Below are 53,856 nucleotides of genomic sequence, written 5' to 3' on the forward strand. Positions count from 1 at the left end.
CCCGACCGGCTGCGTGCCGGGCTGTTCGGCGGAACCCGCCCCGACCGACATGCACCCGGCCATCCCCATCCCGGCCAGGGCCAGCACCACTGAGCCGGCCACCCGCGCCCGCGCGCTCCCGCCCGGACGGCGCCCCCCGCTGCCCCCCGCGACCACCCGGACCACCCGCCCTGCCATCACCGAGCCACCTCTCCTGCCCGCCCCGCCCGGGCCGGCCTGGGACGGCCGCCCGCGCACGCTCCGCTTACGGTGCCCAACGCGCGCGGAGCCGCCCGGACACGGGCAGCGGCCGAGTCGATGGCCGTCCGGCACCGGGACCGGGCCCGGGGCCGTACGGGTGAACCGGCGGCGTCCGCCGCCGGACGGGGACCCTGCTCAGGCCCAGAGCGCGTCCGCCAGCCCGGTCCCCGCCCAGACCGCGCCGAGACCGGCCAGCAGGCTCCCGGCCACGTTCGCCACCGCGAGCAGCCCGGCCCCGCTCTCGACCAGCCGGAGCGTCTCGTACGAGAAGGTGGAGTACGTGGTCAGCGCCCCGCACAGGCCGGTACCGAGCAGCAGCTGCACCTGCGAGCCGACCGCTCCGGCGGTCACCGCTCCCGTGACCAGCCCCAGCACCAGGCAGCCGCCGACGTTGACCGCGAAGGTCCCCCAGGGGAAGACCGTGTCGTGCCGGGCCTGCACCGCACGGTCCGTCAGATAGCGCAGCGGCGCACCGACGGCGGCCCCGGCGAGCACCAGCAGCCAGTTCACCAGCGTCGCGGTACTCATTCCGCCTCCTTCGACCCGCTCCGTCCGACGTACCGGATGACCTCGCACTCCTCGAGCGTCACCAGCCCCTCCTCGACCAGTCCGTCGAGCTGCGGCAGGAAGGCCCGGATCCGCTCGGCGGTGTCCACGATCACCACCGCCACCGGCAGGTCCTCGCTGAGCGACAGCAGCCGCGCGGTGTGGACCAGCGAGGAGGCCCCGAAGCCCTCGATGCCCCGGAAAACGCTGGCCCCGGCCAGCCCCGCGGCGTGCGCCCGGTGGACGATCTCGCTGTACAGCGGCCGGTGGTGCCGGATGTCGCTCTCCCCGACGAACACCGTCAGCCGCAGCGCGACGCCCGTCAGCCTGGTCATTCCGCACTCCGATCGCTCTCGCGGGGCTCACCCTCACCGGCCGGGGACTCGGCCCACAGGCCCGCCCTGGCCGCGCCCCGGGTCTGCCACACCGCCCGCAGCCGCCGGGTCAGCGCCGACGCCCCCCAGACGGCCGCCAGCGCGGCCAGCAGGGTCCCCGCCAGGTACGCCAGCCCCTGCGCCGTCTGCCCGTGCCCGACCAGGCGGCGCACGTCCACCGCGTACGTCGAGAAGGTGGTGAACCCACCCAGCACACCGGTGCCGAAGAACGGGCGCAGCAGCGGGTGCGGCGTCCGCCCCTCGGTGATCTGCACCAGGAAGGCGCCGATCACCGCGCAGCCGACGACGTTCACCACCAGCGTGGTCCATGGGAAGGCGGTCGGCGCGGTGGGCCACAGCAGACCGGCGGCGTACCGTACGGCGGAACCGAGCATCCCGCCGAGCGCGACCACGGCCACCGCCGGGCCCTGCCCGCGGAGGACCGGTGGCCGCCGCTTCACCTGCACGGCCCTCCCCCGCCCCTGCTGCCTGCTCTGCTGTGAACTCACACTCCAGTGAATCACCGCCGGACCACCGCCCCGCACGGCCGCTCACCCACCGGGACCGCCCCGCCACCGGAACCGCCGCCACCGATCATCTGGCAACGCGTCACCCGTCGTCCGACAATGGGTCGGTGGAGATGACCCGGGACGAGTTCGAGACGCTGGTCGCAGATGCCCTGGACCAGATTCCCCCGCAGCTCGCGGCCATGATGGACAACATCGCCGTCTTCGTCGAGGACGAACCGGATCCGGACCACGCCGACCTGCTCGGGCTGTACGAGGGCACCCCGCTCACCGAGCGCGGCGAGTGGTACGCGGGCGTGCTGCCGGACCGCATCCTGATCTACCGGGACCCGATCCTGCGGCACTGCGAGACCCGCGAGCAGGTCGTCGAGGAGGTCCGCACCACGGTGATCCACGAGGTGGCCCACCACTTCGGCTTCGACGACCACGAGCTCCACGAGCTCGGCTGGTCCTGACCCCGACCCCGTCCGTGCGGCCCGTTCTGACGGTCCGCCTCGCCCGGACGGAATCCGTTTTGGTGTTCGCGCCCGGCATCCCATATGCTTCTCGACGTCCCCGAACGCTGGATAACAGCCGGAAGGGCCGCAAGCCCTCATCGTCTAGTGGCCCAGGACGCCGCCCTTTCAAGGCGGTAGCACGGGTTCGAATCCCGTTGGGGGCACGCAGTACCGTAGTAAAGTCAGTGCCGCAAGGCCTGCGCGGAGAAATACCGTGCAAGGTCCCGTGGAGCAGTTGGTTAGCTCGCCACCCTGTCAAGGTGGAGGTCGCGGGTTCAAGTCCCGTCGGGATCGCTCGTCTCGAAAGAGACGGTGCAGTACGGCCAGGTAGCTCAGTTGGTACGAGCGTCCGCCTGAAAAGCGGAAGGTCGCCGGTTCGACCCCGGCCCTGGCCACAACGGCCTGAAAAGGCAAGAAGGCCCCGGAGAGATCACTCTCCGGGGCCTTCTGCATGCCTGGTACGCCTACCCGTACGTCAACGGCTCAGGAGAGCCGACCACTGGGCGGGTACCGGCTCCGCCGGAGGTTGTCCGGTTCGATCAGCACCCCGCCCCTGGTGAACACCGGACCCGTCTCCTTCGACCGCTCGCTGGCCGCACCTGCTCCTGCCGTCCCCAGTCGGCCCGCAGGGCCTCCTGGGTTGGAAACGTCTGACAACCAGGTCCCGTCCGAGCTCGCCGCTGTCGCCGTCGAACTGGTTTCCCCCTCGAACCCGGAGAACGACTGGGTCGGGAAGGTGCGCGACTACCCGTTGATGGGTATCCCGCTGTACTTGTTGGTCGACGCCGGGCAGAAGACCGTCACCCAGGGGCCCGGCCGGCCCGGCGGCTCGGCCGAGCGCCGCGGCTCCGATCTGACGCGCCTTCGGGATGCGCCCCGTCGGCCGCGCCGAGATCGCGGGGTCAGCGGTCGGCCAGCAGCGCGGTGGCCAGCGCCAGGGCGGTGCTCGGTCCTCTGCCGCGGCGGGACCGCGCCTTGGGCAGTGACGGCATGTGGCTGGGGCCGCGCTCCTGGCGGACCCGCTCGATGACCGTGGTCCCGGTCTCCGCCTCCAGCACGGGTGCGTAACCGGCGGCCCGCAGCGCGCCGAGGGTCGCTTCGGGCCCGGCGGTGCTGATCAGCACGGTCGGCGCGATCCGCCGCAGCCCGAGCTTGGACAGCGCACGGGCCTTGGAGAGTTCGAGTACCAGCGCCTCGTCGTCGGAGCGGATGCAGCATGCCGAGCGCACCACGCGCATCCGACCGTGGGTCCGCGCAGTGTCCTTGATCAGGTACTCGAGAGGCTGCGGAAGCGGCCGCCCACCCTCCGAGACCTCGGTCAGCCGGGCCAGCAGGTCCGCGGCGTCCATCCCGGAGTCCAGGGCCCGGCGGACCGCTGCAGGGGTGACCCGCCACACCACGGCATGGCCCTCGGATTCCCGCTCCGCACAGCCGGACAACAGGTCGGTCAGCTCCGGCGCGGCCGCACCGGCGACCACCGCCGTGAGGTCCGCCTGAAAACGGGCGGTGGTCCGCGGCGCGGGCAGCAGTGCGTCCAGGACCGCGGACAGGTGCCCGACCGCGGCGTCCAGAGCGGGGTAGTCACGCAGCACCGGTCCGGCACCCGGAACGGCGGGGAAGTGGCGGTGTGCGCCCGCGTTCAAGAGCCCGAGGACGGCGTGTCCGACCGGGCTGAGCGCCCCGTGGGCAACGACCCCGAGCAACTCCGCCTCCGACAGGGTCGCGGCGATGCGATCGGCCTCCCACGGGCCCCGACCGATGACGGCCGGACGGAACCAGGCCGCCGTGGCCATGAGACCGGCCGGAGTGGAACCCCCGTCCCCGTCGGCCCGGCGCGTACCGACCCCGCGCCCGGCCGGCAGGGTGGCCAGCGCCTCCAGCACCGCGCGGCGCACCTCGACGGCCTCGACGTCCTGCGGGCTGACCAGCGCGACCGGGGTGTCGTCCCCGTCCGGCCAGTGGGTGAACACCTCGGGCACCACCGCCCAGGTGGCGACGAGCGGCAGCAGCCGCCGCGCGGGCGAGGAGGCCAGCCACTTCTCGTACCGCCCGGTGGGAAGCATCCGGACGGACGGTCGGGGCACCGCCGAACGCGCCGGGGCCCGCCCCTTGGCAGCGTTCTCCATTTCCTCGGCGACGGGGGTGATCAGGTCCGCGTTGGCGGCCAGATCGAGCCACAGACGGGCCTGTTCCTCCGGCACACCGACCGCCTTCGCCATGCGCCGGGTGTCCCGGACTGCGATACCACCGGCTTTGCGCACTGCGAGCGGCTGCTCCGCGATCCAGCGCAGCATCAGCTCGACCCTGGAAACGGCTTCGGCCATCGCGGCCTGCGCCTGGCCGTCGACGGCGACGGCGACGGGGATCTCCACCGCACCGGCGACCGGGGGCGGGAAAGGCTCGTACTCCGGCACGCGGTCGTGGTCACGCAGCGCGTCGGCCACCTCGTACGGCAGCTCCGCCAGGTCCGCACCAGCCGGCAGCACGAGGGCGCGAGCGGCCAGCCAGTCCGTTCCCGGATCTCCCGAGCCGCCTTCGCGGAAGGTGAACTTGCCTTCGGCGCCCGCCTGGTAGCCGAATACATAGCGGGCGACGAAGCAGTGGGTCCGCAACAGCGGCGGGCCGGCGACCAACTTGTTCAGCAGCTCCCGGGCCTCAGGAGGCGCCTCGGCGGCCAGGGACCGCACCCGCTCCCCGTCACGGAGCACCGCGACGATCCACCGCTGCGCCTCGTCGCGGGTCCGTGCCTTCGAGAGCCCCAGGCCCTGCGCGACGCGGTGGACCTCCGGGGCGTTGAAGGCCTCACTCAGCAGCTGGTCGGCCGGCCGGCCGTAGCCGCTCGCCTCCCTGGACCGACGGTGGAGCAGGATCGGGACGACGATCCTGCTCCCGAACGGCGGCAGCACCAGGGCCCGCTCGGCCAGCCGGGACAGCGCGGCCTCGGCGACGGCCCGGCCGTCGGCATCGAGCTCCAGGAACCGGAAGAGCTGTTCCCGTGTCACCGCCCGCTCGGCGGGATCGGCCGCGGGCAGGTGCGGACGTGGCCGGTATCCGTCGTAGCCCATGATCAGATGCGGAACGCGCGGTGCGGCGGGAAGCGGCCCGTGCAGCCGCTCCGCCAGGGCCGTTACGGCGGTGAGCAGTTGAAGGTCCCCGAGGTCGATCTCGCGCAGCCCCAGGTCGACCGACGGGTCCATCAGCAGGTGATCGGCCAGCTCGGCCATACTTTCGACCCTGCCCGCGTAAGGAAGTTCGCGCTGCTCCATCAGCTCGGCCAGCTGCGACGGGGTGCGCTCGGCCAGCCAGGCCGCGAGGTACTTGACGGTCGTCACGGCACCCAGCGTAGTGAGTCGTCAGCTCCGCCGGCAGCGAACTCCGGCAGCCCGAAGCCGGGAAGCCGGCCACCACCGGGAGCGCCCGCCCGACCGATCAACCGCCGGCCCCAAGGGCGTGCAGGCACCGTCCGGATCGACCCGGCTGCCGGCTGAGGGCGGGCGGGCCGCCGCCCCCGGGCAAGGCACGCGGCCGTAGCGCCGAGCGGTCTGTGACACTGGAGGAGCTCGAAAACCGAGGTGCGCCTGCCTGCGCCTCCTTGCGAACCTAGAGGGATGTCCGCAGTGAGTTCTCCCGTAGCCCAGCCCGCCGATGTGCCCACCATCGGGGGGCTGGCCGCCCGCCTGCCCGAGCTCACGATCCGTGACCAGCAGAGGATCGGCCGACGGCTGGACGGCGCACGACGGGTCCGCAAGCCGGAGGCCCGGCAGAAGATCGCCGAGGAGCTGGCGGCGGAGATCGACAAGGCCGAGCTCCGCGTCCAGGCGCGCCGCGCGGCCGTCCCCGTGATCGGCTACCCGCAGGAGCTGCCGGTCAGCCAGAAGAAGGACGAGATCCTCGCCGCGGTCCGGGACCACCAGGTGGTGATCGTCGCGGGCGAGACCGGCTCCGGCAAGACCACCCAGATCCCGAAGATCTGCCTGGAGCTGGGCCGGGGCATCAAGGGCCTGATCGGCCACACCCAGCCGCGCCGGATCGCCGCCCGAACAGTGGCCGAACGCGTGGCCGAGGAACTGAAGACCCCGCTCGGCGAGGCGGTCGGTTGGAAGGTCCGCTTCACCGACCAGGTCGGCCAGGACACCCTGGTCAAGCTGATGACGGACGGCATCCTGCTCGCGGAGATCCAGACCGACCGCGAGCTGCGCCAGTACGACACCCTGATCATCGACGAGGCGCACGAGCGCAGCCTCAACATCGACTTCATCCTCGGCTACCTCAAGCAGCTGCTGCCCCGCCGCCCCGACCTCAAGGTCGTGATCACCTCCGCGACCATCGACCCGGAGCGGTTCGCCGCGCACTTCGACGACGCCCCGATCATCGAGGTCTCCGGCCGCACCTATCCGGTCGAGGTCCGTTACCGCCCGATCCTGGAGGACGGCGAGGGCGAGGAGGACGGCGACCGGGACCGCGACCAGGTCCAGGCGATCTGCGACTCGGTGCAGGAGCTCCAGGCCGAGGGGCCGGGCGACATCCTGGTCTTCCTCTCCGGCGAACGCGAGATCCGCGACACCGCCGACGCGCTGAACAAACTGAACCTGCGGTTCACCGAGGTCCTGCCGCTCTACGCCCGCCTCAGCTCGGCCGAGCAGCACCGGGTCTTCCAGCGCTCGGGCAGCCGCCGGATCGTGCTGGCGACCAACGTCGCCGAGACCTCGCTCACCGTCCCGGGCATCAAGTACGTGATCGACCCGGGCACCGCCCGGATCTCCCGCTACAGCCACCGCACCAAGGTGCAGCGCCTGCCGATCGAGGCGGTCAGCCAGGCCAGCGCCAACCAGCGCAAGGGCCGCTGCGGCCGCACCTCGGACGGCATCTGCATCCGGCTCTACTCGGAGGAGGACTTCCTCTCCCGTCCCGAGTTCACCGATGCCGAGATCCTGCGCACCAACCTGGCCTCGGTCATCCTGCAGATGACGGCGGCCGGCCTCGGCGACATCTCCGCCTTCCCGTTCCTGGACCCGCCGGACTCCCGCAACATCAAGGACGGCGTCAACCTCCTGCACGAGCTCGGCGCCCTCGACCCCGCCGAGAAGGACCCGCGCAAGCGCCTGACCGCCCTCGGCCGCAAGCTGGCCCAGCTCCCGGTGGACCCCCGGATGGCCCGCATGGTGCTGACCGCCGACGGGCTGGGCTGTGTCCACGACGTGATGGTGATCGCGGCCGCACTCTCCATCCAGGACCCGCGCGAGCGCCCCGCCGAGAAGCGCCAGGCCGCCGACGACCGGCACCGCCGCTTCACCTCGGAGACCTCCGACTTCCTCTCCTACCTGTCGATGTGGCGGTACGTCAGGGAGCAGCAGCGCGAGCTCTCCTCCTCCGCGTTCCGCCGGATGTGCAAGTCCGAGTTCCTCAACTACCTGCGGATACGCGAGTGGCAGGACATCTTCCACCAACTGCGCACGGTGGCCAAGCAGTTGGGCGTCATCGTGGACGAGCCGCTGCCGGACGCCGAACCTGACGGCGACCGGATCCACCAGGCGCTGCTCTCCGGGCTGCTCTCGCACATCGGCCTGTTCGACGTGGAGAAGCGCGAGTACGGCGGCGCGCGCGGCGCCCGCTTCGCGGTCTTCCCCGGATCCGGCCTGTTCAAGAAGCCGCCGCGCTGGGTGATGTCGGCGGAACTCGTCGAGACGTCCCGGCTCTGGGCCCGGATCAACGCGAAGATCGAGCCGGAGTGGATCGAGCCGCTGGCCGGCCACCTGATCAAGAAGACGTACAGCGAACCGCACTGGGAGAAGAAGGCCGGCGCGGTGCTGGCGTACGAGAAGGTCACCCTCTACGGGGTCCCGATCATCGCCCAGCGCAAGGTCAACTACGGCCGGATCGACCCCGCGCTCTGCCGCGAACTCTTCATCCGAAACGCGCTGGTGGAGGGCGACTGGGAGACCCACCACAAGTTCTTCGGCGAGAACCGCAAGCTGCTCTCGGAGGTCGAGGAGCTGGAGAACCGGGCCCGCCGCCGCGACATCATGGTGGACGACCAGACCCTGTTCGACTTCTACGACGCCCGGCTGCCCGAGGAGATCGTCTCCACCCGGCACTTCGACTCCTGGTGGAAGAAGGCCCGGCACGAGCAGCCGGACCTGCTCAACTTCGAGAAGTCGATGCTGATCAACGACGCCGCTGACGGCGTCACCGAGGCCGACTACCCGGACTACTGGCAGCAGGGCAAGCTGCGCTTCGAGCTGACCTACCAGTTCGAGCCGGGCAGCGACGCGGACGGCGTGACCGTGCACATCCCGCTGCCGGTGCTCAACCAGGTCACCTCGGAGGGCTTCGACTGGCAGATCCCGGGCCTGCGGGCGGAGCTGGTCACCGCGTACATCCGCTCGCTGCCCAAGGCGATCCGCCGCAACTTCGTCCCCGCCCCGGACTTCGCGGCGGCCGCGCTGAAGCAGGTGAAGGACCGCCAGGAGCCGCTGCTGCCCACCCTGGAGCGGATCCTGCACCGGATGTCGGCGATCCCGATCCCGGCGGACGCCTGGGACGACTCCCGGATCCCCGACCACCTGAAGGTGACCTTCCGGGTGGTGGACGGCAAGCGGAAGCTGGCCGAGTCCAAGGACCTGGAGGATCTGCGGCTGAAGCTGAAGCCCAAGCTGAAGGAGACGCTCTCCAGCGCCGCCTCGGGCAGGGGCATCGAGCGCGCCGGCCTGACCGCCTGGCCCGCCGACCTGCCGGTGCTCCAGCGCACCTTCGAGCAGCGCTCGCGCGGGCACTCGCTGCGCGCGTACCCGGCACTGGTGGACGAGGGCGAGAGCGTGGGCATCCGACTCTTCGACACGCCCGAGGCGCAGGCACGGGCAATGTGGGCGGGCTGCAGGCGGCTGCTGATGCTCACCGTCCCCTCGCCCGCCAAATCCATCCAGGGCCGGTTGGGCAACCAGGCCAAGCTCGCCCTCTCCCACAACCCGCACGGCTCGATCACCGCGCTGTTCGAGGACATCGTCGCGGCGGCCACCGACCGGCTGATGGCCGTGAACGGCGGCCCGGCCTGGGACGAGGCGGCCTTCGCCAAGCTGTACGACAAGGTGCGGGCCGACCTCTACGACCTGTCCGCGGACACCACCCTGAAGACGGCCGGCGCGCTGATCGCCTTCCACAAGGCCTCCACCCGGCTGAAGTCGGTCTCCAGCCCGGTGCTGCTCTCGGCGGTCAACGACGTCCGGCTGCACCTGGCCTCGCTCATCCACGCGGGCTTCGTGACCGAGACCGGCTGGCAGCGGCTGCCCGACCTGAAGCGCTATCTGCTCGCCGTGGACCGGCGCCTGGAGGCGCTGCCCAACCACCCGCAGCGCGACCTGCTGCACCTGGGCAAGGTCCAGCAGGTGCAGGAGGCCTACGGCGAGCTGCTGGCGAAGGTCCCGGCCGGCCGCGAGCCCTCGCCCGAGGTCCGGGCGATCCGCTGGATGATCGAGGAGCTCCGGGTGAGCTTCTTCGCCCAGGGGCTCGGCACCCCGGCCCCCGTCTCGGAGAAGCGCATCCTCAAGGCGATGGACGCCGCCGGCAGCACCCTGTAGGACCGCCGTCCGCCCCCGAACCGGGGGCGGACGGACTCAGTTCGACCTGGGGGCCCGACATGCAGTACGATCTGTCTTGTTCGCGAGCGACGAGCAAGCGGACAAGAGATCAGAACACTCTGGTCCCGTGGAGCAGTTGGTTAGCTCGCCACCCTGTCAAGGTGGAGGTCGCGGGTTCAAGTCCCGTCGGGATCGCAGTACAGGAGAGGCCCGGAGCCGAAAGGTTCCGGGCCTCTCGCTTTGCCCTGACCGGGCGTCAGTTCCCGTTACCGCAGGGTAGGTCTAGACCACAAGGTAACGATCCTGTGATGGTCATCACTTATCTTCCCTTGAGACCGGACACTCCAGACACCCTGAACGCTGGCCCTAATTTAATATATAAAATTGTACATGCATTTCCCAGGAATTCCCCCACCCACATCAGCACCAATAGGAACATGCGATTCCGGACATGCGTGAGGGGCCGCACCCCAGACCCGGCGGAGTCAGGGATACAGCCCCTCACGAAATGCGTCAGCGGGCCTCTCAGGCCTCTGTACGCTGCGCCGGAATACCGGCCAGCAGTGCGCGCACCTCCGCCTCGCGGTAACGGCGGTGGCCGCCGAGAGTGCGGATGGACGTGAGCTTGCCAGCCTTGGCCCAACGAGTAACCGTCTTAGGGTCCACGCGGAACATGGTGGCGACCTCTGCCGGTGTCAGCAGCGGCTCAGCGTCAGGGGTACGAGCGGTCATGAGCGGCCTCCTCGGGAGAACCGAACCAGGGCGGTTCTATCCTTCAAATTCTGCACCTTGGCCCGCGATGCCCGAAATGGCACAGACGGGCCGAGTCGGTTATAGGACGAACGGCTTGTCCTGGTGTCTACAACTACACCATTCGTCCAGCCCCATCGGCCAAACCGCCAAAATTGACCCCTCACGGGTTCAAGCACGACGGAAGGCCATGGACCGGCCCATAGCGGACAGTCACCGTACGGTAACCATCGGTCAGGAGCGGACCAGACCCTTAGTTTCCCCGCAAAGCACGCACTACCGCCAGATCCACCCAAAAGTGGACACACGTGAGTGAACTTGGGCCGGTTGTCCCATTTTTGCATATAGGTGTAAGTTCGCGTCAACGGTGAGTAGTGTCACGTTCGAGGGGTATTGACCCGAACCGGGACCTAGGTCCCCGCTCGCCTGTTCCAAAGGGCCCGACCATCCTCACCCGCACCACTGACACCCTCCCCCCGAAGGGCTGCTGAGGGCCCGTCAGGCGCCCCTCGATCGCCTGTCACACCGCGGCCGGCCTGCCCCGGCCCGGCAGCCCTCCCCGTCAGCTGGCGTACCGCAGGGCCAGCACCTGGCGCCAACGCGCCGTCACCGTCTCGTATGCCCGCACCGCGCCGGCCTCGTCGCCGGAGCGCAGCGCCAGCAGCCCGGACTCGACCTCGGCCACCGAGTCCTCCACCGCCAGCCGTTCGGGACCCAGCAGGTGCACCAGACCCCCGTAGTCCAGTTCCACCAGGGACCGCGGGTGGAACTCCTCCAGCCAGCGCCCGATCTGCTCCACCTCCTGCACCAACGGCCCACCCTGGCCGGCCGGTCCCCGCGCCGGGCCGCCGGCACTGCCGAGCCCCTGCCGCTCCCGGAGCGCCCGGTAGGCGCGCGCCACCCGGCGGCGCGCCTGCGCCATCGGCGTCAGATAGAACAGCGCCGGCGCGACCTGCCCCCGCCGGTCCTCGGCGCTGCCCGGCACGAAGCAGCGGTCCTCCGCCCCGAACGGCAGGAACCAGCGCAGCGGCACCTCCCAACGGCTGGTCAGGATCCACGGCCGGTCGTCCGGGTGACCCGCCTGCCAGCGCTCCCGCTGCGCCGTCGCCGCGGCCCGCGCGGCCGGCGGCAGCACGGTGTCCAACAGCGCCACCGGCAGCGAGGCGCGCAGCTCGTCCAGCGCCTGCCAGCTGCGCAACCGGGTGGCCCACGGACAGACGTAGGTCACCCCGTCCAGCTGCCGGACGAAGGCCTGCTCGCTCTCCCGGTCCGGCAGGGCGCGCGGGGTGCGGCCCACCACCTCGGCGAGCGCCTTGCGCTGTTCGACGAGTGCGGCCGGGGCGACCGAGTGCTCGGGGACGCTGGCGTCCGGGCCGTGCGTGGCGGCATATGCCTGCCAACGGGCCCGCTCGGGCTCCGGATAGGCGGCCAGCGGCTCGTAGACCCGCAGATGGGCGGCGTACGGCGGAAGAACCGAAGTGCGCACGGTGGTCACGCATCGCATCGTCGCACGCCGCCCCCGCCCGCCGGGAGGGTGTTCCGCGCCTCTTCGCCGCCGCCCGCTCCCGTTGCCCGCCACGGCCCTGGCTCGTTGCCGGTTCCGTCCCCCTTTCGTTGCCGCACGGGGGCAGATCCGGGGCCCTCCCCGGGGCTACTCTTCCCCCAGCCGCCCACACCACAGCAGTGGGCCACAGATACTGGAGTCACCACAGTGACCGACGTACAGACCTCCGCGACGCACCCCGCACCCGGTGTGCTGAGCAGGATCTTCCGCACCGAGCAGGACGGCGCCCCCGGCGACGGCCACGAGCAGGTGGTCCTCTGCCACGACCGCAGCAGTGGCTTGAAGGCGATCATCGCCATCCACTCCACCGCGCTGGGCCCGGCCCTCGGCGGCACCCGCTTCCACCAGTACGCCTCCGAGGAGGAGGCCCTGGAGGACGCGCTGCGCCTGTCGCGCGGCATGAGCTACAAGAACGCGCTGGCGGGCCTCGACCTCGGCGGCGGCAAGGCCGTCATCATCGGTGACCCCGACAAGGCGAAGAACGAGGCGATGCTCCGCGCCTACGGCCGCTTCGTGCAGTCCCTGCGCGGCCGCTACATCACCGCCTGCGACGTGGGCACCTACGTCCAGGACATGGACGTGATCGCCCGCGAGACCGAGTTCGTGACCGGCCGCTCGCCGGAGCACGGCGGTGCCGGCGACTCCTCCATCCTGACCGCCTTCGGCGTCTTCCAGGGCATGCGCGCCTCCGCCCAGGCCCGCTGGGGCCAGCCCACCCTGCGCGGCAAGCGGGTCGGCGTCGCGGGCGTCGGCAAGGTCGGCCACTACCTCGTCGGCCACCTGGTCGCCGACGGCGCCACGGTGGTCATCACCGATGTCTCCGAGACCGCCCTGAACCGGGTCCGCGCGGCGCACCCGGAGGTCGAGGTGGTGGCCGACACCAAGGCCCTGCTCCGGGCCGACCTGGACGTCTACGCCCCGTGCGCGCTGGGCGGCGCGCTCGACGACCTGACGGTGGGCGCGCTGGGCGCGGCCGGCACCTCGATCGTCTGCGGCGCGGCCAACAACCAGCTGGCCCACCCGGGCGTCGAGAAGGACCTCGCCGACCGCGGCATCCTCTACGCGCCCGACTACCTGGTGAACTCCGGCGGCGTGATCCAGGTCGCCGACGAGATCGACGGCTTCAACTTCGAACGCGCCAAGAACAAGGCCACCAAGATCTTCGACACCACCCTGGAGATCTTCACCCGGGCCGCCACCGACGGCGTCCCGCCTGCCGTCGCCGCCGACCGCCTGGCCGAGAAGCGGATGCGGGAGATCAGCGCGCTGCGCACGATCCTGCTGCCGGGCGCCCGCAAGGGCTGAACCTGGCCGGTCCCGGCCGACGGGCGAGCCGGTGCCTGAGCCGGGGAACACCGGCACCGGGGAGAGCGCCCGGGGGCGGCCGGCCGAGCCACCGGCCGCCCGAACGGACCAGTGCGCCCGAGGCGGGGGATCCGAGGTCCCCGGGCTCCGCCCCGGGCGCATCACAATGTGGAACCGGATTCTCGATTTATAGCCCGAACGGGCGATCCTGCGCCCCGGGCGAGGGATAATCGGTCCCGGAACGACGGAACCGGCGCAGGCTCCGAACAGCCTGCGACAGCCCGGAAATCCCCACCTGACCAGGAAAGAACCGGTTACGGGGACAGACTGTGCGCGCCACGTCACACCGGCGACGTACCGTCCGGCGGCGGAAACAGGTACCGTTAATGCTCCAAGGGACGGCACTCCCACTTCGGGCGCGCCGCTCCTGATCATGAACACGTGTCAGACTCGGGGCCGTGAGCCCCACCGTTGAGGGGGTCGACCCATGGGGCGCGGCCGGGCCAAGGCCAAGCAGACGAAGGTCGCCCGCCAGCTGAAGTACAACAGCGGCGGCTTCGACGCTAACCGTCTGTCCAACGAGCTGGGCGTAACTCCGAACGCTTCGATCAACCCTGAGCCGATCGAAGAAGAGGACGACGACCCCTACGCGGCGTACGCGGCTCGCTACGACGACGAGGACGACGACGCGGAGGACGCGGGCAGCAACAGCCAGTCCCGCCGCCGCGCGTAAGAGCCCGACCGGACCGGTCTGGCGCTCCCGGAGCGCCAGGCCGGTCTTCGGCGTTCCCGTACACCTGCCAACCGGGCCGGGCCCGCGGGGACAACGGCGGCTCCTCGGGCGGTGATGAGCCTCCGGGGACGCCTGGGAACGCCTGGAGGGGCCTCAGCCGCCTCCGGAGCGGCCGAACGCACAACCAGGCGCACCTCAACGCCGGGAGCACGGAAAAGGGGCCCGCTCGGGGCCCCTTCGTCCGGTGTCGCGGGTGTCAGAGCTGGAAGCCCTCGTACGCGTTGTAGAGGGCCGCAGCGCCGTCGTGCTCGTCCGTGCGCTCGACGACGTCACCGAGCAGCCATGCCTCGACGCCGCGGTCCTCCAGGACCGCGAGCACCACGTCGACCGAGGACGGCGGAACCACGGCGACCATGCCGATGCCCATGTTCAGGGTCTTCTCGATCTCCAGCGCGGCCATCCGGCCGACCTGGGCGACGGTCTGGAAGACCGGCAGCGGGGTCCAGGTGCCGCGGTCCAGGCGGGCGTGCAGGCCGTCCGGGATGACCCGGCCCAGGTTGGCCGCCAGGCCTCCGCCGGTGACGTGCGAAAAGGCGTGGATCTCGGTGGCCCGGGTGAGCGCCAGGCAGTCCAGCGAGTAGATCCGGGTCGGCTCCAGCAGTTCCTCGCCCAGGGTCCGCCCGAACTCCTCGACCTGGCGGTCCAGCGACCAGCCGGCCTGGTTCAGCAGGACGTGGCGCACCAGCGAGTACCCGTTGGAGTGCAGCCCGGACGCGGCCATCGCGATCACCACGTCACCCGCACGAACCCGGTCGGCGCCCAGCAGCGCGTCGGCCTCCACCACGCCGGTGCCGGCGCCCGCGACGTCGTACTCGTCCGGGCCCAGCAGACCGGGGTGCTCGGCGGTCTCGCCGCCGACCAGCGCGCAGCCGGCCAGCGTGCAGCCCTCGGCGATGCCCTTCACGATCGCGGCGACCCGCTCGGGCACGACCTTGCCGACGCAGATGTAGTCGGTCATGAACAGCGGCTCGGCGCCGCAGACCACCAGGTCGTCGACGACCATGCCGACCAGGTCGTGGCCGATGGTGTCGTGCTTGTCCATGGCCTGGGCGATGGCGACCTTGGTCCCGACGCCGTCGGTGGCGGAGGCCAGCAGCGGACGCTCGTAGCGCTTGAAGGCGGAGGCGTCGAAGAGCCCGGCGAAACCGCCGAGGCCGCCGACCACCTCGGGGCGGTCTGCCTTCTTCACCCACTGCTTCATGAGCTCGACGGCACGGTCGCCGGCCTCGATGTCGACACCTGCGGCGGCGTAGGTGGCACCGCTCTCGTTGCTGGTCACTGCTGTGCGGCCCTCTCGGGTCGAAGGGGGTTTGGAACGGACACCTCGGTCAGCGAGGAAGTCTTCGGGGACGGGAACCGGCTCGGGGCGCGGAGAGCCGCGCGGCGCGGGGCCCCGGTGCGCTGGTCGCGCCCCGAGGCCCCCGGCCGTCCGTGGGACCGTGCGCCCGCGGCCCTCCGCTTCGCGCACCCGGTCGACCGGGCGGTTCCCCGCGCCCCTGGCGGCCTGCGCCCGTTACGGCCGTCGCAGCGCGTCGCCCGCACCCGCGCCCCCGATCAGCGACTGGACCCCGTCCAGGTCGCTGGTCGTCTTGCCGCGGACGGGCTTGTGCTGCTGCTTGCCGCCGGCGATCTCGGCCTCCAGAAGGAGCTTGCCGAGCAGCGCCGGATCGGGCAGCTCCATCGGGTACTCGCCGTCGAAGCAGGCCCGGCAGAGCCGCTCCTTGGGCTGCTTGGTGGCCTCGATCATGCCGTCGAGCGAGATGTAGGCCAGGGAGTCGGCACCGAGGGTGCGGCCGATCTCCTCGACGCTCATCCCGTTGGCGATCAGCTCCGCGCGGGTGGCGAAGTCGATGCCGAAGAAGCAGGGCCACTTGACCGGCGGGGAGGAGATCCGGATGTGCACCTCGGCGGCACCGGCCTCGCGCAGCATCCGGACCAGCGCGCGCTGGGTGTTGCCGCGGACGATCGAGTCGTCCACGACCACCAGGCGCTTGCCCGCGATGACTTCCTTCAACGGGTTGAGCTTGAGCCGGATGCCGAGCTGGCGGATGGTCTGACTGGGCTGGATGAAGGTGCGCCCGACGTAGGCGTTCTTCACCAGGCCCGAGCCGTACGGGATGCCGCTGGCCTCGGCGTAGCCGATCGCGGCGGGGGTGCCGGACTCCGGGGTGGCTATCACCAGGTCGGCCTCGACCGGGGCTTCCTTGGCCAGCCGGCGGCCCATCTCCACCCGGGAGAGGTGGACGTTGCGCCCGGCGATGCTGGTGTCGGGGCGGGCCAGGTAGACGTACTCGAAGACGCAGCCCTTGGGCCTGGCCTCGGCGAAGCGGCTGGTGCGCAGGCCGTTCTCGTCGACGGCGATCAGCTCGCCGGGCTCCACCTCGCGGATGAAGGAGGCGCCGACGATGTCCAGGGCCGCCGTCTCGGAGGCGACCACCCAGCCGCGCTCCAGCCGGCCGAGGACCAGCGGGCGGATGCCCTGCGGGTCGCGGGCGGCATAGAGGGTGTGCTCGTCCATGAAAACGAGCGAGAAGGCGCCCTTGACCCTGGGCAGGATCTGCCGGGCGGTCTCCTCGATGGACAGGTCCGGGTAACCGGCGAGCAGGGCGGTCACCAGGTCGGTGTCGTTGGTGGCCGCGGTCCGCCCCGAGCGGGAGACGTGCTCCTCGCCGGGCAGCTCGGCGACCATGGCCGCCAGTTCGGCGGTGTTCACCAGGTTTCCGTTGTGGCCGAGGGCCAGCGAACCGTGCACGGTCGCCCGGAAGGTCGGCTGGGCGTTCTCCCAGACCGACGAACCTGTGGTCGAGTAGCGGGCATGTCCGACCGCGATATGCCCGTGCAGGGATCCCAGTGAGGCCTCGTCGAAGACCTGGGAGACCAGTCCCATGTCCTTGAAGACGAGAATCTGGGAGCCGTTGCTCACTGCGATGCCCGCGGATTCCTGTCCACGGTGCTGCAGGGCATAGAGGCCGAAGTACGTGAGCTTTGCGACCTCCTCGCCGGGAGCCCAGACACCGAAGACGCCACAAGCGTCCTGGGGGCCTTTCTCGCCGGGAAGAAGATCGTGGTTGAGTCTTCCGTCACCACGTGGCACGCCTTCGAGTCTAGGGCAGTTCCGTACGCGTTCCGGAACTGGGGAGCGCCCGATTATTGCCCGATCGAATAGCGACGCGCGTAGACAAAACATAGCGACGCGCGTAGACAAAACCCCTTACCGCAAGCGCAATTCCGGCACCGCAATTCGCCGAGCCCCGGAGTTTCCTTGCGCCGCGCGCCTTCGGGGGATATCGGACGGCTGACGGCGCGTCGGGGGCGGGGCGGCGACGTGACACTGCTCACCCGGCGGGCAGCACCAGCTCCCACGCCCCGGCTCGCACCGTCCAGGTGCGGGCGCCGAGGGGGCCGAGCGCGCGGCCGTCCGCCTCGCAGCCGAAGCCGCGGCCGGCCACGGTGAGGCTGCCCGCCCTGACCCGCCGCGGTTCGCCGCCGGTGTGCAGCCACAGCTCCAGCACGCCCTCGCCGACCGGGACGGTGATGTCGAGCCGGCACGGCGGCCGGTGGACGTCGGCGAGCAGGCGGCCGTCCGCCTCGATCCGCAGCCGGGGATGCCCGGCGGGAGCCGTCGCCTGCTCGGCCGCAGCGAATTTCGCCCATAGCGAACGCAGCCCGCCCGCCCGGCCCCAGCGGTACGGATGGATCCGCAGATCCCCGAGGACCACCTCGTCGGTGTCGTCGATCAAGAGGTCCAGTTTCCGCGAGACGCCGGCTATCACCGCGCGGGCCGCGGCGACCGGCTCCGGCGGGACACCCAGCGCCCGTATCTTGGCCACCGCGCCGGGACGCCCGACCGGTACCACGCCGAGCGCGTCGGCACCCAACTCGCGGTGCCGGTGCAAGGCCTGAAGTACCCGCTGCACGGCCAGATCGGAACCAATCACGACCGGTCGCCGGCGGCCGCGACGCGCCAGGGCCCGGTCAAGTTCGGACGGGCTCTCCGGCAGCGCCACCTTGACGTCCGCCCCGCCGCACAGGACGTCCCGGGCGATCCGCACCGACTCGCCGTCGCTCCGCCGGGCCACCGGATCCAGCAGCACCAGGAGCGGGTCCGGACCCGGCCGGCCCGTCGGACGGGATTCGGACGTGGACAGCGACGACACGACCGGTCCTTCCTCAGGTAATCTCTCGGTGCAAGAGCCCCTTGCGCCATTGCGCCAGGGGCTTCGTCTATCTCGGGGCAGACAGCGGCCTACGCAGGATGCCCCAACCGGAAGGGGTGTACGCCTGTGCCGGCACTCGTGCTCGTTGGCGCCCAGTGGGGAGACGAGGGCAAGGGGAAGGCCACCGACCTCCTCGGCGGCTCCGTCGACTACGTCGTCCGCTACCAGGGCGGTAACAACGCCGGTCACACGGTGGTCATCGGCGACCAGAAGTACGCCCTGCACCTGCTGCCCTCCGGCATCCTCAGCCCGAACGTGACACCGGTGATCGGCAACGGCGTCGTCATCGACCCGGGCGTGCTGCTCTCCGAGCTCGACGGCCTGAACCAGCGCGGCATCGACACCTCCAAGCTGCTGATCTCGGGCAACGCCCACCTGATCACCCCGTACCACCGCACCCTGGACAAGGTCACCGAGCGCTTCCTCGGCAAGCGCCGGATCGGCACCACCGGGCGCGGCATCGGTCCGACCTACGCGGACAAGATCAACCGCGTCGGCATCCGCGTGCAGGACCTGTTCGACGAATCGATCCTGCAGCAGAAGATCGAAGCGGCCCTGCACGACAAGAACCAGATCCTGGTCAAGCTCTACAACCGCCGCGCCATCCCGGCCGACCTGGTGCTGCAGGAGTACCTGGGCTACGCCGACCGGATCAAGCCCTTCCTGGCCGACACCACCCTGGTCCTGGACCAGGCGCTCAAGGACAACAAGGTCGTCCTGCTGGAGGGCGGCCAGGGCACCCTGCTGGACGTGGACCACGGCACGTACCCCTTCGTGACCTCGTCCAACCCGACCTCCGGCGGCGCCTGCACCGGCGCCGGCATCGGTCCCACCAAGATCGACCGGGTCATCGGCATCCTGAAGGCGTACACCACCCGCGTCGGCTCGGGCCCGTTCCCGACCGAGCTGCTGGACGCCGACGGCGAGGCGCTGCGCCGGATCGGCGGCGAGCGCGGTGTCACCACCGGCCGTGACCGCCGCTGCGGCTGGTTCGACGCGGTGATCGCCCGCTACGCCACCCGGGTCAACGGCCTGACCGACTTCTTCCTCACCAAGCTGGACGTGCTCACCGGCTGGGAGCAGATCCCGGTCTGCGTGGCGTACGAGATCGACGGCCGCCGGGTCGAGGAACTCCCGTACAACCAGTCCGACTTCCACCACGCCAAGCCGATCTACGAGACGCTGCCCGGCTGGAACGAGGACATCAGCAAGGCGAAGACCTTCACCGACCTGCCGAAGAACGCGCAGGCGTACGTGAAGGCGCTGGAGGAGATGTCGGGCGCCCCGATCTCCGCGATCGGCGTCGGCCCCGGCCGCGACGAGACCATCCAGATCAACTCCTTCATCTAGTCGCCCGGGCCCGCCTGCAGGCCGGCCGTGAAAGGGCCCGCACCGAGTCGGTGCGGGCCCTTTCGCATGGGCCGGTCCGGGACTTTGAACTAGTTCATATATCTATTGCACCTAGTTCAATTTGCGGCTAGCGTGCGGCACATGACCGCCAAGCCGCCCGCCCCCGTCACCCTCGCCGGCACCCACGTCCGCCTGGAGCCCTTCGACCGGATCCACCTGTCCGACCTGTTCGCGGCGACCGGCCGGGACGAGGAGGTGTGGCGGTGGATCCCGGTACCCGTCCCGCAGACCGAGCACCAGCTCGCCGAGCGGATCGACGTCTGGCGGGACAACGGCTTCCTGCCGTTCGCGGTGGTCGGCCAGGAGACCGGCCGCACCATCGGTCTGACCTGCTACCTGGACATCAGCACCGCCGACGAGCGGTTGGAGATCGGCGGCACCTTCTACGCCCGCTCCCACTGGCGCACCGCGGTCAACACCGAGGCCAAGCTGCTGCTGCTCGCCCACGCCTTCGAGGAACTGGGCATGGGCCGGGTCTGCTGGAAGACCGACAGCCGCAACGAGCGCTCGCGAAACGCCATCAGCCGCCTCGGCGCCCGGCACGAGGGCACCCACCGCCGTGACCGCCACTGCCCGGACGGCACCTTCCGGGACACCGTGTACTTCTCGATGCTGCGCGACGAGTGGCCGGCCGCGAAGGTCCGCCTGACCGAGCGCCTGGCCGCTGGCTAGACCGATCGGGCCCGCGTACGCGGCACGGCCGACCGGGCACCGCGTGCTCGGGCGGCCGGGAGGCCTGCCTCCCCGGAGGTCCAGAGGCCCCCGGTCCGCTGTCGGATTACCCGAGTAGCATCCCGCTATGACGCAGTCCGACGCCGCACCCACAGGTAGACGCCGCTCAGGGTTTGTCGCCCTGGGCATGGTCGGCACGCTCGCGCTGGCACTGACCAGCTGTTCGTCCAGCAACAACCCGCCCCGGCGCTGTGTCGACCCGGGCACCCTCAAGGTCCTGGACAACCACTCCTGCACCGACAGCAAGTCCACCGGCCGCTGGTACTACTGCGGTTCGGGCACGACGGTCGCCACCGGCGGCACCTTCGACAAGGCCGCCACCAAGCGCGGCGGCTTCGGCTGCCCCACGCGCTCCCACCCGGTCGGAGGCTGACGGGCCGTGCGGCGCCGCACCATCGAACCCCGCCCCGGCTGGCGGCAGACCGTGGAGGGCCAGGGCCTGCTGTACGCCGTCTGCGACGACCCCCGCAATCCCGGCCAGGAGTACGCCTACTGGGACGAGAGCGCGTACTACGAGTTCTCATCTCCCGAGGTCGAGCGGCTGGAGGGCGTGGTCGAGGAGCTGCACGAGCTGTGCCTGCGGGCCGCCGACCACGTGGTGCGCGAGCGCCGCTTCGCCGACTACGGCATCACCGCCCCCGGGCTGGCCGAGGCGGTGACCGAGTCCTGGCGGCGGCGCGACGAACAGCCGTCCGTGTACGGCCGGTTCGACCTCGCGTACGACGGCAGCGGCCCGGCCAAGCTCTTCGAGTACAACGCCGACACCCCGACCTCACTGATCGAGGCGGCCAGCCCTCAGTGGTTCTGGATGGAGGAGCGCTTCCCCGGCGCCGACCAGTGGAACTCGCTGCACGAGCGGCTGGTCGACGCATGGGCCCGGCAGAAGCACCTGCTGCCGCCCGGCCCGGTGCACTTCGCGCACTCGCGCGGGGACACCGAGGGCGAGGACTGGATGACCACCCTCTACCTCCAGGAGACCGCCGAACAGGCCGGGCTGACCACGGTCGGCATCGCGATGGAGGACATCGGCTGGGACCCGCTCTCCGGCCGCTTCGTGGACCTGCAGCAGCGCTACATCCGGTCCGTCTTCAAGCTCTACCCGTGGGAGTGGCTGGCCACCGACGAGTTCGCCGGGCAGCTGCTCGACGGACTGGACCAGGGCGGCGGCACCGGCAACACGCTGTGGATCGAGCCCGCCTGGAAGATGCTGCTCTCCAACAAGGCGCTGCTGGCGGTCCTCTGGGAGCTGTTCCCCGGCCACCCCAACCTGCTGCCCGCCTACCTCGACGGCCCGCGCGAGCTGGCCGATCCCGGCGGGCCCGGCTACGCGGCGAAGCCGCTGCTCGGCCGCGAGGGCGCGGGGGTGCGGATCGTCGCCCCGGACGGCTCGCAGAGCCGGCTGGCCGACTGGGCCGGAGACCCCGACCGCTACGGCGCCGAGGGCTACTGCTACCAGCAGTTCTGCCCGCTGCCGGAGTTCGACGGCAACCGCCCCGTCCTCGGCACCTGGGTGGTCGACGGCGAATCCGCCGGCCTCGGCATCCGCGAGACCGAGGACAGCCTGATCACCCACCAAGGTGCCCGCTTCCTGCCGCACATCATCGTCTGAGCCGCTACCGCACGTGCTCCTTGAGGATCTCGGTGTCGTCCAGGGTGATGCCGACCGGGTCGGGGATCGCCACGGCGCCCCCGAAGAAGTACGTCCGTGCGTGGTACCGGCCGTCCACCGGATCGGAGTGGACGACGATCTCCCCCCGCTCGCGGTCGACGAGCAGGTGGACCGGGATGCCCGACTGCGCGTAGGCGGCCGGCTTCTCCCGCAGGTCGCGGCGGCCGGCATCGCGGTCGTACGAGGTCACCTCGACGACCATCAGCACCCGGTCGGCTTCGGCCCACTCACCCTGACCGGAGAAACTCCCCTTCGGCGCCAGGGTGCCGCCCGGACGGGCCCGGCCCGTCCGGTAGCTCTCTACGATCAGACCGCGCTCCGGATAGAGCCACAGATCGGGCCGCTGCTGCATACAGCGTTCCATGAGCCACCTGACGATCTCGTCGTGGCCCCCGTCCGGCACCGGCTTCACTCCGATCCTGCCGTTGATGAACTCCAGCCGGACGTCGTTGCGCTCTGCGGTGGCGGCGAGGTCCTCGAAGGCCTCGGCACTCATCTGGGGCGAATCGGCGATCGCAGTCATCTCCCGCTCCTCGTCGCAGTCCGTGGTGATGCCAACACCGACGGGTACAACGCGAGTCTATGCACGCGGTCACGGGCCGGAATGGGAACGGACACCGTGCGGTTTGATTGGTGCATGGCTTCTCGTGCACGTGTACGCGCCCCCGAACTGGTCGGCAAGGGCGGCTGGCTCAACACCGGCGGCAAGGAACTCACCCTGGGTGATCTCCGAGGCAAGATCACCATCTTGGACTTCTGGACGTTCTGCTGCATCAACTGCCTCCATGTCCTGGACGAACTAAGGGAGTTGGAGGAGAAGCACCGCGACACCGTGGTGATCGTCGGCGTGCACTCCCCCAAGTTCGTGCACGAGGCCGACCACCAGGCCGTGCTGGACGCCGTCGCACGCTACGAGGTGCACCACCCGGTGCTGGACGACCCGGAGCTGGCGACCTGGAAGCAGTACGCCGTCCGGGCCTGGCCGACGCTGGTGGTGATCGACCCCGAGGGGTACGTGGTCGCGCAGCACGCGGGCGAGGGACACGCGCACGCGATCGCGAAACTGGTCGAGGAGCTGGAGGCCGAGCACCGGGCCAAGGGCACGCTGCGGCGCGGCGACGGCCCGTACGTGGCACCCGAGCCGGAGGCCGGCGACCTGCGCTTCCCCGGCAAGGCCGTCCGGCTGCCCGGCGGGACCTTCCTGGTCGCCGACTCCGGCCACCACTCGCTGGTCGAGCTCGCCGAGGACGGCGAGACGGTGCTGCGACGGATCGGTGACGGCGAGCGCGGGCTGGTGGACGGCACCGCCCCCCGGTTCAGCGAGCCGCAGGGCCTCGCCCTGGTCCCGGCCGAGCTGGGCCTGGACTACGACGTGATCGTCGCCGACACGGTCAACCACGCACTGCGCGGCGTCCGGCTGGCCGACGGCGGCGTCACCACGCTGGCCGGCACCGGGCGGCAGTGGTGGCAGGGCTCGCCCACCGAGGGCCCGGCCCGTGAGGTGGACCTCTCCTCGCCGTGGGACGTCGCCTGGTTCGACGGCCGGTTCTGGATCGCCATGGCCGGGGTGCACCAGCTGTGGGCGTTCGACCCGCTGGCCGGCACCACCGGCGTCGCGGCCGGCACCACCAACGAGGGCCTGGTGGACGGCCCGCTGGCCGAGGCCTGGTTCGCCCAGCCGTCCGGGCTGGCGGTCTCGGCCGACGGCGAGCGGCTCTGGGTGGCCGACTCGGAGACCTCCGCCGTGCGCTGGGTTTCACGTGAAACCAAGTCCGTGCACACCGCCCTCGGCACCGGCCTGTTCGACTTCGGGCACCGCGACGGCGCCGCCGACCAGGCGCTGCTGCAGCACCCGCTCGGGGTCACCGTGCTGCCCGACGGCTCGGTCGCGATCGCCGACACCTACAACCACGCACTGCGCCGGTACGACCCGGCGAGCGGCGAGGTCACCACGCTGGCGACGGACCTGCGCGAACCCTCCGGCGCGGTGCTGGTGGAGGGCGACGTCGTGGTGGTCGAGTCGGCCCGGCACCGGCTGACCCGGCTGCGGCTGCCCGAGGAGGCCGTCCGGGTCGAGTCCGTGGCGCACCGCACCCAGCGGGCGGCCACCGAGGTCGCCCCGGGCAGACTTCAGCTGGACGTGGTCTTCTCGGCGCCCGCCGGCCAGAAGCTGGACGAGCGCTACGGCCCGTCCACCCGGCTGCTGGTCAGCGCGACGCCGCCCGAGCTGCTGACCTTGGGGGCGGGCGCGGACACCGCGCTCTCCCGGGAGCTGGTGCTCTCCGCCGAGGTGGCCGAGGGTGTGCTGCACGTGTCCGCGATGGCCGCCTCCTGCGACGACGATCCGGAGATCGAGTTCCCCGCCTGCCACGTCCACCAGCAGGACTGGGGCGTCCCGGTGAAGCTCACCGCCGACGGCGCCACCCGCCTCCCGCTCGTCCTGGCCGGCATGGAGTAACTTCCGCCCACGGCAAGAGTGTTGGGGGAGAAAACGAGCAGGTCAGGGCGCGGGGAAGTGCGCCCTGACCTGTTCACCCCCGCCAGCTGCTCAGCCCTCCAGGAAGGCCTTGATGGCGCTGGCCAGCAGGTACGGGTCGTCCGCGCCGCAGAGCTCGCGGGCCGAGTGCATGGAGAGCGCGGCGATACCGCAGTCCACGGTGGTGATGCCGAGGCGGGCCGCGGTGATCGGGCCGATGGTGGTGCCGCAGGGCATGGCGTTGTTGGAGACGAAGGTCTGCCACGGCACACCCGCCTTCTCGCAGGCGGCCGTGAACACCGCCCGGCCGACCGCGTCGGTGGCGTACCGGTTGTTGACGTTGACCTTGAGGATCGGCCCGCCGTTGGGCAGCGGGTGGTGGCCCGGCTCGTGCCGCTCGCTGTAGTTGGGGTGGACTGCGTGGCCCATGTCGGAGGAGAGGCAGACCGTGCCGGCCAGCGCCCGGGCGCGGTCCTCGGCACTGCCGCCGCGCGCGTACACGCTGCGGTCCAGCACGTTGCCCAGCAACGGGCTCTGCGCTCCGGTGTCGGACTCGCTACCGGTCTCCTCGTGGTCGAAGGCGGCCAGCACCGGGATGTACGGCAGCTCGGCGCCCGCGACGGCGGCCAGCGCGGCGGTCGCGGCGTGCACCGAGAGCAGGTTGTCCAGCCGGGGAGCGGCCAGCAGCTCGCGGTCCCGGCCCAGGTAGGCGGGCGGCTGCACGTCATGGGTCATCAGGTCCCAGCCGATGACGTCCGACGCGGCCACCCCGGCCCGCTCGGCGACGAACTCGATCAGCGACCCCTCGGTGACCTCACCCAGCCCCCAGATCGGCGTGAGGTGGCGCTGCTTGTCCAGCTTGAGGCCCTCGTTGACCTGCCGGTCCAGGTGGATGGCCAACTGCGGTACGCGCAGCAGCGGTTCGTCGATCTGCACCAGCACGGTGCTGCCGTCGCGCAGCGCGAGCCGCCCGGACAGGCCGAGGTCGCGGTCCAGCCAGGTGTTCAGCGGCACTCCGCCGTAGATCTCCACGGCCACCTGCCGCCAACCCGCTGAACCGGTGTCAGGCAGCGGCTTGACCCGCAGGTTCGGCGAGTCGGTGTGCGTGCCGACCACGCGGAACGGCGTCTCGGGGCCGGCCCCCTCAGGCACGTACCAGGCGATCAGTGCGCCACCCCGGATCAGGTACCGGCCGCCGGGAGCCGCGTCCCAGGCGTCGGTCTCCAGGACCCGCCGGAACCCGGCCTTCTCCAGCCGCTCCGCAGCGCTGGCCACGGCGTGGAACGGCGACGGCGAAGCGCTCAGGTAAGCGATCAGGTCGTCGGTGTGCGTTCGGTCGAAGGCGGCCTGACGGGCGGCGGTTGACATGCTGCTCCTGAGTTGAGGGAGGGCGGAAACCGGATGGGGGACCGGCTTCGCCCTTGAGCATATGCCCGTACACGGACACGGCACGGGGAACCCGGAAACAGTGACGGAATGGTGAAGATCGGCGTTCGCCCGTGCGGTCCACGCCCTGCTCCGGCGGGCCTGGCGCGCGGCGGACCCACCGGCCGGAGCGGCGGGCATCCGGGCGGCGAAACGCCGCGGGGCCCGGCTGGTTGCAACCGGGCCCCGCAGTGTGAGGGTGTGTCAGGCAGTCACCTGGGCCTTGCTCAGAAGGCCTCCTCCGCAAGCTCCATGATCTCGTTGTCGACACCCTCGGCGATCTGGCGCTGGGAGGCGACGGTCGGCAGGATGTTGCGGACGAAGAAGCGGGCGGCCGCGACCTTGCCCTGGTAGAAGGCGACGTCCTTGCCGGCGGCGCCGGCCTCCAGCTTGGCCAGGGCGACGACGGCCTGACGGAGCAGCAGCCAGCCGACCACGACGTCGCCGGAGACCATCAGCAGGCGGGTGGCGTTCAGGCCCACCTTGTACATGTTCTTGACGTCCTGCTCGACCGAGGAGAGGTCGGCGAGCATCTTGCCGACGATGGCCTCCAGGTCGCCGGCGGCCTTGCCGAGCAGCTCGCGCTCGGTGGCCAGGGCGTCGCCGCCCTCGTTCCCGCCGAGGAACTTCTGGATCTGCTCGGAGACCGCGGTCAGCGCCTGGCCACCGTCCTTGACGATCTTCCGGAAGAAGAAGTCCTGGCCCTGGATCGCCGTGGTGCCCTCGTAGAGGGTGTCGATCTTGGCATCGCGGATGTACTGCTCGATCGGGTACTCCTGCAGGTAGCCGGAGCCACCGAAGGTCTGCAGGGACTGGGCGAGCTGCTCGTAGGACTTCTCGGAGCCGTAGCCCTTGACGATCGGCAGCAGCAGGTCGTTCAGGCGCTCGGCGGCCTCGTCGCTCTCGCCGCGCAGGCGGGCGGCGATCACGTCGTCCTGGACGGAGGCGGTGTACAGCACCAGGGCGCGCATGCCCTCGGCGTACGCCTTCTGGGTCATCAGCGAGCGGCGCACGTCCGGGTGGTGGGTGATGGTGACGCGCGGGGCGGTCTTGTCCAGGAACTGGGAGATGTCCGCGCCCTGCACGCGCTCCTTGGCGTACTCCAGCGCGTTCAGGTAACCGGTGGAGAGGGTGGCGATCGCCTTCGTGCCGACCATCATCCGGGCGAACTCGATGATCTTGAACATCTGGCGGATGCCGTCGACCTTCTCGCCGAGCAGCCAGCCCTTGGCCGGGTGCTTGGCACCGAAGGTCATCTCGCAGGTGTTGGAGGCCTTCAGGCCCATCTTGTGCTCGACGTTGGTGGCGTAGACCCCGTTGCGCTCGCCGAGCTCGCCGGTCTCCCAGTCGAAGTCGTACTTCGGCACGATGTAGAGGCCGAGGCCCTTGGTACCCGGCTTGCCGCCCTCGGGGCGGGCCAGCACCAGGTGGATGATGTTGTCGGACATGTCGTGCTCACCGGAGGTGATGAAGCGCTTCACACCCTCGATGTGCCAGGAGCCGTCCTCCTGCCTGACCGCCTTGGTGCGGCCGGCGCCGACGTCCGAACCGGCGTCCGGCTCGGTCAGCACCATGGTGGCGCCCCAGAGGCCGTCGATCATGCGCTGGGCGACCTTCTGCTGCTCCTCGGTGCCCTCGTCGTAGACGACGCCGGCGAAGGCCGGGCCGGAGGAGTACATCCAGATCGCCGGGTTGGAGCCGAGGATCTGCTCCGCGTAGGCCCAGACCAGCGAGGACGGGGTGACCTGGCCGCCGATGCCCTCCGGGATGCCCAGGCGCCACCACTCGGCGTCCATGTACGCGTTGTAGCTCTTCTTGAACGTCTCCGGGATCGGAGCGGTGTTGGTCTCCGGGTCGAAGACCGGCGGGTTGCGGTCGGCGTCGGTGAACGAGGCAGCCAGGTCGTTCTCGGCCAGGCGCGCGATCTCGCCGAGGATGTTCTTCGCGGTGTCGACGTCCATGTCGGCGAACGGACCGGTGCCGTACACCTGGTCGCGGCCGAACACCTCGAAGAGGTTGAACTCCACGTCCCGCAGGTTGGACTTGTAGTGACCCATGACCGTTCTCTCCGGTTCGTCGCTTCCGGGGGTCCGCCGCTACGAGCGCCCCACTTACCCACCAGTAGAGCCCATGATGCTACCCGTTGGTAACTTGTTCAAGCCCCTGTCGCACCCTTCCGATGCGAAAGTCCTATGAAGGTGGTCACGTCGCTTCCGGGCCGCACCCCACAACCCGATGGCACCACGAGTTGTCCGGATCGGCCGCCCCACGGAGGCCCTTGATCCCGATAGCCTGTCCCCGTGTACGGCTACGACCAGAGCACCTACCAGGGCGACCCCTACCAGCAGCAGGCGGGGATGAACGGCATGCCCGGCCCCGGCCCGTACGGAGAGCAGCAGACCGCGTCCCAGCAGTCGTTCTACCCGGAGCCCTCGCCACCCTCACTCGCGGACGCCGTCCGGGCCTTCACCACCGGCTCGATGACGGTCGAGGACTTCCAGGCCATCTTCATCACCTCCAAGGTGCACTGCCCGCGCGGCGACCGCCCCGGCTTCCTGGCCCTGCACAACACGCCGACCCCGGTGATCCCGATGTTCAGCTCGCTCAAGGAGCTGCGCCGCTACGCGGGCAAGGAGTCCAAGCACTTCAGCGTGACCGGCGCCGAGGTGCTCGACCTGCTGCCGACCGGGTACGGCTTCGCCCTCGACATGGAGGGCGAGCACCGGATGGTCTTCGACGCCAAGGCGGTCGAGCAGATGGTCGACTTCACCATGCGGCGGATGTACGGCTGACACCCCCGGCGGGCCCGCCACGCCCCCGCGGCAGCACGCGACACCCGGCGGCACCCGGCCGGTCGCGCACACCCGAGCGGGGCATCACCCCGACCACATGGTTCAACTTTCAACTTGCTTCTAGTTGAGCATTGAACTAATCTGCTGAACGTAGGCCACAGACCCCGAAGGAGGCCCACATGCCCGCCGTGACCGTCGAGAACCCGCTGACCCTCCCCCGCGTCGCCACCCCGGATCCCGCCGCGAACACCGCCCGTCCGGTCCTCACGGTGGTCACCGCCCCCGAGGGCCACGAGGGCGAGGGCTTCCCGGTGCGCCGCGCCTTCGCCAAGATCAACACCAAGTACCTCGACCCGTTCATCATGATGGACCAGATGGGTGAGGTGGAGTACGCGGCGGGCGAGCCCAAGGGCACCCCGTGGCACCCGCACCGCGGCTTCGAGACGGTCACCTACCTGATCGACGGCGAGTTCATCCACAAGGACTCGCACGGCGGCGGCGGGCACCTCGGCGGCGGTGACACCCAGTGGATGACGGCCGGCTCGGGCATCCTGCACATCGAGACCCCGCCCGAGCAGTTGGTGATGACCGGCGGGCTGTTCCACGGCATCCAGCTGTGGGTCAACCTCCCGGCCGCCGACAAGATGACCGCACCGCGTTACCAGGACATCCACGGCGGGCACGTCAAGCTGCTCTCCACCCCGGACGGCGGCGCGATCCTGCGCCTGATCGCCGGCGAGCTGGACGGCCACCGGGGCCCAGGCGTCACCCACACCCCGATCACCCTGCTGCACGCCACCGTCACCCCGGGCGCCAGGCTCACCATCCCCTGGCGCAGCGACTTCAACGCGCTGGCGTACGTCCTGAACGGCGACGGCACGGTGGGCGACCAGGCCCGCCCGATCCGCACCGGGCAGGCGGCGGTCTTCGGCGAGGGCGACACCCTCACCGTCTCCGCCGACGCCAGGCAGGAGTCCCGGCACCCCAACCTGGACGTGATCATCCTGGGCGGGCAGCCGATCCGCGAGCCGGTCGCCTGGTACGGGCCGTTCGTGATGAACAGCCACCGCGAGTTGGAGCAGGCCATGCGGGACTTCCAGTCCGGCGCCTTCGGCCAGCCGACCGACTGACCCCGCACTCGGGGGCCCGGACCGCACCGTCCGGCCCCCGACGCCGTTCCGGACGGTGCGGACACGCCGTCGGGCCGGGGACCGCGCGGGGACGACCGGTGACGGACATTCGGCTGCGCCACCGCCGCGATCCGCCGTCAGATCCTGGCGTAGAGCGCCGAGGCGTCGTCGTGGGCCTTGCCCCGGGGCCAGCGCTCACACCTGGCGTCGGCCCGCTCCACCACCCTGACCTGGGCGATCAGCTCGGCCGGCCCCGACTCGGCGAGCAGCCGCAGCGCGTCCGACCAGCTGCCGAGCCCGAACCGCTCGGTGAACCGCGAGGCGCCGTCGGTCACGGCGGCCACCGCGTGCAGTGCGGACAGCGGGACGAACCCGGTCTCCGCCCGGGCCGCGGCCTTGGGGGTGGCGGCGGCGATCCACGGGCCGTGGCCGGTGTTCCGGGCGGCGCGGAGGGCCAGTGCGTACCGCAGGTGCAGGGCCTCCCGTTCGGCCGAGCCCGGGACGGTCGCCCAGACCTGGCGCCGCAGCTGCTCGCCGCCGGGGAAGCGCTGGTTGTCGCCGATCACCCGGGGCGGACCGTCCTTGGGGTGCAGGATCAGCAGCGAGTCGCCGAGCACCAGGTACTCCAGCGATTTGCCGTGCAAACGGGCGGCGACCACCATCGCGGCCGGGGTGTTCGGGTGGGCCAGGTCGCAGCGCCCGCCGTGCAGGGCAGCCGTCTCCACGATCGCGTCGGCCAGGCACTCGGAGATCGACCGGTCCGACCGATCGGTGAGCCGGGCCAGCAGATGTACCCCCAGGCGGCGTACGTACCAGGCGGTTCCGTGCCGGCAGCCGGACTCCATCCCGGCCGGTGAACTCGAGCCGTCGAGCAGTACCAGTGCTTCGGGCGAGGCGGCCGCGAAGTCCTCGGTCTGCCGGCCCGGCTCCTGCGGTTCCCCAGCGAGCTCTACCTGCATGCCGCCCAGTGTGGCGGGCCGACGCGGAGTCGGACAGAGGTCCGCTGATGATCCCTCGAAGGGGGCACGGGCCGGGGCAGCGGATGACAAAGGGATGAATTCGGACATACCGTCGGTGCTGGCTGCCGGTGGGCACTCACCGCGCTTTCACCGAGTTCTCTGGAGCCCGCCGTGATGGTCCTTCAGTTCATCGTCCTCGTGATCGCCTCGATCGGCTTCCCGGCCGCCGCGCTGCTGTTCCTGATCGGCGGGCCGAAGTTCCGGCCGCCCCGCCAGTGACCTGCCCCGGTGGGAAAATGTGGGACGCCGACGGCGTTCGACGTGGGATGGTGAGCCCTGCACATCAGCTCTCGTCCAGGAGGTCACGCATGAGCAGCGACGCAGCCGAACCCGTCGAGCCGCAGGCACCGGAGGCCGCGCCGGACGGCCAGGGCGACCCGGACGACCTGAAGGCGAAGTTCCGTGCCGCCCTCCAGCACAAGCACGGCGGCCGCGGCGGCGTCGGCGGTCCGGGCCCCGAAGGATCGAAGATCCACGGCTCCCACTCGGCGGCCGGCGGCAAGCGCACCTTCCGGCGCAAGAGCGGCGGCTGAGCAGCGCCCGTCGGCGGGGCGCGGGCTCGGCGTGGCCGACCGCGCCCCGGACGGGTCCACCACGCGGCGGCCGTGCCCCTACGGCGTACCCCCGGGGCCGCCGTAGGGGCACGGCGCGAGGGCACGCCTGGCGCTACCGCGGCGGCGCAACGCCGGGCGCCCCGCCGAACACCAGCTCGATCTGCGACGCCCAGGCGATCAGCTGTTCGTCCGCGCTCTCCGCGCCGACCAGTTGCACCCCCAGCGGCAGCCCGCCGGGCGCACGGCCCGCCGGCAGCGTGACCGCGGGCAGGCCCGCGTGGCTCCACGGCAGCGACATGACCGCGTCCCCCGTGCTGCCCAGCCCCAGCGGTGCCGGCCCGGTCGCCGCCGGGGTCACCCACAGGTCAACGCCCTGCGCCACCATGACGTCCGCGATCCGGCGCCGGTAGGAGCTCCTGGCCTGGAGCGCCGCCGCGTACGCCACCCCGTCGATCTCCCGGCCGCGCCGGATCGCGGCCGCCGTCCCGGGCCGGTACAGCGCCGCGAAGCGGGGGAACAGCTCGGCGTGCACCCGGGCCAGCTCATAGCCGCTGATGGTCCGGAAGGTCCGCACCACGTCGTCGAAGTCGGGCAGCAGCACCGAAACCTCGCGGACCGGCAGACCGCACCCACGCAGCGTGTCCAGCTGCCGGGCGAAGGCCGCCCGGGCGAGCGGCCCGGCGTGTTCCAGGTACGGGCCCACCGGGACCCCGAGCGCGGGCGGTCCGTCCCCCGCGACCGGCGACCAGTCGTCGCACAGGACGGACGCCGCGAGCGCCGCGCCCGCCAGGTCGGTGGTGAAGGTGCCGATGGTGTCCAGGGTCGGCGCGCCGGCGAGCACCCCGTCGGTCGGAATCCGCCCGTACGTCGGCCGGAAGCCCACCACCCCGCAGTACGCTGCCGGGCGGATCACCGACCCCATGGTCTGGGTGCCGATGGCCAGCGGCACCAGGCCCGCGGCGACCGCTGCCGCCGAACCACTGCTGGAGCCGCCGGGCGTGTGCCCGGGATTGTGCGGATTCCGGGTCGGCCCGGGCGCGTCGATCGCGAACTCGGCGGTCACGGTCTTGCCCGCCACCAGCGCGCCCACCGCCCGCAGCCGGTCCACCACCTCGGCCTGCGGCCCGCTGAGCACGCCCGGCGGCAGCGCGGACCCGGCATGGGTGGGCAGGCCGTCCACCTGGATCACGTCCTTGACCCCGACCGGCACCCCGTACAGGCTGGGCGGCTCGGTCCGTCCGGCGCATGCCCAGGCCGCGTCGGTCCGCCGGTAGCGAGCCTCGACCTCTCGGGCCTCGGCGGTCAGCCGCGCGTGCCGGCCGGGTTCGGGGGTGAAGGCCCGGACGACCGAATCGGTCCGCTCGATGCGGCTGCACAGCCGCTCGACCTCGACGGCCGGGCCCTGATCACCGGCGCGCAGGGCGGCTGCCGCGGGCACCAGCGGGATCGGTGGCTCCATGACTCCACGCTACGGCGCCGGGGCCCGCGGGCCCGCGCCGCGACGCCCGCGGGCCACCGGGATTCCTCCGGCCACCGCCTGCGCTCCAGGGTTCCCCCGGCCGGTGCGCCGAGGACGCTGTGATGCCGGTCCACCCCGGACAGCAGACCGCCGCACCGCCGTTGTCGCCGGCGTGCCGCCCCACCCGCCGGATCACCCCGGCAGTTGGCGGCGCCCCCGCCGCACCCGCGTCGGGTCCGCCTTCATCACCCCAACCACCCACCGCGCCAACGGACTTGTCCGCCGCAATGGCCCTGGCGGGTCACCGGTGAGGGCGCCGGGGAACTCAGGAGACCGCGCGCAGCAGCGAACCGTCCCGGCGCTTGAGGATCTTGTCGAAGCTGACGATCGCCCCGCGCAGCGGATGGTTCCGCAGCTGGACGTGGTCGGTGAGCGCGTGGATCAGGAAGAGCCCGCGGCCGCTCTCCGCGTCGAGTGCCGGCAGGTCGGGCCCCACGCACTCCGACAGCACGCTCGCCCCGCCCAGGTCGGCGAGGCCGGCGTCCCACAGCGCGGTGGCCGACGGGCGGAGCGAGGGGCAGGGCAGGACATGGGTGTCGTACGGCGCGGGGCGGTCGGTGTGCCGGGGACGGTACGCGGTCAGCACCGGCACCGCGAGGACCGCTCGGCCCCGGCGGCCGCGCCGGCGTCCGGTGGCCGGACGGACGGGCCTGGCGGCCGACACCCCCGTACGCCGTGGTGTGGCCGCCCCGAGCGGCGACACCGGGGCCGCCGCCGTGCCGGAGGCGGCGGGCAGCGCGGGCACCGGCGGTGCGGGCGGCAGCGCGAGCGGCGGGGCCGAGCCCGGCAGTCCGGGACCCGAGTCCACCACCTCGACCCGGAGCCTGTCCCCGGTGATCGAGGCGGTCACCTGGAAGCCGTCGTCGGGCCGGCCGCCCACCGCGTGCTCGACCGCGTTGGCGCAGGCCTCGGTGAGGGCCACCCCGAGGTCGTGCGCGACCTGCGGATCGACCCCGGTGGTCTCCATCGCGCTGAGCAGGATGCGTCGGGCGAGCGGAACGCTGGCCGGGTCGCGCTTGAGGTGCAGAGTCCACCAGATGTCCACGGGAGGTCCCTCCTGGCTACGGCTCCACATAGGCTGCGGCTCCACATAGAACGAGGTATCTCCGGACGATCCCACGGCGAACCATGCGCCGCGTCCGGGACCGCCCGTTCGGCGGATGGACGGGGGCAGCAGCCTGTGCCGGGCGGCGCACTGCGCGACGCGCGCGCCGGGCCCGAACGGGCCAATCCGATACAGCGGCGCCCCCCTCCCTGGGCCGTGGTTGTAGGCGGTGAGATGATGTGCCGGCCATGACCGACCGCCACGCCGCCCCGCGCACAGGCGCCGCCGCCCCGGAATTCCGGGCCCCGGCCGCCGCCTGGGACCTGCGGGTGGCCCGGGCGGTCCCGTTCGCGCTGGTCTGCACGCTGATCGCGGCCGCCGGACACGCCGTGGTGGGCGGCGGGCACGTCGCCCTGCCCGCGCTCGCGGCCGGCTTCGCCGCGGTCTGCCTGGTGGCGGTGCTGCTCGGCGGCCGTGAGCGGTCGCTGGCCGCCATCGCCGGTGCGCTCGGCGCCGGGCAGCTGGGGCTGCACTGCCTCTTCCACAGCCTCTCCCCGCACCCCGCGATGGCCGGTATGCACACCGGCACCGGCCAGGACGGCCCGCTCACGCTGGCGCAGGTGGCCGGACGGCTGGTCTGCGACGACTCCGGCCGCGCCGGGTTCGCCGTCCTCCCGGCGGCCTCGCCCGAGCAGTTGGTCAGCGCCGCGGGCCTCGACCCACAGGCGTACCCGGCAGCAGCGCCGCACGACGCGCTGCTCGGGCTGACGCCCTCGATGCTGCTGGGCCACCTCGCCGCCGCCGTGGTGGCGGGCTGGTGGCTGCGGCGCGGCGAGGCCGCGCTGTGGCGGCTGCTCCGGGTGACGGCCGCCGCGGCGCAGCAGTGCGCCGTCGGGCTGCGGACCGCGTTCGCGCTGCTCGCGACGCTGCTGCTGGGCAGTGCCTCCGAGGGGCGGCCGGCCCGGCGGGCCCGTGGCCGGGCTGAGGACTGGCGGCTGCCGACCGCCGCCGCGCTGCGGCACAGCGTGATCCGGCGGGGTCCGCCGGTGGCGGCCTTCGCGCGCTGAGCCCTCCTCCCCTTCCGGCAGCTTCGGCTGCGGGTGATCGGGGAGCTCCGGGCGCGTCCGCGCGCCGCCGCGTCCCACGCAGCGGTACGAGTCCGGCCGGTGTCGTCCCTGGCGCCCGGGCCTTCGGACCGTACGAGCTCGGTACGTCACCGGCGGCGCGGCCGTACGCCACCGCGGCGTCACGGCACCGTCCCCCCCATCGCCCCGCCACGTGCGCCGCCACCGCGGCCCGCACGTGTGCCCCTCGCCGTTGGAGAACATCCCGATGCGCATGACTCCCGCCCGCCGGCTCGCCGCCGTCTCCGCTGCCGCCGCCACCGCCGTGGTCGCCTTCGCCGTCCCCGCCTCCGCCCACGTCACCGTGCAGCCGGGCGACGCCCAGCAGGGCGGCTACACCGCCGTCGCGTTCCGGGTGCCGGACGAGAGCGACACCGCCTCCACCGTGAAGCTGGAGGTCAACCTGCCGATGGACCATCCGATGGCCTCGGTCCGGATCCTGCCGCTGCCGGGCTGGACCGCCACCCTGGAGAAGTCCAAGCTCGACAAGCCTCTGAAGTCGCACGGCCAAGACATCACCGAGGCCGTTTCCAAGATCACCTGGACCGCCGACGACAGCGCCAAGATCGCACCCGGCCAGTTCCAGGAGTTCAAGGTCTCGCTCGGCGCCCTGCCGACCGACACCGACAAGCTGACCTTCAAGGCACTCCAGACCTACGACAACGGCGACATCGTCCGCTGGATCGACGAGGCCAAGGACGGCCAGCCCGAGCCGGCCCACCCGGCCCCCGTACTGACCCTCACCAAGGCCGCCGCCGCTGCCGGCGACCACCACGGCGGCGCCCCTTCGGCGGCCGCCACCCCCTCGGCGGCCGCCGGCTCCTCGCAGGACGCCCAGGGCGACAAGCAGACCGCGGCCAAGTCCAGCGACACCACCGCCCGTACGCTCGGCGTGGCCGGCATCGTCGTCGGCGCGCTCGGCGCCGGCCTCGGTGTCGCGGGCCTGCGCCGCAGGAGCAACGGCTCCGCCTCCTGAGACCGGCCGGGTGGGGGCCGCGCCCATCGCGGCCCCCACCCGGCAGCACCACGCGAACGATCGGACCCACCGCCATGCCACGTACCGCCACCGCGACCACCTCCACCGGCGCCCCGCGCGCCGGGCGCCGCGCACTCGGCGCCACCGCCCTCGCACTCGCCGCCGCCCTCGCCCTGAGCGCCTGCGGCTCCAGCGCCGGCAGCGGCGACGGCGACGGCGCCGGCGCCGCGAAGGTCGTCCAGCAGACCAGCAACTCCCCGTACAAGGGCAGCGTGCTGGCCAAGCAGTTCCAGAAGCCCGACCTGGTCCTCGACGACACCTCCGGCCAGCCCTTCGACCTGCGCAAGCAGACCGACGGGCACCCCACGCTGCTGTTCTTCGGCTACACCAGCTGCCCCGACGTCTGCCCGACCACCATGGGCGACATCGGCGTCGCGATGGCCTCGCTGCCCGAAGCGGACCGGAAGAAGATCGACGTGGTCTTCGTCTCCACCGACCCCGAGCGCGACACCCCCAAGGTGCTGCGCACCTGGCTGGACTCGATGGGCAAGGACTTCATCGGGCTCACCGGCGACCTGAACAAGGTCAAGGCCGCCGCCCAGACCCTCGGCGTCATGGTCGAGGACCCGATCGTCAACAAGGACGGCACCGTCACCTCCAGCCACGGCGCCCAGGTGCTCGCCTTCCTGCCCCCGGACAACAAGGCCCACCTGCTCTACCTGAGCAACAGCTCGGTCGACACCTACAAGCACGACCTGCCGCTGCTGGCCAAGGGGGTGCCCGCGTGACCACCCTCATCGGGCGAGCGGAGGCGGCCGCATGAGCAGGCAGTTCCGCCGGACCGCGCTGATCGGCGCCGGCGTGGCCACCGTCCTCACCGCCGCGACCGTACTCGTCGCGTGCGGCACCGGCGGTGACGGCGGCGCGGACGGCCGACAGCCCCGGCTCACCGTCGCCGACTCCTACATCCCGCTCCCCGCCACCCCCGGCGGCATGGCCGCGGGCTACCTGACCGTCAACAACACCGGCTCGGCCGACGACCAGCTGATCAAGGTTTCCAGCCCGGACGCCAGCTCGGTGACCATGCACCGCTCCACCGACAGCACCATGCGGGAGGTCGGCGCCCTCGACGTGCCCGCCCACGGCACGCTCTCGCTCGACCGGGGCGGCAACCACCTCATGATCATGGGCTGGGAGAAGACCCCGGCCGTCGGCGACGAGCTCGAACTCGACCTGACCTTCGCCAAGGGCGACAAGATCTCCGTCCAGGTGCCGGTCAAACCCCTCACCTACCGACCGGGAAGCTGACCGCGACATGTTGAAGAGACTCGGCGCCCTGGTGGCGGCGCTCGGTGCCGCACTGGTGCTGCTGCTCGGCACGGCCGGACCGGCCGCCGCCCACGCCGCACTGGTCAGCACCGACCCCGCCCAGAACTCGGTTGTCCCGCAGGCCCCCACCGCGGTGACGCTGACCTTCAGCGAGGGCGTCTCGCTCTCCGCCGACTCGGTCCGGGTGCTCAGCCCGACCGGGCAGCAGGTCGACGCCGGCAACCCGAGCCACCTGGACGGGAAGAACGACACCGCCCGGGTCTCGCTCAACAGCGGCCTGGCGAACGGCACTTACACCGTCGCCTGGCGAGCCGTCTCGGAGGACTCGCACCCCGTCGGCGGCGCCTTCACCTTCTCCATCGGCGCCCCCTCCGCCACCACGGTCTCCACCGGCCAGCTCCAGAGCGCCAAGGCCGACGGCACGGTCGCCTTCTGCTACGGACTCGCCCGGACCGTCGCCTACGCCTCCTTCGCCCTGCTCGCCGGGGCGGCCGCCTTCGTACTGATCTGCTGGCCCAGGGGCGCGGCCGTGCGCTCGGTGCAGCGGCTGCTGATGACCGGCTGGATCGGGCTACTGGTCGCCACCGTGGCCGTCCTGCTGCTGCGCGCCCCGTACGAGCGCGGCAGCGGCATCGGCGTGGCCTTCGACCTCTCGCTGGTGCGCAGCACGCTGGAGGAGCGGATCGGCACCGCGCTCTCCGCGCGACTGCTGCTGCTCGCGGCGGGCGGGGTGTTCCTCTCGCTGCTGGTGGGGCAGTTGGGGCAGTCCGACGGCTCCGCGGACTCCGTGGAGGACACCGGCGGCCGCGAGGAGACCGCCGAGAGCACCGGCGACCTCGAGGAGGACGAGCTGCGCCGCCTGGAACGGCTGGCCGCCGAACGTCCGCAGCGGGACGCCCGACTCGGCCTCGGCATCGCCGGAGTCGTCCTCGCCACCGCGCTCGCCGCCACCTGGGCTGGCGCCGACCACGCCTCCGCGGGCATCCAGGTCTGGCTGGCCCTGCCGCTGGGGATCCTGCACCTGCTGGCGGTGGCGCTCTGGCTGGGCGGGCTGGTCGCCCTGGCCGCCGGACTGCGGGCCGGCCTCGCGGTCACCGCCGTGGAACGCTTCTCCAAGCTCGCCCTCGGCGCCGTCTCGGTCCTCGCCGCCACCGGCGTCTACCAGTCCTGGCGCGGCGTCGGCTCCTGGAGCGCACTGCTCGGCACCGAGTACGGGCGGCTGCTGCTGGTGAAGATCGGCTGCGTGGTCGCGATGGTCGGCGTCGCCTGGATCTCCCGCGCCTGGGTCACCCGGCTCCGGGCGGGATCGGCCGCCGAAGGTGTTGAGGGTGCCGAGGCCGCCGGCGAGGGCGCTGCCCGTGTGACCGCTTCCGTCGAGGTGCCCACGAGCACCGGGGCCGAGGACACCGCCGAGGACGCCATCGAGAACGCCGCCCAGGGCGGGCCCGAGGCCGCCGACCCCGTGCGGCAGGCGCAGCTGGCCCGACAGCGGGCTGCCCGGCAGACGGCCATGGTGCAACGGGCCCAGGACGGCCCGCCGGCCCGTGCCGGGCTGCGCCGCTCGGTGCTGACCGAGAGCGCCGTCGCGGTGGTCGTTCTGGTGGTCACCACCATGCTCACCAACTCCCCGCCCGGACGGGTCGCCCGGGCCGCCACCGGCGGCGGCCCGGCGGCGACCGCGACCGGCAGTGCTCCGGGCACCGCCCCCGCGAAGACCGTCGAGCTGAAGATCCCGTACGACACCGGTGGCAGGACCCCCAACGCCAAGGGCACCGCCACGGTGGTCCTCAACCCCGCCGCGACCGGGTCCAACACGGTGAAGCTCAGCCTGGACGACTCCTCGGGCAAGCCCGCCGAGGTGCCCGAGCTGCAGCTGGCCTTCACCCTGCCCGACCGGGACCTCGGGCCGCTGCCCGCGTCCCTCAACTCCGACGGGCCGGGCCGCTGGTCCGGGACGGCTCAACTCCCGCTCGCCGGCGACTGGGTGGTGTCGGTGACGGTCCGCTCCTCGGACATCGACCAGTCGACCGAGGTCAAGTCGCTCAAGATCGGGTGAATGTGATGACCGAGCAGACATCGGAGCGGTCCGAGGCACCGGAGACGGCGGCGCCCGCCGCCGCGGGCCTGACCCGCCGCGCCCTGCTGGGCAACGCGGGGGCCGGGCTCGCGGTCGGCGCCGGCGCGGGCGCGGTCGGCGGCTGGGCCGTCGCCGCGCCGCGCGACGGGAGCCGGAGCGACGGCGCCCCGGCGCTCGGCCAGGCGTCCGTGCCCTTCCACGGGGCGCACCAGGCCGGGATCGTCCAGCCCGCGCAGGCGCGCGCCCAGCTGGCCGCGTTCGACCTGACGCCGGGCACCGGCCGGGACGGGCTGCGCCGGCTGATGAAGGGCTGGTCCGAGACCGCCGCGCTGCTGGCGCGCGGGGAGCAGGCCGGGGCGCACGAGAACCAGATCGCGCTGGACGCAGGCCCCTGCACGCTGACCGTCACCTTCGGGTTCGGCGCCCCGCTCTTCGACAAGACCGGCCTGGCCTCGCAGCGCCCGCCGCAGCTCGCCCCACTGCCGGACTTCCCGGAGGACACCATCGACCGCTCCCGCAGCGACGGCGACCTCTGGGTGCAGATCGGCGCGGACGACGCACTGGTCGCCTTCCACGCGCTGCGGGTCCTCCAGCAGCAGGCCTCCGGGTTGGCGACACTCCGCTGGCAGATGTCCGGCTTCAGCCGCACACCGGGTGCCACCGACCGCCCCAGGACCCCGCGCAACCTGATGGGCCAGGTGGACGGCACCAACAATCCCCGTCCCGCCGACCCCGACTTCGCCGCCAAGGTCTTCGCCGACGGCCCCGGTTGGCTGGCGGGCGGCTCCTACGTGGTCTTCCGGCGGATCCGCATGCTGCTGGACAACTGGGAGAACCTGCCGACGGACCGCCAGGAGCGGGTGATCGGCCGCCGCAAGGTGGACGGCGCACCGCTCTCCGGCGGCACCGAGTCCACCCCCGTCGATCTGGCGAAGCAGAACGGCGACGGACTGCTCGCAATACCCGTCGACGCGCACATCCGGGTCGCCGCACCCGCGTCCAACGGCGGGGCGGCCATGCTCCGCCGGGGGTTCTCGTTCCAGGACGGGCTGCTCCCGGACGGTTCGCTGGACGCCGGGCTGCTGTTCATCGCCTTCCAGGCCGACCCGGCGCACGGCTTCATCCCCGTGCAGCGCCGGCTCGCCCGGGGGGACAGCCTCTCCCGCTTCCTTCGGCACGAGGCCAGCGGCCTTTATGCCGTCCCGCCGGGCGCCCCGCAAGGCGGCTACGTCGGCCAGGCCCTGCTGGAGGGGTGAGCCCTCCCGGGGCGAGTTCCCGGGAGGACAGGCGGACTGCCGGGCCCTGCCCTCGGGGCCCCGTTCTCCTCGCGGGGCGGCCGTTCACGGAGTGGAAGGCTTCGCCGACGGCCGTCCCGAGTGGCTAAGGTGACAGGTCGAGCACGATCGCGCACACCCCTTTCGCATTTCGCACGGAGGCGTCATGTCGGCCACCCGCTACACCTATCTCGGGCCCGCGGGCACCTTCACCGAGGCCGCCCTGCGCACCCTGCCCGAGGCGGGTACCCGGGAACTGGTGCCGCTCGCCTCGGTGCCGGCCGTGCTGGACGCCGTCCGGGCCGGGGAGGCGGCCGGGGCCTTCGTCCCGGTGGAGAACTCGGTCGAGGGTGCGGTGACCGCGACCAGCGACGAACTGGCCACCGGCAAGCCGCTGATGATCTACCGCGAGGTGCTGCTGCCGATCGCGTTCGCGCTGCTGGTCCGTCCCGGCACCGAGCTGACGGACATCAAGACCGTCACCAGCCACCCGGTCGCCCAGCCGCAGGTGCGCCGCTGGCTCGCCGCCAACCTGCCGGACGCCCGCTGGGAGTCGGCCGCCTCCAATGCAGACGGCGCCCGGCTGGTGCAGGAGGGCCGTCACGACGGCGCCTTCGCGGGCGCGTTCGCGGCCCCGATCTACGGACTGGACGTCCTGGTCGACGACATCCACGACGCGGAGAACGCGACCACCCGCTTCGTGCTGGTCGGCCGCCCCGGACGGGTCTCCTCGCCGACCGGCGCGGACAAGACCTCGATGGTGGTCTGGCTGCCGGACGACCACCCGGGTGCGCTGCTGGAGCTGCTGCAGGAGTTCGCGGTGCGCGGGGTGAACCTGATGCGCATCGAGTCGCGGCCGACCGGCGAGGGCCTGGGGAACTACTGCTTCCTGATCGACTGCGAGGGCCACCTCAGCGAGCGGCGGGTGAGCGAGGCGCTGATGGGCCTGAAGCGGATCTGCCCGCAGGTGCGGTTCCTCGGCTCGTATCCGCGCGCCGACCACAGCACCCCGACGCCGCAGCGGCCCGGCACCCGGGACGAGGATTTCAGCACGGCCTCGGACTGGCTCTCGCGCTGCCTCGACGGACGCGGCGAACTCTGACCCGTCCGGGCGATCCACTCGGTGTGCGCCGTGCACACCGATCACCAGTGGTCGTTTTCATGAACAGCGCGGAACGATTCGGTGCTGTTCGGTCAAATTACGTCTTTCTCCGATACATGGACGGTTCACCCGAGCGGTCGCCCGGCGTCGACTCCGGAGTGTCGGTGGACCCGGCTCATCCACAGGCCCGACCGTTCATCCACAGATCGGGTGACTGCCGAGTTATCCACAGTTATCCACAGGGCTGGGGATGAATCGACAAACCGGCATATCCATCTACAGAGCTGGTCAGATCATCAGCTAGCCAGCAGGAACGACTAATCAGACCAGAGTCACCCTAGAGCCATCAAATCACCCGCCCGAGCGAGCGAATTGCCTCGGCCGAGAAGGTGAATCGAGGTTTGAAACCTCAATTCTTCGGTTCATTTTCGCGAGAGCCTGCACCGCCTGCCTGTCCACAGGCTTGCCGGAGAACCTGTGGACAGCGCCTCCAGGACCGTCTCCGCGCCTCCTGTCCACAGTGGTTATCCACAGGGCGGGGGGACTTATCCCCAGGTCGGTCCACCGCCCTCGGCCCCATCGGGCCACACCCGGGCACCGGCCGCCGTCGGGGCCCGGGCGGCATCCCGGACAACCGGGCCGGCGGCAAAACCGGCACCCGCCGCGCCCGGCCTGACACCCGGCCAGCCCGCCGGCCGCCGCGACGCGGCAAAACCGGTTCCTGGGAGCGCTCCCCTCCCCGGTAGGCTGGCCTCGTGATTGACCTTCGCCTGCTTCGTGAGGACCCTGACCGAGTGCGCGCCTCGCAGCGCGCCCGTGGCGAGGACGTCGGCCTGGTCGACGCCCTCCTCTCCGCCGACGAGCGGCGCCGGGCCTCGGGCAGTCGCTTCGACGAACTGCGCAACGAGCAGAAGGTGCTCGGCAAGCAGGTCGCCAAGGCCCAGGGCGAGGAGAAGGCCGCGCTGCTCCAGCGCACCAAGGAGCTGGCCGCAGCGGTCAAGGCCGCCGACGCCGAGCAGACCGAGGCCAAGGAGGAGGCCGACCGCCTGCTCCGCTCGCTCGCAAACCTGATCGACCCGGCCGCCCCGGTCGGCGGCGAGGAGGACTTCGTCACCCTCGAGGAGATCGGCACCCCGCGCGACTTCGCGGCCGAAGGCTTCGAGCCCAAGGACCACGTCGAGCTGGGGCAGATCCTCGGCGCGATCGACACCGAGCGCGGCGCCAAGGTCGCCGGCGCCCGCTCCTACTACCTGACCGGCGTCGGCGCGCTGCTGGAGCTCGCCCTGGTCAACATGGCGATGGCGCAGGCCACCGAAGCCGGCTTCATCCCGATGATCACCCCGGCCCTGGTCCGCCCGGCCGCCATGGACGGCACCGGATTCCTCGGCCAGGCCGCGGAGAACGTCTACCACCTCCCCGACGAGGACCGGTACCTGGTCGGCACCAGCGAGGTCCCGCTGGCCGCTTACCACATGGACGAGATCATCGACGCCGACCGGCTGCCGCTGCGCTACGCCGGCTTCTCCTCCTGCTTCCGCCGCGAGGCGGGCACCTACGGCAAGGACACCCGCGGCATCATCCGCGTCCACCAGTTCGAGAAGGTGGAGATGTTCGTCTACACCACGCCGGAGGACGCCGAGGCCGAGCACCGCCGCCTGCTCCAGTGGGAGAAGGACTTCCTCACCGCGCTCGAACTCCCCTACCGGGTGATCGACGTCGCCTCCGGCGACCTCGGCTCCTCGGCCGCACGCAAGTTCGACATCGAGGCCTGGATCCCGACCCAGGGCAAGTACCGCGAGGTCACCTCCACCTCGAACACCACCGAGTACCAGGCCCGCCGCCTGTCGATCCGACTGCGCGAGGAGGGCAGCAAGGTCCGCCCGCTGGCCACGCTGAACGGCACCCTGGTCGCCGTACCGCGCGTGATCGTGGCGATCCTGGAGAACCACCAGCAGGCCGACGGCTCGGTCGCCGTCCCCGAGGCGCTCCGCCCGTTCCTCGGCGGCCGCGCCGTGCTGGAGCCCGTCAAGTAAGCACCATCGCGCGGTAGTTGGGGAGCAACTACCGCACGACCGCAGTAACCCCGGGGAGACGTACGGCAGATGAGCACCGCGAGCCACCGACCTGACGTCTCCCCCGGTGGCGACCTGCCCTTCCGGCTGGTCGCCACCGACCTGGACGGCACCCTGCTGAACTCGGCGGAGACCGTCTCGGAGCGCACCCGCGCCGCGCTGGCGGCCACCGTCACCGCCGGAGCGCTGCACATCATCGTCACCGGCCGCTCGGCCAACTGGGCCCGTCCGGTCTTCGACGCGATCGGCTACACCGGCATCGCCGTCTGCGGGCAGGGCGCCCAGGTCTACCACGCGGGTGAGCACCGGCTGCTCACCTCGCTCACCCTGGACCGCAGGCTCGCCGAGCTGGCGCTGGCCAAGATCGAGGCCGAGGTCGGCCCGCTCGCGGTGGCCGCGAGCCAGGACGGCCTGGACGGTGCCGTACTGGCCGGTCCCGGCTACGAACTGCAGATCGGCAGCGACCTGCCGATCGCCCGGGTGGACGCCTCCGAGCTGCTCACCGCGCCGATCAGCAAGCTCTACATCCAGCACCCGGACCACGACGACGACGAACTGGCGCAGATCGCCCAGCAGGCGGCGGGCGGCCTGGTCGGCGTCACCATGGCCGGGGAGGGGATAGTCGAACTGCTGCCGGTCGGCCTGAGCAAGGCCACCGGCCTGGCGGTCGCCGCCAACCGGCTCGGCGTGAAGTCCCGGGAGACCATCGCCTTCGGCGACATGCCCAACGACATCCCGATGTTCGCCTGGGCCGCACACGGCGTGGCCATGGCGGGCGCCCACGAGCAGCTGCTGGCGGTGGCCGACGAGGTCACCGCCGGCAACGACGAGGACGGCGTCGCGGTCGTCCTGGAACGACTCTTCCCGGCCGCCTGCTGAGAGCGTCTGCCGGGGCCGTCCGCCGGTGGCCGAACCGGTTGGCGGCCTGACGGCTCTGCGGCTTGGCCGCCTGACGGCTTACGACGGTGCCCCTCCCGGATCCGGGAGGGGCACCGTCGTCGTGTTCAGCCGCCGGTCAGCCGTACGAGACGTTGCTGCACGGGTCGTCGTCGGCCGAACGGGCGCCGTTGCTGACGCTGGTCGGCAGCGGGCCCGGGGCCGCGCTCGACCCGCTGGAGGCACCGCCCGCGCCCGAGCCGCCGGCCGCCGCGAAGTCCTTGCCGAGGACCACGTTGATGCCCGCCCTGGAGACCGGCTCCAGCGTGGCGCCGGGGAAGACCGAGGCGACGGTCTGCGCCTTGGCCTTGTCACCGGGGCCGTACTGGACCGAGGTGGTGGCGTGGTCCCGGGTGGCCGCGTTGGTCTTGGTGGTGACGGTGAACTTGGCGTCCTTCAGCCTGGTCTCCGCGGCGTTGGCCAGGCCCGAGGTGGTGGTGCCGTTGTAGATGCCGACCCGGATGCCGGCGCCGTCCACCGAGGCGGGCGCGGCCGTGCTCTGGCCACCGTCCGAGGCGGGGGCCGTGGAGGCATCGGCCGACGGGCTCGCGCTCGCCCCGCCGCTCGCGTCCTGGCCGTCCAGCGTGCGGTCGGCCTTGAGCGCGGCGAAGAGCTCCTCGGCATCAGGGTGGACCAGGGCGACCCGGGCGCCCTCGTACTTCCAGGGGGCGGTGATGAACTTGATGTCGTGCAGGTCGATGGCCTTCAGCGAGAGCGCGAAGGAGAGCAGCTTGTCCGCCGTCCCCAGGCCCTCGTCGACCGTCAGCGACTTGGTCGCGGCGTCCGCCAGCGGGAGCAGGTTGGTCGGACTCATGCCCTTGCCCTTGACGTCCTTGATCAGGGCGGAGAGGAACGCCTGCTGGCGCTTCATCCGGCCGATGTCGGAGCCGTCGCCGACGCCGTGCCGCAGCCGGACGTAGTCCAGTGCCTGCTGGCCCTCGACCGTCTGCTCGCCCTTCGCGAAGATCTGCTTGCCCTTGTGGCCGAGGTTCGGGTCCAGGTCGCCCTCGTAGATGGCGTTCGGCAGACAGACCGTGACGCCCCCGATGGCACTGGTCATCGCGGCGAAGCCCTCGAAATCGACCACCATGGTGTGGTCGACCCGCAGGTTGGTCAGCTTCTCCACGGTGTTCTGGGTGCAGGCCGGATTGCCCTTGTCGGTGTCGCCCACGGCGAACGCGGAGTTGAACATGACGTTGTTCTCCTCCTTGGTCCACTTGCCGTTCGGCAGCTTGCAGGCGGGGCGGGTGACCAGGGCGTCGCGCGGGAACGATATGCCCACGGCGTGCTTGTGGTCGGCGTAGATGTGCAACAGGATCGTGGTGTCCGAGCGCGCACCCGCGTCGCCGCCGCCGCCGAGGTCCTTGTTGCTACCGCCGCGCGAGTCGGAACCGATCAGCAGCACGTTGACCGGGCGGTTGCCGTTGGCGTCGGCGGCACCCGCCTCCGGGCGGTCCTTGCTGACGCCGTCCTGGCCGAAGGTGCTGAGGTTGCCGTTGAGCTTCAGGTAGAGCGCGCCCGCGCCGGCCACCAGCAGGACCAGCGAGGAGGCCGCCACCCAGGCGACGATCTTCTTCTTGCTGCGCTTCTGCTTGCCGCGCGGCCCGCCGCCGCGGCCCGCTCCCCGGCCGCCGCGGCCACCGCCGTCTCCGTCATCGCCGCCGCCGTTGCCGCGACGGGCTGCCGCCCGGCCTCCGAGCCTCGGCGCATCCGCGGCCCCGGCCCCGCGACGCGGCCCGGGCACACCGCGCGGAGCGTCCGTACCGAGCCGCGAACCGCCCTGGGCCCCTCCGTCCCGCCACCACTCGGCGTCGTGGCCGGACGCTCCCGCCCGCTGGCCTGACATACCCACACCCTTCACCAGACGGCAGGAACACAGCACACAGCAGACCCGCCGTGTGCAGGAGCAACGCCCGACGACCGCCGAACGTGCCGTACCACCGCCCCGGATGGTACGCAGCTCTCGCACAGATATACGCAGAAGCTTCAGCGGAGCATATAAAGGCCACATGATGAAGTCACTGCCCGGGCTCCGGATTGCCTGATCCCTCACATAACGGGCGACTTCCGAGCACGGCCGGTCCACGTGGACTCCCTGGGGCCACCGGCGGCCATCCCATGATCAGACAGTGGACTGGAGAACGATCAGCCGATCAGTTGTAGGACAACCAGCTCCCCAGTTGTAGGACAACCGGACAACTACTTGTAGGATGACCGGGCAAGGTGTTTCACGATCACCCGATCGACCCGGAGGGAGCCCGGCATGGCGACTGCAAGCAACGACGGTCTGCAGGCCGCCGGACGGCGCTCGCTCGTCGACGCCACGATCGAGCAGCTGCGGGAGCAGCTGAGCGCGGGCACCTGGCCGGTCGGCGGGAAGATCCCGACCGAGCACGAGCTGGCCGAGCGGCTGCAGGTCGGACGGAACACCGTGCGCGAGGCGATCCGGGTGCTGGTGCACGCCGGAATGCTGGTGTCGCGCCAGGGCGAGGGGACGTTCGTCCGCTCCACCAGCGACCCGGCCGCCGTGCTGCGCGGTGTGCAGCGCTCCGGCGTACGGGACGTCCTGGAGGTCCGCGCCGCGCTGGAGACCGAGGCGGCGCGGCTGGCCGCACTGCGGCACACGCCCGAGGACATCACCCGGATGCGCGCCGCGCTGGCCCGGGAGGCCGAGGTGATCGCCTCGCACCCGGAGCGGGCCGGCCGGGAGGCCACGGTCGAGCACGACCTGGAGTTCCACACCGCCGTGGTGGAGGCCGCGCACAACCCCGCGCTCACCGAGGTGTACCGCTACTTCGGCGCCTCGGTGCACGAGTCGATGCGGACGGCCTTCGGCGACCACGAGATGCCCGAGGTGGTCGTCGCGACCCACGAGGCGCTGGTGGACGCGATCGAGAGCGGTGACCCGGAGCGCGCCGAGGCCGCATGTCGCGAGCTGCTCGCGGAGCCGACGGCCGCCGTGGAGCAGCTGCTCGCCACCATCGCCGCGCGGAAGTAGCACCCGGTACGACCCGCCGTCCGGTACGAACACGACTGACCTCGCCGGCCCCGGCGCCCGTCCGTACCGCCTCCAGTCCCCCTGCTCTCAGCCCGTCCTGCCTCCAGTTCGTCCTGCCCGGACGCCAGTCCTGCCCGGACCCCATCGGTCCCTGCCCGGAGAGAAAGCCCGCCATGTCGGTCACCCGCACCCAGCAGCCGGTCGCCATCCCAGTAGTCCGCACTCGCACCAAGCTCGCCCACCCCGCGCTGCTGCTGCTCGGCATCGTGCTGGTCGCGCTCAACATGCGCGCCTGCCTGGCCGCCGTCTCCCCGATGGTCGGCGAGATCCAGCGGACCTTCGGGCTGTCCTCGACCGTGAGCGGGCTGATCACCACCGTTCCGGTGCTCTTCCAGGGCGTCGGCGCGCCGCTGACCCCCCGGCTGACCCGGCGCTTCGGCGCCGAGCGGGTGGTGCTCGGCGCGGTACTGGTGCTGGGCGCCGGAGTGCTGCTGCGGGTGCTGCCCTCGGTGGCCGCGCTGTACGCGGGCTGCGTGGTGATCGGTGTCGCGATCGCCGTGCTCAACGTCTCGATGCCCGGCCTGGTGAAGCGCGAGTTCCCGGACCGAGCCGCGACCATGACCGGTGCCTACTCGACCACCATGCTGATCGGCGCCACCCTGGCGGCCGGTTCCTCGGTGCCGTTGGAGAAGGCGATCGGCGGCTGGGCGGGCTCGCTCGGTGCCTGGTCGCTGCTCGCGCTGATCGCGGCCCTCGCCTGGCTGCCGCAGGTGCTGCGCTCCCGTCAGGAACGGGCGGCGGTGGCCGCCGCACCGACGGGCAAGCCGATCGAGGGGATCTGGCGCTCACCGCTGGCCTGGCAGATCAGCCTGTTCATGGGCATCTCCTCGCTGATGGTCTACACCCTGGTCGCCTGGATGCCGACCATCCTGGCCGACCACGGCATGGACCGGAGCGAGGCCGGCCTGGTCTTCGCCTTCAGCAACCTGGTGCAGGTCGCGGGCGCCTTCCTGGTACCGCTGGCGGCCGGCCGGATGACCAACCAGCGCGCGCTGGCCGTCTCGATGGCGGTGCTCAACGGGCTGGGGATCACCGGCCTGCTGCTCGCCCCGGTCTCCGGTGCCTGGGTCTCGGCCGCGGTGCTCGGTGTCGCCCAGGGCGGTTCGCTCGGTCTCGGGCTGGCCTTCATCGTGCTGCGGACCGGCAGCGCGGCGGGCGCCGCCCAGCTGGGCGGGATGAGCCAGGCGATCGGCTATCTGGTCGCCGCCGTCGGACCGGTCGGTGCCGGTGCGCTGCACCAGGCGACCGGCGGCTGGAACCTGACGCTGGTCCTGCTGCTGTGCCTCGCCGCGGTCGTCGCCGTGGCAGGCTTCGGCGCTGGACGCGACCGCACGCTCTGAGGCGGGTTCCGGGCCTGGGGAAGGATTCCGGAGGCCCGGAAAAAAAGTTCTCCCCGGAGCGATGAGTTTCCCACCGCCGCCCGGTCTACCCAGGTGAAAGCAGACAGCAGAGCCAAGAGTGGGAGAACGACATGACTGACGCGAACGAGCTCGGCGAGGTCACCATCACCCGTGAGTTCGCCGCGCCCCGTGCGGCGGTGTTCGCGGCGTACGTCCAGCCCGAGCAGTTCGTCCGCTTCTGGGGGCCGGCCGGGACGAGCGTGCCGCTGGACACCGTCACCATCGAGCCGTGGGCCGGCGGCCGGTTCGACAGCACCATGGTCGTCGACGCGACCGGGGACCGGTACCCGATGAAGGGCGTCTTCCAGGAGGTCAAGGAGCTCGAGCTGCTCACCTTCGCCCAGGAGGGGTCGACCTTGGTGGGCAGCATCCGGCTGGCCGACCTCGACGGGGACCGGACGGAGGTCGTGATCCACCAGACCGGCGTCCCGCCGATGTACCGCTCCCCGGAGGCCCTGGCGGGCCTCAACTCCAGCCTCGACCGCCTCGGGGAGCACCTGGCCCAGCGGTGACGCCTCGCCGCTCCCGGGCGGGCGGGCGGCCTTGCCGTTCGCCCGCCCGTTCCGGTCCTACTCCTCGCCCGCGAGAGTGAGGCCGGCCAGCTTCACCGAGGCGAAGGCGGTGGCCGCGATGGTGATCACGATCAGCAGCGGGATCGCCGCACCGAGGGCGACCGGGGCGCTCAGCGCGCCGTCGGCGGCGAACGCCTTGGCCACCGAGAGGCCCCACTGCTGGATGCTGAGGGTCTTGGCGCCGCTGACGAAGTTGCCGACCAGGCTCTCCCAGACCAGCGCGTACGCCAGGCCGGCGATCACCGCGTGCCGGGTGACCACGCCGAGCAGCAGGAAGACCGCGCTGTAGGCGGCGCCGGAGACCAGCGTGCCCAGGGTGAAGGCGAGGGCCAGGCCGTCCTTGGTGCCGTAGATGATCAGGCCCGCCAGCAGGGTCGGGACGGCGGCGAACACCCAGGTGGTGGCGATCGCCACGGCCAGCTTGGTGGTGATGATCTTCCAGCGGGGCAGCGGTTTGGCCAGCAGGTAGACGATCGAGCCGTCGTCGATCTCGGTCGCGATCACGCCCGTTCCGACCACCAGGCCCAGGATCGGCACCAGGGTGCCGAGCGAGAGCGTGCCGAGGATGCTGACGGCCAGGTCGTGCCGGTCGGCTCCCGAGCTCCGCGCGGCCACTGAGACCGCCAGCAGCAGCACCGGGACGGCCAGCAGCAGGACGCCTCGGCGGCGGCCCAGCAAGCCGCGTACGGTCAGCCTGGCTACGGTCCGGTTCATGGGTTCCAGCCCTTCCAGTGGAACGCGGGGTCAGGACGCGACGAGGTAGGAGAAGACGCTCTCCAGCGACTCGTCGGCCGGGGAGACGGTGTAGAGCCGGATGCCGGCCTCCTTGGCGACCTTGGGCAGCAGGGTGGTGAAGCCCTGGAAGTTGATCGCCTGGATGCGCAACGCGCGCTCCTGCCAGTCGAGTTCGATCCCGGCCGTGGAGCCGTCGGCGATCAGCGCGGCGGCCAGCCGCCGGTCGTCGCTGGAGCGGACCAGGTAGCGGTGCGGCCGGTCGGTCATCAGCCGCCGGATCCTGCGGAAGTCACCGGAGGCGGCGTGCCGTCCGGCCACCACCACCTCGATGTGGCGGGCGAGCTGCTCGACCTCCTCCAGGATGTGCGAGGAGAACAGCACCGTCCGGCCGTCCTCGCCGAAGCGGCGCAGCAGTTCCATCAGGTGCAGGCGCTGGCGCGGGTCCATGCCGTTGAACGGCTCGTCGAGCAGCAGCACCGACGGGTCGTGCACCAGGGCGGAGGCCATCTTGACGCGCTGCTTCATGCCCTTGGAGTACGTGCCGGTGCGGCGTTCCTGGGCGTACTCCATCTCGACCAGGGCCAGGGCCCGCTTCGCCGCCGCGCCCGGGTCGGGCAGGCCGTGCAGCTCGGCGTTGGCGAGCACGAACTCCCAGCCGGTCAGGTAGTCGTACATCGACTCGCGTTCGGGGACCAGGCCGATCTTCCGGTACACCTGCTGGTTGCGCCAGACCGCCTCGCCGTCCAGCGTGACGGCCCCGGCGGACGGGGCGAGGAAGCCGCTCATCATGTGGATGAGGGTGGACTTGCCCGCACCGTTCGGCCCGAGCAGGCCGGTGATGCCCGGGCCGATGCTCATGGACACGTCGTTGACCGCGACGACGTTGCCGAACCAGCGGGAGACCTTGTCGATGGTGATGACAGCCACGCCGACGCCCTCTCAGATCTTCCGGTAGCGGCTGAGCATCAGCCAGTAGGAACCGAGCACCAGTACGGCGATCTCGGCGGCGAAGACCGCCACCCCGAGTGCGCCCGGGGCGTGTGTCGCGCGCGAGTCGCCGGCCAGGCCGAAGACCTGGTTGACCAGGCCGTCCACCAGCATCGACGGGGAGAGCATCGAGGACCAGTGCGCGGAGCCCGGCACCTCGGCACGCATCCCGCCCGACAGGCCGAAGACGATGCCCGCGATGATCGAGCTGACCGCCAGCACACCCATGATCGCGGCGACGCCGAAGCCCCGGCGCGGGGTGCTCGCGGCGATCAGCAGGCCCAGCGCGGAGAACAGCACCGCGTACAGCACGGCGGCCACCAGTCCGTAGAGGAAGTGGCCGGTGTTGTGGCCGAGCGGCAGTCCGCCGAGGACCGCGCCGAGGTAGAGCACCACCAGCGGCACCGCCATCAGGATCAGCATCGCCGCGACCATCGAGCCGAACTTGGCCCGGACGTAGTCGCCCCGGGTGATCGGCCGCGAGAAGTACAGCGGCACCGTCTGGTAGCGCAGGTCACGGGACATCAGCACCGGTGCCTGGGCGGCCAGGAAGATCTCGATGAAGATCGAGAAACTGGCCAGGTACTGCGGGTAGTCCAGCGGCAGCTGCTTGCCGTGCTGCAGGATCGCCACGGCGACGATCACCACTGCGGGCACCGCCAGGACACCGAGCACCAGCATCGGCAGCACCTTGGACTTGCCCGAGCGCCCGAGCCCGTACGCGGCCCGCAGGCTCTGCACGAAGAGCGAACGGGTGGCGTACGAGCGGCCCAGGCGCGGGCCGCGGTACGAGCGGTAGCCGATGTCGTGGATCACGCCGCTGTCGGCGGCGGCCGTCCGGCCGGGCACGGCCTCAGGGGGCAGCGACATCGTGGGCACCTCCTGCCGCGTCGGTTCGGGCGTCGTCGGTTCGGGCAGCGTCGGCGTGGTCCGTTCGGGTGTCGTCGCTTCGGGCGTCGCCGCTTCGGGCGTCGTCGGCGAAGATCTCGGCGACCCGGTGCCGGCGCTGCTCCAGCCGGACCAGGCCGAGTCCCAGGTCGGCGACGGTGTCGCGGACCGTGTCGTAGGTCTCGTCGTCCCTTATCTCGACCAGCAGGATCCTGGAGCCGTCCGGCGCGACCGTCAGCCCCGCCTCGGTGAGCCGGGCCCGGACGGCCTCGTCGGCGTCGAAGCCGAGGTCCGTCGGGTGGTCGGTGACCTCGACCGCGAGCAGCTGGGTGACCTCGGTGAAGGACGCCGTGGACGAGGAGCGCAGCAGGCGACCGCCGTCGATGACGACCAGGTGGTCGCAGGTGCGCTCCAGCTCTCCCAGCAGGTGGGTGGTGACCAGGACGGAGATCCCGAAGTCGCTGTGAACCCGGCGGATCAGCGCCAGCATGTCGTCGCGGCCGACCGGGTCCAGGCCGTTGGTCGGCTCGTCCAGCAGGACCAACTGCGGGTCGTGGACGAGTGCCTGGGCGAGTTTCACCCGCTGCTTCATACCGGTCGAGTAGCCGCCCATCGGCCGGTAGCGCTCCTCGTACAGTCCGACGTGCCGCAGGGTGTCGGCGGTGCGCTCGCGGGCGGCGGCCGCCGGGAGACCTGCCATCCGGGCCATGTGGACGACGAACTCGGTCGCCGAGACGTCGGGGGGCAGGCAGTCGTGCTCCGGCATGTAGCCGACCCGCTCACGGATGGCCGGGCCCTCGGTGGCGATGTCCAGCCCGAGCACCTGACCGGTGCCGGAGGTCGCCGGGGAGAGCCCGAGCAGGATCTTGATGAGTGTGGACTTGCCCGCTCCGTTCGCCCCCACCAGGCCGACCACCCCGGGCTGCACCTCCACGGTGAGCCGGTCGAGCGCGGTGACCCGGGGGAACCTCTTGGTGAGGCCGTCCGTCTTGATGACAGTGGACACGTCCTCCAACGTAGTGCGCGGCGGCCGCGCGCGATATGAGCTGGAGCGACGAATCCCGTTTGCGCCTGTGGGATGACGTTGTGGCGTCGGGGCCGGTCGCGGCGAGGGCGAGGTGCCAGGTACGGCGGTCGCCCTCGTCCAGCGCCTCGCCGATGGCCCGGT

The 53,856-nt window shown here is 71.7% G+C and carries 44 protein-coding genes, 4 tRNA genes and 1 pseudogene; 29 read left to right on the plus strand and 20 right to left on the minus strand.

Annotated features, from left to right (window positions below; genetic code table 11):
- Window positions 1–375: 375 nt before the first annotated feature.
- From crcB (ACWDAK_RS20220) to crcB (ACWDAK_RS20230), 3 genes are read right to left on the minus strand one after another with little or no spacing between them, the layout of a single operon-like run.
- A complete protein-coding gene (gene crcB / locus ACWDAK_RS20220) occupies window positions 376–750 on the minus strand; it encodes a fluoride efflux transporter CrcB (RefSeq protein ID WP_427394338.1) in 375 nt (124 codons plus the stop codon).
- A gap of 14 nt (window positions 751–764) precedes the next feature.
- Window positions 765–1,121, minus strand: a complete 357-nt coding sequence (locus ACWDAK_RS20225; protein WP_344637348.1) for a DUF190 domain-containing protein — start codon at window positions 1,119–1,121, stop codon at window positions 765–767.
- Entirely contained in the window at window positions 1,118–1,627 is a 510-nt protein-coding gene (gene crcB / locus ACWDAK_RS20230) for a fluoride efflux transporter CrcB (protein WP_344637349.1), read from the minus strand. The genes ACWDAK_RS20225 and crcB (ACWDAK_RS20230) overlap by 4 nt, the downstream gene beginning before the upstream one ends.
- 173 nt (window positions 1,628–1,800) lie before the next feature.
- On the opposite strand from crcB (ACWDAK_RS20230), the gene ACWDAK_RS20235 reads away from it, so the two are divergent.
- The 5 genes and pseudogenes from ACWDAK_RS20235 to ACWDAK_RS20255 form a co-directional block, all read left to right on the plus strand.
- Window positions 1,801–2,142 carry a metallopeptidase family protein gene (locus ACWDAK_RS20235; protein ID WP_427394337.1) on the plus strand — a complete coding sequence of 114 codons (342 nt, stop codon included), beginning with the start codon at window positions 1,801–1,803 and terminating at the stop codon, window positions 2,140–2,142.
- Between the two features lie 133 nt (window positions 2,143–2,275).
- Window positions 2,276–2,348 (plus strand) — tRNA-Glu (locus tag ACWDAK_RS20240).
- A gap of 56 nt (window positions 2,349–2,404) precedes the next feature.
- Window positions 2,405–2,478: transfer RNA gene (locus ACWDAK_RS20245), tRNA-Asp, on the plus strand.
- 27 nt (window positions 2,479–2,505) lie between these two features.
- A tRNA-Phe gene (locus ACWDAK_RS20250) sits at window positions 2,506–2,579 on the plus strand.
- A gap of 266 nt (window positions 2,580–2,845) precedes the next feature.
- A pseudogene (locus ACWDAK_RS20255) lies at window positions 2,846–2,989 on the plus strand (Uma2 family endonuclease); the annotation flags it as partial.
- Between the two features lie 97 nt (window positions 2,990–3,086).
- Here the strand turns inward: ACWDAK_RS20255 and ACWDAK_RS20260 are convergent.
- Window positions 3,087–5,516, minus strand: coding sequence for a helicase-associated domain-containing protein (locus ACWDAK_RS20260; protein ID WP_344637350.1), 2,430 nt, complete (start codon window positions 5,514–5,516; stop codon window positions 3,087–3,089).
- 276 nt (window positions 5,517–5,792) lie between these two features.
- On the opposite strand from ACWDAK_RS20260, the gene hrpA reads away from it, so the two are divergent.
- Together hrpA and ACWDAK_RS20270 are read left to right on the plus strand one after the other, a co-directional pair.
- The gene (hrpA, locus tag ACWDAK_RS20265) at window positions 5,793–9,758 is read left to right on the plus strand and encodes an ATP-dependent RNA helicase HrpA (protein WP_427394323.1); all 3,966 of its coding nucleotides are present in this window, start codon (window positions 5,793–5,795) and stop codon (window positions 9,756–9,758) included.
- Between the two features lie 121 nt (window positions 9,759–9,879).
- Window positions 9,880–9,953, plus strand: a tRNA-Asp gene (locus ACWDAK_RS20270).
- 330 nt (window positions 9,954–10,283) lie between these two features.
- Here the strand turns inward: ACWDAK_RS20270 and bldC are convergent.
- Both bldC and ACWDAK_RS20280 read right to left on the minus strand, forming a co-directional pair.
- Window positions 10,284–10,490 carry a developmental transcriptional regulator BldC gene (gene bldC, locus ACWDAK_RS20275; RefSeq protein WP_014137253.1) on the minus strand — a complete coding sequence of 69 codons (207 nt, stop codon included), beginning with the start codon at window positions 10,488–10,490 and terminating at the stop codon, window positions 10,284–10,286.
- 580 nt (window positions 10,491–11,070) lie between these two features.
- The gene (locus ACWDAK_RS20280) at window positions 11,071–12,003 is read right to left on the minus strand and encodes a hypothetical protein (protein WP_425557645.1); all 933 of its coding nucleotides are present in this window, start codon (window positions 12,001–12,003) and stop codon (window positions 11,071–11,073) included.
- A gap of 216 nt (window positions 12,004–12,219) precedes the next feature.
- On the opposite strand from ACWDAK_RS20280, the gene ACWDAK_RS20285 reads away from it, so the two are divergent.
- Together ACWDAK_RS20285 and ACWDAK_RS20290 are read left to right on the plus strand one after the other, a co-directional pair.
- Window positions 12,220–13,377: a Glu/Leu/Phe/Val dehydrogenase dimerization domain-containing protein gene (locus ACWDAK_RS20285; RefSeq protein ID WP_344637353.1), complete on the plus strand. Its 1,158-nt coding sequence runs from the start codon at window positions 12,220–12,222 to the stop codon at window positions 13,375–13,377.
- Window positions 13,378–13,864: 487 nt separating this feature from the next.
- Window positions 13,865–14,110 (plus strand): DUF3073 domain-containing protein, encoded by a 246-nt coding sequence (locus ACWDAK_RS20290; RefSeq protein WP_344637354.1) that lies wholly within the window; start codon window positions 13,865–13,867, stop codon window positions 14,108–14,110.
- 256 nt (window positions 14,111–14,366) lie between these two features.
- Here the strand turns inward: ACWDAK_RS20290 and purM are convergent, their stop codons facing one another.
- The 3 genes from purM to ACWDAK_RS20305 all read right to left on the minus strand — a co-directional run bounded on the left by purM (window position 14,367) and on the right by ACWDAK_RS20305 (window position 18,327).
- Window positions 14,367–15,449, minus strand: coding sequence for a phosphoribosylformylglycinamidine cyclo-ligase (purM, locus tag ACWDAK_RS20295; RefSeq protein ID WP_344637355.1), 1,083 nt, complete (start codon window positions 15,447–15,449; stop codon window positions 14,367–14,369).
- A gap of 234 nt (window positions 15,450–15,683) precedes the next feature.
- Window positions 15,684–17,264, minus strand: coding sequence for an amidophosphoribosyltransferase (gene purF, locus ACWDAK_RS20300; RefSeq protein ID WP_344637356.1), 1,581 nt, complete (start codon window positions 17,262–17,264; stop codon window positions 15,684–15,686).
- Between the two features lie 241 nt (window positions 17,265–17,505).
- Window positions 17,506–18,327: a diacylglycerol kinase family protein gene (locus tag ACWDAK_RS20305; protein WP_344637357.1), complete on the minus strand. Its 822-nt coding sequence runs from the start codon at window positions 18,325–18,327 to the stop codon at window positions 17,506–17,508.
- A gap of 126 nt (window positions 18,328–18,453) precedes the next feature.
- Between ACWDAK_RS20305 and ACWDAK_RS20310 the strand changes: the two genes are divergently transcribed.
- The 4 genes from ACWDAK_RS20310 to ACWDAK_RS20325 all read left to right on the plus strand — a co-directional run bounded on the left by ACWDAK_RS20310 (window position 18,454) and on the right by ACWDAK_RS20325 (window position 22,138).
- A complete protein-coding gene (locus tag ACWDAK_RS20310; RefSeq protein WP_344637358.1) occupies window positions 18,454–19,737 on the plus strand; it encodes an adenylosuccinate synthase in 1,284 nt (427 codons plus the stop codon).
- A 141-nt stretch (window positions 19,738–19,878) separates the two neighbouring features.
- Window positions 19,879–20,469 (plus strand): GNAT family N-acetyltransferase, encoded by a 591-nt coding sequence (locus ACWDAK_RS20315; protein ID WP_427394322.1) that lies wholly within the window; start codon window positions 19,879–19,881, stop codon window positions 20,467–20,469.
- A 127-nt stretch (window positions 20,470–20,596) separates the two neighbouring features.
- Window positions 20,597–20,902 carry a hypothetical protein gene (locus ACWDAK_RS20320; RefSeq protein ID WP_344637360.1) on the plus strand — a complete coding sequence of 102 codons (306 nt, stop codon included), beginning with the start codon at window positions 20,597–20,599 and terminating at the stop codon, window positions 20,900–20,902.
- A 6-nt stretch (window positions 20,903–20,908) separates the two neighbouring features.
- The gene (locus ACWDAK_RS20325; protein WP_344637361.1) at window positions 20,909–22,138 is read left to right on the plus strand and encodes a glutathionylspermidine synthase family protein; all 1,230 of its coding nucleotides are present in this window, start codon (window positions 20,909–20,911) and stop codon (window positions 22,136–22,138) included.
- A gap of 4 nt (window positions 22,139–22,142) precedes the next feature.
- Here the strand turns inward: ACWDAK_RS20325 and ACWDAK_RS20330 are convergent, their stop codons facing one another.
- A complete protein-coding gene (locus tag ACWDAK_RS20330) occupies window positions 22,143–22,721 on the minus strand; it encodes a Uma2 family endonuclease (RefSeq protein ID WP_344637362.1) in 579 nt (192 codons plus the stop codon).
- A gap of 114 nt (window positions 22,722–22,835) precedes the next feature.
- Here ACWDAK_RS20330 and ACWDAK_RS20335 point away from each other — a divergent pair, with 114 nt between their 5' ends.
- Window positions 22,836–24,656 carry an NHL domain-containing thioredoxin family protein gene (locus tag ACWDAK_RS20335; protein WP_344637363.1) on the plus strand — a complete coding sequence of 607 codons (1,821 nt, stop codon included), beginning with the start codon at window positions 22,836–22,838 and terminating at the stop codon, window positions 24,654–24,656.
- A 90-nt stretch (window positions 24,657–24,746) separates the two neighbouring features.
- Here the strand turns inward: ACWDAK_RS20335 and ACWDAK_RS20340 are convergent, their stop codons facing one another.
- Window positions 24,747–26,042, minus strand: coding sequence for a M18 family aminopeptidase (locus tag ACWDAK_RS20340; protein WP_344637364.1), 1,296 nt, complete (start codon window positions 26,040–26,042; stop codon window positions 24,747–24,749).
- Between the two features lie 284 nt (window positions 26,043–26,326).
- Window positions 26,327–28,156, minus strand: a complete 1,830-nt coding sequence (locus ACWDAK_RS20345; protein ID WP_427394321.1) for an acyl-CoA dehydrogenase — start codon at window positions 28,154–28,156, stop codon at window positions 26,327–26,329.
- A gap of 243 nt (window positions 28,157–28,399) precedes the next feature.
- On the opposite strand from ACWDAK_RS20345, the gene ACWDAK_RS20350 reads away from it, so the two are divergent.
- Both ACWDAK_RS20350 and ACWDAK_RS20355 read left to right on the plus strand, forming a co-directional pair.
- Entirely contained in the window at window positions 28,400–28,891 is a 492-nt protein-coding gene (locus ACWDAK_RS20350; protein ID WP_425557646.1) for an SseB family protein, read from the plus strand.
- Between the two features lie 179 nt (window positions 28,892–29,070).
- Entirely contained in the window at window positions 29,071–30,021 is a 951-nt protein-coding gene (locus ACWDAK_RS20355) for a pirin family protein (protein ID WP_344637366.1), read from the plus strand.
- Window positions 30,022–30,158: 137 nt separating this feature from the next.
- Here the strand turns inward: ACWDAK_RS20355 and ACWDAK_RS20360 are convergent, their stop codons facing one another.
- On the minus strand, window positions 30,159–30,980 hold the full coding sequence (locus tag ACWDAK_RS20360; RefSeq protein WP_427394320.1) for an integrase: 822 nt from the start codon (window positions 30,978–30,980) through the stop codon (window positions 30,159–30,161).
- Between the two features lie 368 nt (window positions 30,981–31,348).
- Here ACWDAK_RS20360 and ACWDAK_RS20365 point away from each other — a divergent pair, with 368 nt between their 5' ends.
- Window positions 31,349–31,573, plus strand: a complete 225-nt coding sequence (locus tag ACWDAK_RS20365; RefSeq protein WP_344637369.1) for a DUF5302 domain-containing protein — start codon at window positions 31,349–31,351, stop codon at window positions 31,571–31,573.
- A 133-nt stretch (window positions 31,574–31,706) separates the two neighbouring features.
- Here the strand turns inward: ACWDAK_RS20365 and ACWDAK_RS20370 are convergent, their stop codons facing one another.
- Entirely contained in the window at window positions 31,707–33,053 is a 1,347-nt protein-coding gene (locus ACWDAK_RS20370; RefSeq protein WP_427394319.1) for an amidase, read from the minus strand.
- Window positions 33,054–33,378: 325 nt separating this feature from the next.
- On the minus strand, window positions 33,379–34,158 hold the full coding sequence (locus tag ACWDAK_RS20375; protein WP_425557648.1) for an ATP-binding protein: 780 nt from the start codon (window positions 34,156–34,158) through the stop codon (window positions 33,379–33,381).
- 248 nt (window positions 34,159–34,406) lie between these two features.
- Between ACWDAK_RS20375 and ACWDAK_RS20380 the strand changes: the two genes are divergently transcribed.
- The 9 genes from ACWDAK_RS20380 to ACWDAK_RS20420 all read left to right on the plus strand — a co-directional run bounded on the left by ACWDAK_RS20380 (window position 34,407) and on the right by ACWDAK_RS20420 (window position 44,991).
- Window positions 34,407–35,225 carry a hypothetical protein gene (locus ACWDAK_RS20380; RefSeq protein ID WP_344637371.1) on the plus strand — a complete coding sequence of 273 codons (819 nt, stop codon included), beginning with the start codon at window positions 34,407–34,409 and terminating at the stop codon, window positions 35,223–35,225.
- A 265-nt stretch (window positions 35,226–35,490) separates the two neighbouring features.
- Window positions 35,491–36,258 (plus strand): YcnI family copper-binding membrane protein, encoded by a 768-nt coding sequence (locus ACWDAK_RS20385; RefSeq protein ID WP_427394318.1) that lies wholly within the window; start codon window positions 35,491–35,493, stop codon window positions 36,256–36,258.
- A 74-nt stretch (window positions 36,259–36,332) separates the two neighbouring features.
- Complete coding sequence (locus ACWDAK_RS20390; RefSeq protein ID WP_344637373.1) at window positions 36,333–37,046, plus strand: SCO family protein; 714 nt, start codon at window positions 36,333–36,335, stop codon at window positions 37,044–37,046.
- Window positions 37,047–37,077: 31 nt separating this feature from the next.
- Window positions 37,078–37,566 carry a copper chaperone PCu(A)C gene (locus tag ACWDAK_RS20395; protein ID WP_427394317.1) on the plus strand — a complete coding sequence of 163 codons (489 nt, stop codon included), beginning with the start codon at window positions 37,078–37,080 and terminating at the stop codon, window positions 37,564–37,566.
- A gap of 7 nt (window positions 37,567–37,573) precedes the next feature.
- Entirely contained in the window at window positions 37,574–39,643 is a 2,070-nt protein-coding gene (locus ACWDAK_RS20400; protein WP_427394316.1) for a copper resistance CopC/CopD family protein, read from the plus strand.
- A 5-nt stretch (window positions 39,644–39,648) separates the two neighbouring features.
- Window positions 39,649–40,920, plus strand: a complete 1,272-nt coding sequence (efeB, locus tag ACWDAK_RS20405; RefSeq protein ID WP_427394315.1) for an iron uptake transporter deferrochelatase/peroxidase subunit — start codon at window positions 39,649–39,651, stop codon at window positions 40,918–40,920.
- 184 nt (window positions 40,921–41,104) lie between these two features.
- The gene (gene pheA, locus ACWDAK_RS20410; RefSeq protein WP_344637377.1) at window positions 41,105–42,040 is read left to right on the plus strand and encodes a prephenate dehydratase; all 936 of its coding nucleotides are present in this window, start codon (window positions 41,105–41,107) and stop codon (window positions 42,038–42,040) included.
- Window positions 42,041–42,795: 755 nt separating this feature from the next.
- The gene (serS, locus tag ACWDAK_RS20415) at window positions 42,796–44,073 is read left to right on the plus strand and encodes a serine--tRNA ligase (protein WP_344637378.1); all 1,278 of its coding nucleotides are present in this window, start codon (window positions 42,796–42,798) and stop codon (window positions 44,071–44,073) included.
- Between the two features lie 69 nt (window positions 44,074–44,142).
- The gene (locus ACWDAK_RS20420) at window positions 44,143–44,991 is read left to right on the plus strand and encodes an HAD family hydrolase (RefSeq protein ID WP_344637379.1); all 849 of its coding nucleotides are present in this window, start codon (window positions 44,143–44,145) and stop codon (window positions 44,989–44,991) included.
- 136 nt (window positions 44,992–45,127) lie between these two features.
- Here the strand turns inward: ACWDAK_RS20420 and ACWDAK_RS20425 are convergent, their stop codons facing one another.
- Window positions 45,128–46,894: an LCP family protein gene (locus tag ACWDAK_RS20425; protein WP_344637380.1), complete on the minus strand. Its 1,767-nt coding sequence runs from the start codon at window positions 46,892–46,894 to the stop codon at window positions 45,128–45,130.
- A 417-nt stretch (window positions 46,895–47,311) separates the two neighbouring features.
- Here ACWDAK_RS20425 and ACWDAK_RS20430 point away from each other — a divergent pair, with 417 nt between their 5' ends.
- The 3 genes from ACWDAK_RS20430 to ACWDAK_RS20440 all read left to right on the plus strand — a co-directional run bounded on the left by ACWDAK_RS20430 (window position 47,312) and on the right by ACWDAK_RS20440 (window position 50,018).
- Window positions 47,312–48,046: a FadR/GntR family transcriptional regulator gene (locus ACWDAK_RS20430; RefSeq protein ID WP_344637381.1), complete on the plus strand. Its 735-nt coding sequence runs from the start codon at window positions 47,312–47,314 to the stop codon at window positions 48,044–48,046.
- Window positions 48,047–48,219: 173 nt separating this feature from the next.
- On the plus strand, window positions 48,220–49,446 hold the full coding sequence (locus tag ACWDAK_RS20435; protein WP_344637382.1) for a CynX/NimT family MFS transporter: 1,227 nt from the start codon (window positions 48,220–48,222) through the stop codon (window positions 49,444–49,446).
- A gap of 131 nt (window positions 49,447–49,577) precedes the next feature.
- Entirely contained in the window at window positions 49,578–50,018 is a 441-nt protein-coding gene (locus ACWDAK_RS20440) for an SRPBCC family protein (protein ID WP_427395560.1), read from the plus strand.
- 57 nt (window positions 50,019–50,075) lie between these two features.
- Here the strand turns inward: ACWDAK_RS20440 and ACWDAK_RS20445 are convergent, their stop codons facing one another.
- The 4 genes from ACWDAK_RS20445 to ACWDAK_RS20460 are packed head-to-tail and all read right to left on the minus strand — an operon-like array spanning window position 50,076 to window position 53,694.
- Window positions 50,076–50,792: an ABC transporter permease gene (locus ACWDAK_RS20445; protein ID WP_344637384.1), complete on the minus strand. Its 717-nt coding sequence runs from the start codon at window positions 50,790–50,792 to the stop codon at window positions 50,076–50,078.
- A 30-nt stretch (window positions 50,793–50,822) separates the two neighbouring features.
- Window positions 50,823–51,740: an ABC transporter ATP-binding protein gene (locus tag ACWDAK_RS20450; RefSeq protein WP_344637385.1), complete on the minus strand. Its 918-nt coding sequence runs from the start codon at window positions 51,738–51,740 to the stop codon at window positions 50,823–50,825.
- Between the two features lie 12 nt (window positions 51,741–51,752).
- Window positions 51,753–52,670 carry an ABC transporter permease gene (locus ACWDAK_RS20455; RefSeq protein WP_344637386.1) on the minus strand — a complete coding sequence of 306 codons (918 nt, stop codon included), beginning with the start codon at window positions 52,668–52,670 and terminating at the stop codon, window positions 51,753–51,755.
- Window positions 52,654–53,694: an ABC transporter ATP-binding protein gene (locus tag ACWDAK_RS20460; RefSeq protein WP_427395559.1), complete on the minus strand. Its 1,041-nt coding sequence runs from the start codon at window positions 53,692–53,694 to the stop codon at window positions 52,654–52,656. The genes ACWDAK_RS20455 and ACWDAK_RS20460 overlap by 17 nt, the downstream gene beginning before the upstream one ends.
- Window positions 53,695–53,856 lie beyond the last annotated feature (162 nt).

Source organism: Kitasatospora sp. NPDC001175, from assembly GCF_053598215.1.

Excerpts from the sequence above, each read along its gene's own strand:
- ACWDAK_RS20360 (WP_427394320.1), bottom strand. The coding sequence starts at position 30,980 with ATGCAGGTAGAGCTCGCTGGGGAACCGCAGGAGCCGGGCCGGCAGACC.
- ACWDAK_RS20445 (WP_344637384.1), bottom strand. The coding sequence starts at position 50,792 with ATGAACCGGACCGTAGCCAGGCTGACCGTACGCGGCTTGCTGGGCCGC.
- pheA (WP_344637377.1), top strand. The coding sequence starts at position 41,105 with ATGTCGGCCACCCGCTACACCTATCTCGGGCCCGCGGGCACCTTCACC.
- ACWDAK_RS20355 (WP_344637366.1), top strand. The coding sequence starts at position 29,071 with ATGCCCGCCGTGACCGTCGAGAACCCGCTGACCCTCCCCCGCGTCGCC.
- ACWDAK_RS20385 (WP_427394318.1), top strand. The coding sequence starts at position 35,491 with ATGCGCATGACTCCCGCCCGCCGGCTCGCCGCCGTCTCCGCTGCCGCC.
- bldC (WP_014137253.1), bottom strand. The coding sequence starts at position 10,490 with ATGACCGCTCGTACCCCTGACGCTGAGCCGCTGCTGACACCGGCAGAG.
- ACWDAK_RS20330 (WP_344637362.1), bottom strand. The coding sequence starts at position 22,721 with ATGACTGCGATCGCCGATTCGCCCCAGATGAGTGCCGAGGCCTTCGAG.
- ACWDAK_RS20340 (WP_344637364.1), bottom strand. The coding sequence starts at position 26,042 with ATGTCAACCGCCGCCCGTCAGGCCGCCTTCGACCGAACGCACACCGAC.
- ACWDAK_RS20290 (WP_344637354.1), top strand. The coding sequence starts at position 13,865 with ATGGGGCGCGGCCGGGCCAAGGCCAAGCAGACGAAGGTCGCCCGCCAG.
- ACWDAK_RS20435 (WP_344637382.1), top strand. The coding sequence starts at position 48,220 with ATGTCGGTCACCCGCACCCAGCAGCCGGTCGCCATCCCAGTAGTCCGC.
- ACWDAK_RS20400 (WP_427394316.1), top strand. The coding sequence starts at position 37,574 with ATGTTGAAGAGACTCGGCGCCCTGGTGGCGGCGCTCGGTGCCGCACTG.
- ACWDAK_RS20440 (WP_427395560.1), top strand. The coding sequence starts at position 49,578 with ATGACTGACGCGAACGAGCTCGGCGAGGTCACCATCACCCGTGAGTTC.
- ACWDAK_RS20370 (WP_427394319.1), bottom strand. The coding sequence starts at position 33,053 with ATGGAGCCACCGATCCCGCTGGTGCCCGCGGCAGCCGCCCTGCGCGCC.
- ACWDAK_RS20380 (WP_344637371.1), top strand. The coding sequence starts at position 34,407 with ATGACCGACCGCCACGCCGCCCCGCGCACAGGCGCCGCCGCCCCGGAA.
- ACWDAK_RS20320 (WP_344637360.1), top strand. The coding sequence starts at position 20,597 with ATGACGCAGTCCGACGCCGCACCCACAGGTAGACGCCGCTCAGGGTTT.
- ACWDAK_RS20420 (WP_344637379.1), top strand. The coding sequence starts at position 44,143 with ATGAGCACCGCGAGCCACCGACCTGACGTCTCCCCCGGTGGCGACCTG.
- ACWDAK_RS20235 (WP_427394337.1), top strand. The coding sequence starts at position 1,801 with ATGACCCGGGACGAGTTCGAGACGCTGGTCGCAGATGCCCTGGACCAG.
- ACWDAK_RS20390 (WP_344637373.1), top strand. The coding sequence starts at position 36,333 with ATGCCACGTACCGCCACCGCGACCACCTCCACCGGCGCCCCGCGCGCC.
- ACWDAK_RS20430 (WP_344637381.1), top strand. The coding sequence starts at position 47,312 with ATGGCGACTGCAAGCAACGACGGTCTGCAGGCCGCCGGACGGCGCTCG.
- ACWDAK_RS20455 (WP_344637386.1), bottom strand. The coding sequence starts at position 52,670 with ATGTCGCTGCCCCCTGAGGCCGTGCCCGGCCGGACGGCCGCCGCCGAC.
- ACWDAK_RS20365 (WP_344637369.1), top strand. The coding sequence starts at position 31,349 with ATGAGCAGCGACGCAGCCGAACCCGTCGAGCCGCAGGCACCGGAGGCC.
- efeB (WP_427394315.1), top strand. The coding sequence starts at position 39,649 with ATGACCGAGCAGACATCGGAGCGGTCCGAGGCACCGGAGACGGCGGCG.
- ACWDAK_RS20335 (WP_344637363.1), top strand. The coding sequence starts at position 22,836 with ATGGCTTCTCGTGCACGTGTACGCGCCCCCGAACTGGTCGGCAAGGGC.
- ACWDAK_RS20345 (WP_427394321.1), bottom strand. The coding sequence starts at position 28,156 with ATGGGTCACTACAAGTCCAACCTGCGGGACGTGGAGTTCAACCTCTTC.
- ACWDAK_RS20315 (WP_427394322.1), top strand. The coding sequence starts at position 19,879 with ATGACCGCCAAGCCGCCCGCCCCCGTCACCCTCGCCGGCACCCACGTC.
- ACWDAK_RS20395 (WP_427394317.1), top strand. The coding sequence starts at position 37,078 with ATGAGCAGGCAGTTCCGCCGGACCGCGCTGATCGGCGCCGGCGTGGCC.
- ACWDAK_RS20425 (WP_344637380.1), bottom strand. The coding sequence starts at position 46,894 with ATGTCAGGCCAGCGGGCGGGAGCGTCCGGCCACGACGCCGAGTGGTGG.
- hrpA (WP_427394323.1), top strand. The coding sequence starts at position 5,793 with ATGTCCGCAGTGAGTTCTCCCGTAGCCCAGCCCGCCGATGTGCCCACC.
- ACWDAK_RS20225 (WP_344637348.1), bottom strand. The coding sequence starts at position 1,121 with ATGACCAGGCTGACGGGCGTCGCGCTGCGGCTGACGGTGTTCGTCGGG.